Origin of the sequence: Stenotrophomonas sp. RIT309 (assembly GCF_000632045.1) — a bacterium.
GTDB classification, from domain to species: domain Bacteria; phylum Pseudomonadota; class Gammaproteobacteria; order Xanthomonadales; family Xanthomonadaceae; genus Stenotrophomonas; species Stenotrophomonas indicatrix.
Genome location: NZ_JFYS01000013.1, coordinates 1 through 56,904 on the forward strand (window position 1 = coordinate 1; position 56,904 = coordinate 56,904).

Here is a 56,904-nt window from a genome sequence, read left to right on the forward strand (position 1 = left end):
CGCTGGCCGGCAACCACGCAGGCGCCTCCATCAACGCAACAACACCTCACGCAATGCCGCGTAGTCCGCCGCCAATGGTTCGGCATGTGCCGGACGCTGCAGCAATGCATCCAAGGCCGGCGGCACCGCCACTGCTTCGCCGATCAACGGTTCCACCACCGCCTCGAACTTGGCCGGGTGCGCGGTAGCAACCACCGCCCAGTCACCCTTGGCGCCACCGGCGCGCAGATCCTGCAGCACCTTCACCGCCGTGGCCGTGTGCGGGCAGAACAGTTCACCGTCGCTGGCATGGGCGCTGGCGATGGTCGCGCGGATGGTCACGTCATCCACTGCGAAGGCGCGGAACGCCGCCCGCAGCTCGGCATCGTCGCCCTGGTACAGCCAGCGCAGCCGCTCGAAGTTGCTGGGCGCGCCGACATCCATGGCGTTGGCCACGGTCGCAATGCTGGCCGCTGGCTGGTACGGATCGCCACTGAAATAGCGCGGCAGCACCGCGTTGGCGTTGGTGGCCAGCACGATCTGCCCGATCGGCACGCCCAGCGCGCGCGCCAGCACTGCCGCCATCGCATTGCCGAGGTTGCCGGTCGGCACCACCAGGTTCAAGCGCCGCTGATGCTGCGCATGATGGCTCAGCGCTGCATGCGCGTAATAGCTCATCTGCGGCAGCAGCCGGCCCAGGCTGATGCTGTTGGCGGAGCTCAGCGGCACCTGTGCCTGCAGATCGCGGTCGGCCAGCGCCTGCTTCACCATCGCCTGGCAATCATCGAACGAACCGGCCACCCGCAGCGCCTGGATGTTGTCGCCAAAGCAGCCGAGCTGGTGCGCCTGTCGCGGCGACACCCGCCCATCGGGATACAGCACCACCACGCGTACACCGGGCTGCCGATGGAAGGCCGCCGCTACGGCTGCACCGGTGTCACCGGAGGTGGCCACGACGATGGTCAGATCGCGGCCCTTGCCGGTCTGCAGCCGCGACAGCACACCGGCGAGGAAGCGCGCGCCGATATCCTTGAACGCCGCCGTCGGCCCATGGAACAGCTCCAGCACATGGTCACCGCTGTTGCGCAGCGCGCGCAATGGCACGGGGAAATCGAAGGCCTCACGGCAGATCGATGGCAAGGCCTCGGCCAGCACATCGCCCGAGAAGAACGGCGCCAGCAGGTCAGCGGCGGTATCGGCCAGGCTCGTACCGGCCTGCAGCGCGCGCGGCGCCGGCAGCACCTCCGGTACGTACAGGCCACCATCGGGGGCGAGACCGGCAGCGATGGCCGCACTGAGTCCAACGGCCGGCGACTGGCCGCGGGTCGAAACGAATTGCATGAGGTCGATATCCGGTAGGGAGGAAGGATTCAGCACAAGCAGGCTCCGGGTGCATCCAGCGGCGAGATCCAGGCATCACTGTCGAAGCCGGCAGCGGCAAACGCCGCACGCACCGGCTGCGCTGCCGCGCGCGCCCGGTCGGCATCTTCAAACCAGGCAAAGACGCTGGGCCCAGCGCCGGAAATGCCCGCGCCCATCGCGCCGGCGGCCAGTGCAGCATCGCGTGCCGCGTCGAAGCCCACGATCAGGCCCGCCCGCCGCGGTTCCACCAGCACATCGCGCAGGCCGGCGCGCACCAGCGAGGCATCGCTGCGATGGCAACCGCTCAACACCAGCGCCAGGTGGGCACTCTGCGCGACGAATTCGCCCAGCGCATAGCTGCCCTGCAGCGCCTGTCGTGCCCGCCGGGTCTCCAGCACCGCATGCGGATGCACCAGCAGGCTGTGCCAGCTGGCCGGTACCGGAATCGGCACCAAGCGATCAGCCGTGCACAGCGCCACGCCGCCCAGCAGCAGCGGGCCGACGTTGTCACCATGGCGGCCACCGCTGGCCACGGCTTCGCCATCCAGTGCGAACGGATACAGCGCCTCGCGCGGCAGCGGCATGTCCAGCACTGCATTGGCTGCCACCAGCGCGGCCACGCAGGAGGCCGCCGATCCGCCCATGCCGGAGCCGAACGGAATGCCCTTGTCGATCTCGATGGCGAAACCGAAGCCCAGCCCCAGCGCTGCACGCAGTGCGATCAGCGCGGCCCCTGCTGTATTGCCTGGTGCATCCAGCGGCAGTTCGACCGCACTGCCACGGATCGCATCGATGCGCACCAATGGTTCGTCGATGCGGCGGACGCTCACCGTATCGCCGATACCGGCGATGGCGTGGCCGAGGATGTCGAAGCCGACCGCCACGTTGGCCACCGATGCGGGTGCGAAAGCGCGTGCGATCACAGCCGCGCTCCTTCGCCGGCCGCCACCCGCAGCAGATCGGCGAACACGCCGGCAGCGGTGACTTCCGGGCCCGCGCCCGGGCCCTGCACCACCAGCGGGTTGTCGCAGTAGCGGCGGGTACGGAACTGCACCACGTTGTCGGTCAGCCGCAGGTTGGCGAACGCGTGGTCGGCCGGCAGCTCCTGCAGCCCGACCGACGCGCCATCCGGCCCCAGCCGCGCGACATAGCGCAGCACCGCACCGCGCTGGCGGGCATCGTGCAGCCGGGCCAGCAGCGCCTCATCGGAGGCACCCAGGCGGGCCATGAAATCGCCCACGCTTCCTTCGCGCAGCAACGCCGGCACCAGGCTCTCCACCTGCACCTGCTCCAGGCTGAGCGCGTGACCGGCCTCGCGGGCCAGGATCACCAGCTTGCGCGCAACATCCACGCCGGACAGGTCGTCGCGCGGATCCGGCTCGGTGTAGCCCATCGAGCGCGCCTGCGCGACCAGTGCCGAGAACGGCTGGCTGCCGTCAAAACGATTGAACAGCCAGGCCAGCGTGCCGGAGAAGATGCCTTCGATCGCCAGCACTTCGTCTCCGGTATCCACCAAGTCACGCAGCGTGGTGATCACCGGCAGGCCGGCACCCACCGTGGCCTCGTAGCGGAAGCGCGCACCACTGGCCGCCGCCGCCGCGCGGATGCGCTGGTAGCGTGCCAGCGGACCGGCGCCAGCCTGCTTGTTCGGGGTCACCACATGGATGCCGGCGGCCAGCCAGCCTTCATAGCGCTCGGCAACCTCTGCACTGCCACTGCAGTCGATCACCACCGCATGCGGCAGATGCGCGGCCAGCAGGTGCTCGGTGAAGTGGTCCAGATCGCTGGCCTGGCCGGCGTCCTGCAGCGCCTGGCGCCAGTCTTCATGCAGGCCATCGGCCTCCAGGCGCATGCGCGAGCGTGACGCAAGCGCGCGCAGGCGCAGATCGACATTGGCCTTGGCCAGCAACTGCGGGCGCGCCGCCAGCAGCTGGTCCAGCAGCGCAGCGCCAACATTGCCCGGACCGATCACCCCCACCGCGAACGTCTGCGGCGACAGCCAGAACCCGGCATGCGCGGCACGCAGCGCGCGGGTCGCGTCGGCGCTTGCCACCGCCACCGAGATGTTGCGTTCGGAGGACCCCTGCGCGATCGCCAGGATGTTCACCTGCGCCCGGCCCAGCGATTCGAACAGCCGTGCAGCCACACCCGGCTGGCCTGCCATGCCATCGCCCACGGCGGCCAGCACGCTGACGCCCTCGCTGACCTGCACGCGCTGCACCTGGCCGGCGGCCAGCTCGTGCGAGAACGCCTGCACCACGGCATCGCGACCACGCGCCGCTTCGCCTGCGCGGACAACACAGCAGATCGAATGTTCGGAAGAGCCCTGCGAGATCATCACCACCGAGACCTGTGCCTGGCGCAGCGCGGCGAACACCCGTTCGGCGGTACCCGGCACGCCGATCAGGCCGGTGCCTTCCAGGTTCAGCAGGGCCAGATCCGTGCTCAGCGTCAGCCCTTTCACCGGGCCACGTGGCGAGCGCTCGGCGCTGATCCGCGTACCCGGATGGCTGGGCTGGAAGGTATTGCGGATGAAGATCGGCAGGCCCAGCCGGATCGCCGGTGACATCGTCTGCGGATGCACCACTTTCGCCCCGAAATAGGCCAGCTCGCAGGCCTCGTCGTAGCTCAGCGCGTGCAGCTGCACGGCCTCCGGCACCAGCCGCGGGTCGGCCGACAGCACGCCGTCGACGTCGGTCCAGATATGCAGTTCATCGGCGGCGAGCAGTGCGGCGAAGATCGCGCCGGAGTAGTCACTGCCGTTGCGGCCCAGCGTGGTGACGCGGTCCTGGCGGTCGCGGGCGACGAAACCGGTGGCGACCACGCGCGACTGCGGGTGCCGCAGCCGCCACGCGGCAAGGCGGCCGGCACTGGCATCCCAGTCGACATCCACGCCCAGTTCGCCGTGGCCGACCACCAGCACATCGCGTGCATCCAGCACCGCGCAGTCCTCGCCCAGCGCGCGCAGGTGGGTACCAAGCAACTGTGCGGAGAACACTTCGCCCAGGCCCTGCACGCGGTCGAGCACCTCGCGTGGCAGTTCGCCGATCACCGCCAGCGCGGCCAGCACCTCGGCCAACTGGTCGAAGCGTGCATCGATCCAGTCCACGGTATCGCCCACCTGCTCACCCAGCAGCGCTACCGCGGCACCCCGATGCCGCGCGCGCAGCGCATGCCACGCCTCCTGCCAGCCGGCATCGCCCTGGGCTGCCAGGTGCGCCAGTTCAATCAGCGCATCGGTAACCCCCTTCATGGCCGAGACCACGCTGACCTGCAACGACTCGGGGCGGGCCAGCAGCAGGCCGGCGACATGGCGATAGCGCTCGGCGTCGGCCACCGAGGTGCCGCCGAACTTGTGCACGACAGTGGACGGCGCGGCCAATGCGGACGCGGCAGGCGAATGGGCGGGAGCGATGGAAGACATGCAGACCTCGGTTGGAGGCCCCGTCGCATGCAGGTGGTCGAGTTTCCCCGTCACCTGGATGGTGCGGGGCCGTTGTTTTCGGGAGTTACACGAAGACGACGGGCCGCACCAGGGCAGTGGTGGCGGTGGTGGTGGTAATGGTGGTGGTGATGGCGACCGGCGCAGTCGAACGGCCCGCGGTAGCGGGGGCGATCAGGCGGGCGTTGGCGGCATCAAGGACCATGGCCTACAGAAAACACCGCCGCGATGGCCGCTGTCAAGTGTTGCGGCGCAATATTTCCATGCAGCGATCATCGGCCAACGTGCCGGCATTTGGTTGCAACTGAGACCAACAGGTGATCGTCGCCCTCAATGCGTCGATTCAGCCGACATGTTCGGTGATTGCGCGCGGCGTGCGATGCGCATGCGCGCACAACAGCACCCCGCCCACCAGCAGCACGATCGCCAGCAGTTCCAGCAGGCTGGGCCAGCGCCGCTGCCAGGCGAAGGCGTACAGCAGCGCGAACAGGGTCTCGAACACGATCATCTGCCCGGTCAGGGTCAGCGGCAGCAGGCGACTGGCCCGGTTCCAGAACGCATTGCCGAGGATCGAGGCGACCACCGCCACGCTGGCGCTGATGGCCCAGAACCCACCCCATTGCGCAGCCGTATGCGCCTGGTTGTGTCCACTGAACGCCATCGGCACCAGCAGCAGCGACAACCCGCCGGTGGTGACGCCGGTCAGCAGTGACCAGTCGTGGCTGGAAAGGTCGGGCCGCCGCGACAGCCAGCGGCTGTTGCCGATGGAATACAGCGCCCACGAGAACAACGCACCGAACGCGCACAGCAGGCCGATCAGGCGTTGCCGCCAAGGCGTGCCCAGATGCTCGGACATCAGCGCCTCCCAGCCGACCATCGCTACGCCGAGCACGCACAGCGCCAGCGCCGGCAGCAGCTGCTTCAACGGCACCGCACCCTGCTCGCGCACGCCCACCAGGGTGACCACGACCGGAATCAGGCCGACAATCAACGAAGCAGCGGCGCCACCGGCCCACTGCACCGCCGTGGCCAACAGCAGGAAGTACACCAGGTTGCCGGCCAGGCTGAGCCACAACAGGCCGATCCACTCGGCGCGACCGAGCTTCGGCGCCAGCCGCTTCCAGCGCGGCAGCAGCAGGACCACGGCGATCAGGCCATAAACCAGATAGCGGCCGGCGGAAAGCTGCAGGGCATTGAACGTGCTCAACACGGCGGGCGCGAGGAAGACCACGCCCCACAGCGCACCGGCGGCGATGCCATTGGCGATGCCCAGGGCAATCGGGTTGTTGCGCATTGCAGGTTCACAGCAAGAACGGGCCGCGCAGTGTAAGCGGCCCCTTGCCGACCGGTCTTGACCGAGGCTACTGCCGGTTCGCTTCCGCAGTGTTGGGTGTGGCTCGCCGCCATGCCGCCGGCGTCTGCCCGCATTCGCGGCGCAGCGCACGGGTCAGTGCACTCTGCTCGGAATACCCTGCGGCCAGTGCGATATCGCTGATCGATGCCGGGCTGACCCGCAACTGGTGCTTGGCCCAGCGCAGGCGGCTGGCACTGAGCCACGCCTGCGGGCTGAGCCCGAACTCACTCCGGAACACCGCATGCAGGCGGCTTTCGCTGATGCCGACAAAGGCAGCCATGCGCGCTACCGACCATGCCTGCCCCGGTATCGCCTCGACCGCAGCGCACAGGCCCTGCAGGCGCGCACCACTACCGGCAGGCGCGAAGACCCGCAGCAGTTCCGGCAGCAGCGCTGGCACAGGCCGGCCCGTCTGCACCTGGGCAAGCCGCTGCCGCAGCGACAGCGGGAGATGCAGCCAGCGCTGCCGGCACAGGTGCTCCTGGGTCGCGTCATCGAGCACGCCCGGCCCGCAGTCGACAATCACGAAACCATTGGGGCCGTCGGCCATCTGGTCGTGCGCCTCGCCGGCCGCCACGAATGCGCCCTGCAGCAGGTCAAGACGGCCGCCCCTGCCCTCCATCTCGAACTGCAGCTCACCCTGCAGCGGCAGCACCCACTGCGCATAGCCGTGGCGATCCAGGCCGGTGGCCTGACCGTAGTGCCGTAGATGGAAGATGGCGCCCATCCGAGCAGTCTGCGCGTGTAACACTTGCCGTGCAAACCGCTGCTATAGTCGGCCCGTCATCCAACGCAGGGAGTGCAGGACATGACTTACAGGCACGCATCCATGGTACTGGCCGCCAGCCTCGCGCTGGTGCTCACCGCCACGGCTTCGGCACAGGAACGCATGCCACCGGCCCCGCACTGCATGGACGCTGTCGGCGTCCAGGAAGTGGAGCAGGCATCACCGCGCTCGATCGCGCTGCGTGCCGCCTCCGGCCAAGCCTATCGCATCGACTTCGCCGAGGATTGCCCCGGCGTCCGCGCAGCCACCACGTTGAAGCTGGAAGCACCCGCCGGCTGGGCCTGCGGTCGTCCCAGCGAGCGCGTTGTGGTCGATGGCCACAGCTGTGCCGTCAGTGCAGTCACCCCGGTCCAGGCCCGCGACTATGCCAGCGTGGCCCGCGACAGCGACAGCCTGCGCACGGCCACCCTGCCCGCCCTGACGATCCGCCAACGCAAGGACGTCCGTCGCGGCTTCGGCGGCTCGGCCTCGTACTGCTTCGCCACCCGCAATGTGCGCGGCTGGTCGTCCGACACGCAGGGCATGCTGGTGGAAACCAACCCGCTGCGTAGCGGCGGCCATCGCTTTTACCGTGTTGAACTGGGCAGCCACTGCCTCCAGCTGGACCGCTCGCCGGAATTGAGCTTCCAATCCGGCATGCAGAACGGCCTGATCTGCGGCAACCCCGGCGACCGCGTGGTTACGGCCGATTTCGCCAGCTTCGACGAGCGCAGCGACGCGGTGGCGCCGCTGCCCCGCTTCACCCGCCGCGGCGCCTGCACGATCCAGGCGGTCTACCCGGCCTCCAGCCAGGCGTCGAACTAGCCGTCGACGCCGAGGAAGGTGAACGGTGCGCTGGGTACGAAATGGCCCAGTGCATCGCCGGCGAAGGTATTGCGCTGGTCACGGCCGAGATCGAGCTTGAGCACCTTTCCGCCGAAATCGACCTTGGTCAGGTCGACCCAGAAGGTGTTGGGCGTCAGTGCCGACTCGAAGAAATACAGGCGCCGCTTGTGGTCGGCGACCGTACGCCAGCGGGTGGACGAGATGTTGGGCTCGCCCGGCGTGGTGATGCCGAACGGTACCGACACGTTGCGGATCACGCTGAACACACTGGCCAGCGCCTCCACCGGATCTTCCGCTTTCGGAATCGCGTTGATGTAGAAGGAGGCCCGCGCGAAGCGGTCGGCCGAACGGTTGGTGCCCGGCAGCATCACCGTGCCACCGATCTGCTGCCAGTAGCTGTTCAATGCCAGCTGCTGGTCGAAGACCGGCGAATTGGTCATCACCTGATAGCGCCGATCATGGTGGATCACCTGGCGCCCGCCGATGTATTCGACGATCGCGCTGTCACCCGTGGCGTCGGACAGCGACAGATGCAGCGTCGCCTGGCGGTCCTCGCCCGGCACCTTGTCGGTGACGATCGAGTACGGTTCGCGCTGCAGCGCAGTCACCGCCTCTTCCACCGTCGCGAAATTATCCAGCACGTACTGCGCCCACAACGAGATGGACAGGCCGGGCTTGCCGCTGCGCTGGGCCGGGTACTCCGACTCGACCAGCCACAGCAGGTTGGCGACCAGGCCCTTCTCGTTCATGCCATCGGTGGTGGAAATGTCATAGCCGGTGGCCACCACGCTGCCGTAGCGTGCAGTCCAGGCGATCGACCCAGGCCCCGCCTTTCCGGTGCGCGCAATGCCACGCGGCAACACGTAGAGATTGGTGGCCACGTCCACTTTCCAGTCCATCGAGCGGGCGGTGATGACATCGCCGTTGTCGCCCAGATACACCGCGCGCGTGCAGGCCATCGCCGGCATTGCCGCCGTCGCCAGTGCCGCCGCCAGCAACGCGCCGCCTTTCCATTTCATCCGTGCCATGTCGTCCTCCGTTCCCCGGGAAAGGTGATCTGAACCCCGCAACGGTGAGACGAACGTGAAGCCTCAGCGCAGCCAGCGATCATGCAGCCAGAAACCGGCAGCCATCGCTGGCACGAACCACAGGGCTTCGCGCGCGCCCACCGCCAACGCGGCCAGCGCGGGCCCCGGGCAATAGCCGACCCAGCCCCAGCCGATACCGAACAGCGCCGCACCCAGCAGCAACCGCGTGTCGACAGCCTGCGCCGTCGGCAGCTCGAAACGTTCGGCGCACCATGGCCGCTGCCGCCGCCGCAGCCAGAATTGACCCAGTGCGCTGACCAGCAGCGCCGACGCCAGCACCCAGGCCAGCGTGGGATCGAAGTCGCCAGCCACATCAAGGAACCCCAGCACGCGACGCGGATCGGTCATGCCGGCCAGCGCGAGGCCGGCACCGAACAGGCCGCCGGCCACACCTGCCGCCCACAACCTGCGGCTCATGCCAGGCCTCCGCCGTGACGTAGCAGGAACGTGGTGAGCATCGCGCAGGCCATGAACACCAGCACCGCCACCAGCGATCGCCGCGATCCACGGGCGAGGCCACAGACACCGTGGCCGCTGGTGCAGCCGTTGCCCAGCCGCGTACCCAGGCCCACCAGGACACCGGCAGCGATCAATTGCCAGGCCGGCAGCGCGTCGCGCAGCAAGGCGCGTGGTGGTTGTCCTGCACCCGCCTGCCAGCTCAACACCGCTGCCGCCGCCGACATCAGTCCGAGCAGGAAAGCCCAGCGCCAACCACGATCACCGCGCGGCGCGGCAGCGGCGCCGGCAGCGATACCGCTGATGCCCGCCACCCGACCGAGCGTGGCCAGCAGCAGCACCGCCGACGCACCGATCAGGCCGCCGCCTGCAATTGCCGCCCATGGCAGGTTCATGCCCTGCCCCTCTGCATCGCGCGCATCGGCTTGCCCTTCAATTTAGATTTCTCTAAATTAGATTTTCCTGAACTACCGAGTCAAGCCGTGCCCAGCATCACCACCGACAGTGCCGCGATGGCTACGCATGCCGCACAAGCGGCTGCCCTGCTGAAATCGCTGGCACACCCGGCGCGACTGCGCGTGTTGTGTCGCCTGGTGGAAGGCGAAGCACCGGTGCCGGAACTGCAGGCCCTGACTGGCCTGAGCGCATCGGCGCTGTCACAGCATCTGGCCGTGCTGCGCAATCTGGATGTGGTGGCAACGCGGCGGCAGGCACAGGCACTGCACTATCGGCTGCTGGAGGGTCCGGCGCTGGGAGTGCTGCAGGCCTTGCACGCGGCGTACTGCGTCCCGCAGCGTTAGCGGTCAGCCCGCGCTGAGTACCGGCCGCACGACCTCGGCCAACAGATCCACTGCCGTAAGCACGACGCTGTCACCGTTTACCGAGCGGGCGAATCCCGACCAGTCGCCTGCGGAAAGCTGACGCAGCAGCGCGGCGTCGACCGGCAGCCCGCGCATTGCCCAGTACGGAAACTGGCGCTGGCCCAGCCGGCCACGCGCCAGCTCGACGATGTCGACATGGCTGCCGGCCTGCAGGATGCGCTCATAGACCGAATCGATGCCATCAGGCGGGCCTTCGATGTACTGCAGGAAGCGTTCGCCGTCATGCAGCAGCACACCCGTCACCCCTGCCATCTTGTTGAAGCGCGAGGCATCCTCGACCAGCGTCTGCAGACGTGCGGCAGACAGATCCGGCTTGGCCTGGCTGACATAGGCGATGGCACGCAGTGGCATGGAGCTTCCTTTGCAAGAGTGGTGCCACGGTAGCAGTTGCGGACGAGCCCGTCTCAGTTCGCTCACGCGCCAGCTGAAGAATTCAGGAAACCGCCGGACTGCGCAAATCGGATCGACGAGGCAGCAGCGCCTCGAACACCACGTGCCCTGCCTCATTGCGCGCGCTCAACTGGCCACCATGGGCACGCACGAACTGGTCAACGATGTACAGCCCCAGCCCGAGCCCGTTGCTCTGGTGGAAGCTGGCCTTGAAGGGTTCGAACAGGCGCGGCAGCAACGCCTCATCGACATGGCCGGTGTTGCGTACGCGCAGCGCGACCACCCGTGCATCGCCACCATCGACCTGCACCTGCACCGTCGCGTCGGCGCCATGGGTGAGTGCGTTGCCGACCAGGTTGGCGACGATCTGACCAAGGCGATCCATGTCGCCCTGCAGCGTCGAATCGCCACGGACATCCAGCGCGATACGGTCGGTTCGATGGCCGGCACCGGCCTCGACCAGCACCGCACGCGTCACCTCGGCCAGGTCACAGACGCTGCTCTGCAGGCGCAGGCCACCGCTGCGGATCCGCGAGAAGTCCAGCAGCTGCTCGACCATGCGTGCCATCCGCAGCGTGCTGGCCTCCAGGTAGCTCAGTGTCTGCTGCGCACCGGCATTGTCGTCCGGCAGTTCCAGCGACAGCTTGTCGGCACACAGCAGGATGGCCGACAGCGGCGTGCGCAGGTCGTGGGTCAGCACCGCGGCCATGGTCTCGTTGAGCTTCAACGCGCGCTCCAGCGCTTCGTTGCGCGCCTTCAGCAGCTGCCGCTGCTGGTAGAGCTCGATGAACACATTGACCTTGCTGAGGATCACCTGCGGTGCAACCGGCTTGTGCAGGAAATCCACCGCGCCGGTCTCGTAGCCCTTGAACACCCGCAACGGATCATCCGGCGAGGCGGTCAGGAAGATGATCGGCACATCCCGGCTGCGCTGCGAGCCGCGCATCAGCTCGGCCAGCATGAAACCGTCAATCTCCGGCATGTGCACGTCCAGCAGCGCCAGCGCTACCTCATGCTCCAGCAGCAGCTCCAGCGCCTGCGCGCCAGAGTCCGCCAGCAACAGGTTGACGCCCTCGCGGCGCAGCAGCGCCTGCATGGCCACCAGGTTCTGCGGCACGTCGTCGACGATCAGCAGGTTGACCGGCGCCTGCGACTGGGCAGGGTCCGGCGGCAGCAGGTTCATGCAAACAACTCCTTCAGGCGGCGGCACATCAGTTCAAGGGGCAGCACGGCGTCGGCGCCGGCATGCTGCAGGGCAGAGGCCGGCATCATCGATGCCTCGGCCTCCTCGGGGCATTGCAACCAGGCCTGGCCGCCAGCGGCGCGCACGGCGGCCACGCCATCACTGCCATCGCTGCTGGCACCGGTCAGCAGGATCGCCAGCACACCCGTGCCGAACGCGGCTGCGGCCGATTCGAACAGCGGATCGATGGCCGGCCGCGAGAACAGCACCGGTTCGTCCATCGAAAGTGCGATGGCCTGCGTGTCCTCCACCAGCAGGTGGTAGTCCGGCGGCGCGAACGTCACCGTTCCGGCCTGCAGGGGCTGCTTGTCCTCCGCTTCGCGCAGGACCAACGTGCAGTACGGCGCCAGCACCTCGGCGATGCGGCTGGAACGGTCGCGCGGCAGGTGCAGCACCACCAGCACCGGCACCGGCAGGGTGGCCGGCAACGCACCCAGCACGATCTGCAGGGCGGCCACGCCACCGGCCGATGCGCCGATCACCACCACGTCAGGGTGGGACATCGCCGCCATCAGGCCACCTTCCGGTACAGGCGGTGCTCCCGCGAACAGGCTTCGAAGGCATCGTGATGGCGACCGAACTGCAGCGACTCCTTGCTGCCCAGGCCGAGGAAGCCGCGATGCACCAGGGCTTCGCGGAACAGGCCCACCGCCCGATCCTGCAGGTCGCGGTTGAAATAGATCAGCACGTTGCGGCAAGACACCAGGTGCACTTCCGAAAACACCGTGTCGGTGGCCAGGCTGTGGTCGGCAAACACCACGTTGCGGCGCAGCTGGCGGTCGAAGACCGCGCCGTCGTAAGCGGTGCTGTAATAGTCCGACAGTGACGCGGTGCCGCCGGCGGCGAGGTAGTTCCGGCTGAACTGGGCCAGGCGGTCGATGCCGTAGGCGCCGGCCTCAGCCGTGGCCAGTGCCGCGGGGTTGATGTCGGTGGCGTAGACGATGCTGCGCTCAAGCAGGCCTTCCTCGTGCAGCAGGATCGCCAGCGACCACACTTCCTCGCCGGTACTGCAGCCGGCCACCCACAGCTTCACCGAGGGATAGGTGCGCAGCACCGGTACCACCTGTTCGCGCATCTGCCGGAAATACTCCGGGTCACGGAACATCTCCGAAACCTGCACGGTGAAGAACTGCATCGCCTGGGCGAACAGCTCTGGCTCGTGCAGCAGCCGATGCTGCAGGTCCGACAGGCGCTCGCACTCGTAGCGCTGCATAGCCTGGCTGACGCGACGGCGCAGCGAGGACACCGCATAGCTGCGGAAGTCGTAGTGGTAGCGCTGGTACAGCGCCTCCAGCAGCACCTTCAGCTCCAGGTCGAACAGCGCCTGCTCGTTCATTGCCGCGAGCACCAGACCCGGCACAGCGATACCAGCTTGTCCACGTCGATGGGCTTGGCGATGTAGTCGTTGGCACCGGCCTGCAGGCAGCGTTCACGGTCATCGGGCATGGCCTTGGCGGTCAGCGCGATGATCGGCAGGTCCTGCAGGTGGCGCTGCGCGCGGATCTCGCGCATCGCCTGCAGGCCATCCTTCTCCGGCATCATGATGTCCATCAGCACCAGGTCCACCTCGCGCTGGGCCAGGCGGTCGACGGCCTCCTGGCCATTGCGGGCGATCTCCAGCGTCACCCCCAGCGGCTCCAGCACGCTGGACAGCGCGAAGATGTTGCGCACGTCGTCCTCGGCCAGCAGCACGGTGCGTCCGTCGAGCACGGTGTCGCGGCGGCGCGCTTCGCGCAGCAGGCGCTGCTGGTCGCTGGGCAGGTTGGCCTCCACGCTGTGCAGGAACAGCGTCACCTCGTCGAGCAGGCGCTCGGGCGAGCGTGCACCCTTGATGATGATGCTCTTGGAGTAGCGGCGCAGGCGCTGCTCTTCTTCGCGGCTGAGGGCACGGCCGGTATAGACGATGACCGGCGGGAAGCCGACATCATCGTTGCCTGCCATGTGCTCGAGCAGGTCGTAGCCACTGCCGTCGGGCAGCGACAGGTCCATCACCATGCAGTCGAAGGTGACCGTGCTCAGCTGCTCCACCGCTGCGGCAAGCGTACCGACAGCAGCGATCTGCAGCTGATCGCGGCCCAGCAGCAGTTCCAGGTTGCGGCGCAGATCGTTGTCGTCCTCCACGATCAGCAGGCGCCGCACGTCGCGCTGGCTGGTCTGTTCAAGCTGTTCGATGGCAGCCACCAGGCGCTCGCGCGTGGTCGGCTTGATCGCAAAGCCGATCGCGCCCAGTTCGCGTGCCACCTGGCCGCGGTCCATGCCCGAGACCACATGCACCGGAATGTGCCGGGTGTCGGGGTTGCGCTTGAGCCGTTCAAGCACGGTCAGGCCCGAGACGTCGGGCAGGCCGATGTCCAGCAGGATGCCGTTGGGACGCAGGTCCGCCGCCAGCGCCAGCGCCTCTTCGGCCGTGGTGGCCACCACGCAGTCGAAATCAAGCTCGTGCGCCAGCGTCACCAGGGCTTCGGCGAAGACCGCATCGTCCTCCACGGCCAGGATCAAGCGTCCCGCATGGTGGCGGCGGCCACGGTCATCGGCCACCGCTGCCACCGGCGCGGCACTGGACCGCTGGGCAAGGGGGGCTGGTGCCACGGGGGGGGCGGGTACCGGCTGCACGGGCACCGGCGCTGCGGCGCCTGCGGCGGCCTCGGCTGCCGGCGCGCCCTGCAGCGGCAGTTCGAGAATGAAGCAGCTGCCGCGGCCCGGCTCGCTGTCCACCTGGATGTCACCGCCCATGCGCACCGCAAGGTCACGCGAAATCGACAGGCCCAGGCCGGTGCCGCCGTAACGGCGACGGGTGCTGCCATCGGCCTGGCGGAACGCTTCGAAGATCAGCTGCAGCTGGTCGCGTGCAATGCCGATGCCGCTGTCGGCCACTTCGAATCGGATCCGGCCATTGCCGCCGCTGCGAACGTGCAGGCTCACCTTGCCGTGCTCGGTGAACTTGACCGCATTGGCCAGCAGGTTCTTCAGGATCTGCTGCAGGCGCTGGTTGTCGGCCACCAGCTGGCTGGGGGCCAGGCCATCGGACTCGATCTGCAGCGTCAGGCCCTTCTGCCGCGCCATCGGCTCGAAGGTTTCGCGCAGTCGCTGCAGCACGCTGTCGACCACCACCACTTCGTCGGCCAGTTCGACGTGCCCTGCTTCGATGCGCGACAGGTCCAGGATGTCGTTGATCAGCGCCAGCAGGTCGTTGTTCGACGACAGGATGGCGCGGGCGTACTTGACCTGCTCGTCGCTGAGCGAGCCGTCCTTGTTGTCGGCCAGCAGCTTGGCCAGGATCAACGAACTGTTGAGCGGGGTGCGCAGCTCGTGCGACATGTTGGCCAGGAACTCGGACTTGTAGCGCGAGGTGGCGGCCAGTTCATTGCTGTTGCGCACCAGCTGCCCCTGCGCGACCAGCAGCGCCTGCTTCTGCGCCTCCAGCTCGTGGGTGCGCTCTTCCAGCTGCACGTTGCTCTGCTCCAGCTCGGCCTGCTGCTGTTCCAGATGCGTCTGCGACTGCATCAGGCTGCGGCTCTGCTCTTCCAGCTCCTCGTTGGCCACCCGTAGCTCTTCCTGCTGTGCCTGCAGTTCTTCGCCCTGGCGCTGCGACTCTTCCAGCAGCACCACCAGCTGTGCGCGCAGCATCGAGGTGCGCAGGGCCATGCCGATGGTCTCGGCGCAGCGCAGCAGCAGCTCGTCATCCAGCGCCCGCTGTTCGCCAACCGCCGCCCGGCCCAGCTCGAGCACGCCCACGATCGCGCCGTCGCTGCTGACCGGGGCAAGGATCCGTTCACGCACAGGCACGCGCCCCAGGCTGGTCTGCAGCTCCAGCGGCGCCGCTTCATCCCCCTGCAGATGCCGCGCCCGCTGGTCGCGGGCCACCTGCCCTGCCACCCCTTCCTGCAGGCCCAACGTGGCCGGGATGCCGTTCGGCAACGCCAGCCCACCGGTCAGCTGCAGGCGTCCGCCTTCCAGCCGGTAGAGCGCACCGACATCGGCACCCAGCTGGGTCGCCAGCGTCGACACCGCCGCTTCGGCGATCTGTTCCGGCCCGAGCTCACCGCGCAGGCTGAGCGCCACCGCGTTCTCCGCCTCCTGCAGCCACAGCGCACGCATCGCCTCGCGTCGCGCCTGGATGGCGCGCGAGGCGATGAGTGCGATCATCAGGAAAGCCGCGCCACCGATCGACCGGTTGACGAACGAGAAGGATGAGTTGTTGCTGGCCGGCGCCACGTTGTAGCCCACCGCCAGCAGTACGCAGGCGCTGACAGCCACCACGAACGGCACCCGGGCGCTGCGCTGGAACACAGTGACGCCGATGGCCATGAAATAGGCCAGCCACACGGCATAGCCCAGGGGTACCACCAGTTCCAGCGCGGCCGTAGCCGCCACCAGTACCGCCGACGTCATCCAGATCCAGCGGTCACGCGTAGTCGCACCAGGACGCATGCAGGTCGGTTCCAGTTTGGAAAAGGGGACTGATGTTACTCCTTGTCGCATTCAGCCGCATACGACCAATGGCACAGGCGTCGCATGCACGTCCTCTTCACACTCCACTGCCTACGTTCTCGTGCCTGACAGAGGTAATACGCATTTCATCGTGGTCGCTGCCGCTTCGACGCCGTCCGTGTTGACGGACCCTTCCCGACAGCTGCGATTGCTGATCGACAGCGTGCGCGACCATGCGCTGTACCTGCTCGATCCCGATGGCATCGTCTGCAGCTGGAACCCCGGCGCCGAACGCATCAAGGGCTACCGGTCGGAAGAAGTCATCGGCACCCACTTCGGCCGCTTCTACCTGCCCGCTGATCGCGATACGGGAGAGCCACAGCGCCTGCTGCGGCTGGCGGCGGAATGCGGACACCATGCCGCTGAGGGTTGGCGGGTGCGCCGAGATGGGTCTCCCTTCCGTGCCAGCGTGGTCATCGAGTCGGTGGTCGAGAACGGTGAGCTCGTGGGCTTCGTCAAGATCACCCGCGACATCACCGAACAGTGGCAGGCGCAACGGCTGCTGCGCGATGCGCAGCGGGCGCTGCGCCAGACCCAGCAGTTCGAGACGGTCGGCCAGCTCAGCCGCGGCCTTGCCCATGAGTTCAACAACCTGCTGACCACCATCGTCAACGCGCTGGACCTGCTGTCGGCACGCATGGGCGATGACGAGCGTGCCAACATCCTGTTGACCACCGCGCAGGCGGCCAGCGATCGTGGCGCACTGCTGACCCGGCAGCTGCTGGCCTTCAGCACCGGGCAGACCCTGATCCGCGAAACGCTGGACATCAATGCGCGGATCCGCGACTGGTTGCCCGCCCTGCAGGCCACCTGCCCTGCCGGCGTCACCCTGGAAACCGCGCTGGCTGCGGGCCTGCCTGCCATACTCAGTGATACCGTGCAGCTGCAGACCGCGCTCGCCAACCTGGTCGGCAACGCTGCGGACGCTACGGTAGGTGGCGGCCGGGTATTGATCGCCACCGCGCTGGAGCACCGCATGGACCCCGACGCCGACACATCCCGGCAACGGACCTATGTGACGTTGAGCGTCTGCGATGAGGGACACGGCATGGCCCCGGACATCGCCGAACGCGCGACCGAGCCTTTCTTCACCACCAAGGACATCGGCAAGGGCAGCGGCCTGGGCCTGAGCCAGGTGTTCGGATTCACCACCCAGAGCGGCGGCTTCGTAGACGTGTCCACCACGCCCGGTGTTGGCACCACGGTCAGCCTGCTGCTACCCGCCACAGAGGAACCCAACCCATGACCGATGATCCGATCCGCGTACTGATGGTGGAGGACCAGACCGATCTGCGTGAGATGATCGGCCTGGCCCTGCGCGACTTCGGCATCGACGTGGCTACCACGGCCGATGCGCAGGAAGCGGTCGCGCTGCTGCAGGGCGATACGCGTTTCGATGTGGTGTTCAGTGACATCAGCATGCCCAACGGCATGTCGGGCATCGAGCTGAGCGAGCATGTTGCGCGCGACCAGCCGCAGGCGCGGATGATCCTTTCCTCCGGCTACGCACGCTCGCAGTTGCCGCCGCTGCCCGAGCAGGTGGAATTCCTGCCCAAGCCTTACCGCCTGCGGCAGCTGGTGGAGCTGCTCAGGCAGGCCTGAGCCGTTGCCGCCCTGCCAGGCATGGCCTGGCACTACTGGGTAGCGACCGCCGCGGCCCTGCCAGGCATGGCCTGGCACTACTGGGTAGCGACCGCCGCGGCCCTGCCAGGCGTGGCCTGGCACTACTGGGTAGCGGCCGTTGCGGGCCCGCCAGGCATGGCTGGGTGGCGACCGCCGCGGCCCCGCCAGGCATGGCCTGGCGTTGCCCAGTCCTCAATAGCGACCCACCAGGTTCAGGTACCAGCCGCGGTGGGTGTAGTCGAACTTCGTCAGATCGTCACTGAAGTCGGTGAAGTTGTAGCCCACGCCAACCCGGAAGTTGCGGCCGACGTCGCGGTCCACGCCGGCCAGCCAACCCTGCCGGCGACCGCCATCACGCACGTCCAGCAGGCGGTACTCCAGCAGGCCATGCCATTGGTAGTACAGGTCATAGCGCAGCTGCGCGGCGCCGAAGTTCGTGGCTGAATCGAACCACGGACCGGTGCCCCGGCCATAGCGGACCTCGCCTTCGCGGCGGGCCAGCTTGGCCGCCACTTCCCAGCGCTGGTCGATGCGGTACACGCCTTCCAGCGACAACACCTGGGTACGCTGGTCGTAGTCCACGCCGTTGACCTGGCCCATCGTCGACAGGTCGTACAGATAGCTGTAGCGGCCGAACAGCGCCCAGCGGTCATTGTCCCAGGGGCGGTAGGCAAAGCCGAGATTGCCCTCGATGAAGCGGGCGCCGGCCACCGGGTTGATCGCATCGTCGGTGTCGGCGTAGTTGAACCTCGCAGCGATCCGCCAGCTGTCATTGAGACGGTGGCTGAGGCGGTTGGTGCTGACCCATTGCGTGCGGCGCTCGGCACCGGTGTCGCGACGCCACTCCAGCTTGCTCTGCCAGTCGGTACCCGGCGACGTGCGGCCGCCGGACAGGCTGACGGCCTTGCGATCGACCTGGCCACTGCTCGCATCCAGCTTGCCGTCGCTGAGGGTGAAGCCCGCGTTCCAGCCCACCGCCGGATAGAAATCCATGCCGAAGGTGTTGGCCAGGCCGGATTCCTGGCCGGATTTGAGGAACTGGCTCTCGTTGAACACGTTGACCTGGTCGGACAGGCGCCAGCGCTGGCCCAGCGTCCAGCCATCCTGCGCATTCGGGCTGAACAGCGGGTCGTATTCACTGCGATCGGTGGACTGGGTGAACGCACCATAGAAGCTGTGCTGCGGGGTCAGCTTGTACTCGGCATTGACCTGCGCGGCACTGCCCCGATCACCATCGCTCGCCTCCGCGCCGATCGTGGACAGGTTGGCGAAGGTGTAGGTACCACCGGCGACCACCGCATCATTGTCCGCGTAGCGGCCATGATCGTCATCGACGGTCAGCTGGCCGCCACCATAGATGTCCAGCGCGGTGCCGATGCGATGGGTGTAGCGCGCTGCCGCCAGCACACCGGCATTGCTGCCGATGCCGCGGTCTTCCTGCACCCGGCGCAGCTCGGCCGACACGCGGTCGTTGTCACCGATCCGCCATTCGGCGGTGGCCTGGGCCTGGATCAACGATTCATTGCCACGCCGTGCTTCGCTGTAACGCGCATACAGGCTGAAATCGTCGGTCACATAGCCCAGCAGTTCGGCGCCCTGTTCGCGCACGCGCTGGCCGGTGTCGAAGCGACCCACCGAATACCCTCCCTCGACCTGCCGCCACCAGGCGCCGGCACTCCAGTCGCGCTGGGTCCAGCCCAGCTCGCGCAGGTTCACCCGTGCCTCCACCGCGGTCGCCTCGCCTTCGCGCGGTCCCTCGGGGTTGAGGCGGGTGAAGCTCAGGCCACCGTTGTCGGAGAAGAACACCGGCGCACTGGTCGCCTCGCTGCGGCTGTGCTCGACCTTCAGGTAGGTACCACGCCCGGCCTGCAGGGTCAGGTCCGCACCGCGCAGCGAATAGTCCTGCCCAGCGCGCTGTTCGTCCACATAGGTGGCGCCCACCGCCACGTGATCACCGAACCAGTGCTTGCCACGCACGCCAGCGGTGATGTCGTCATTGTCGAAGCCGGTCGGCACCCATTCGTAGTCGACGATCAGGCGCTGCTCGTAGCCATCCAGCGGCACGTCGCGGCTGATCCGGCGCAGGTTCTCGCGGCTGACCTGGGCCAGCGGCCGGGTCAGCAGGATGCGCCCCTGCAGCGCGTCGATCTCGTAGTCGGCACCGCGCACCAGCGACACCCGCTGTTCGACACGGCCGGTGGTGCGGTCACGGATCTCCAGCACCACCTGGTCCGAGCCGCGCAGGATGCTGGCGTGGCGCAAGTAATACAGGCTGCCGCCGGTGCCGATGAACTCGCTGTGGCCCGGCGCGGTCTCGGCCTGCGAACCGAACAGACGCAGTTCGGTCTGCGCATCGCCCCAGGCGTTGGCGCCGCGTGAGCGCCACGACAGCGCCGCACCGTACAGCGAACGCACGTACTGGGCGTACTCGGTGCCGCTCAGCCCGGTGTTGTAGTTGCCCCACAGCGCCTGGTTCTTGTCCCAGTCCATGCGCAGGTAGAAGCGGCCCATGCTGTCGACGTCGCGCTGGGTCAGCGAATCGTCGCCATAGGTGGGGTAATACAGGTCCGGGTCCAGGCTGCGGAACAGGTCCTGCGGATCGGCCGTGGTGAAACCGGTGAACAGTTCGTCCAGCGGCCGGTTCTGGGTATCGGCCTGCGCCGTCAACAGATAGCGGCCACGCGTCTTGGCCTTCAAATAGAACGCCAGGCGCCCGTCACTGAGCACATCGTCATCGCGCTCGCCACGGGCGACATCGCGGCCCGCACCACTGGCCTTGTTCTGGTACACCGTGACATCGGCCAGGCCCACACCGAACAGATAGCTGCCGCTGACATCCACCTCCAGCGTGCGTGCGATCGCCGGCGCGTCGGGCCGCTCCACCCGCACGTCGAACACGTGGTGACCGATCGGCATCAGGTATTCAGCGGCGAATTTGCGGTCCTGGTCCAGCGGATAGCTTTCGCCATTGATGTTCAGTGCCGCGCCAAGCGGCAGGTCACGGCCCCGCAGGCGCACGCGCGAGCCGTACACCGGGATGTTCTGCTGGCGAAGACCATTGCTGTCGAACACCTGCTCCAGCAGCGACAACGAAGCGGCCTGGTTGGCATCGACGGCAGTACCGCGGCGATCTTCCAGGGCGTCACGCAGCTGCTGGTTGCCACGCTCCACTTCGGCCAGCGTCACCAGCTGCATGGACTGTGCCGAGGTCTCATCGACATTGCCCTCGGCATCGTACGCGCGCAGCACATAGACCAGGCGGTCGCCACGACGCAGCGGCGTGGACGCCGGCAGCGTACCGTCCCAACTGCCCTGCCCGACCGCAGCCACAGGCAGTTCAAAGGTCGCCAATGGCGCGACCCGGTCACTGTCGCTGCCGCGGTAGAGGCTGACCTCCAGACGTTTGATGAACGCGGTGTAGTTGCCACGCACGAAGAATTCGACCGGACGCACGATGCGGCCCTGGTCGAACGCCACCATGCCCGGCGCCGAGATCGACAGCTCGGGCTGGCCCATGGCCGGGTCTTCGGTGGCCCAGATCGCGCCACCTTCCGGCAGGCGGATCATGAATTCACCGCGGACGGTCGCCTTGCCCGGCTCGTCCAGCGCCACGCTTACGCGCCGGTCCGGCTGCAGCACCTGCGATGACGAGCGCGTCGACGTGCCTTCGGTCACCGGCTCATCGAAGCTGCGCGAGCGCAGGGTGAACAGCAGGTCGCCCTCGGCGCTGCACTGGTTGCCCTCGCAGTGGATGGGCGCGCCATCGATGGACGCGTCGTTGCCCGGCGGCGGCGCGGCCTGTGCGGTTGCTGCCAGACCCAGCAGCAGTGCCTGGTACAACGCAGCGCGGTGCAGGCGGGCGGGACGCCGGACGACAGAGTGATGGGCGCTCATCGGCGGGCCTCCTGTTGGTGGGCCGCCGCGCGGGTGGCGGCGGTCTCCTCGTTGCGCACGCGCAGGCGTTGCTGCACGGCAGGGCTGAGCTGCACGCGCAGCGCTTCGAACACGGCATTGGCACGGCGCAGGCCCAACGCCTGGTTGTAGGCGTGGCCGCCACGCACATCGGTATGGCCGACCAGGCTGACCTGGCCGCCCCCCATCTGCTCCAGGCGCGCGGCGATGGCGGCCAGCAGCGGCTTGAACTCCTCGCGGATCACCGCCTTGTCGGTGTCGAACAGCACGTTGCCCAGCAGCGCGCCGCCGGCATCAACGCCAGCGACCAGCGAGTGCGGATCGCGCACGTCGGTACGCAGCTGCACCGTCAGGCCAGCGCGCGAACCTTCAGCCACTTCGGCCTGCAGCGCATCACGCACGGCCACCGCACGGGCGAAGGCCAATGCCTGGCTTTCGCCGTTGGCGGCAATCACCACGTCACCGCCCTGATAGCGATCGACCACCTCGGCCATCTTCGCCAGCACCGGACGATAGCTGGCACGCAGCTCGCTGCTGCCCGGGGCGAACAACACTTCGCCCAAGGCCAGTTCGGCGCGCTCGGCGGACGCCTGCGGCGACGGCGGCAGGCGCACGCCGAAGCTGAAGCGGGTCGGCACGCCCTGGGTAACCCGCCGCAGCAACGGATTCTCGGTGGTCAGTCTGGAACCCGCCGGCACTGTTGCCGGGTCCAGCTTGACGATGAAGTTGCGGCCCAACCGCGCATCGCCACCGTGCACATCGGCCAGGTGGTAACGACCGAACGGATCAGTTTCGATCAGCAGGCCCTCCACGGTGGCCAGGCGCACGCCGGGAATGCCCTGCTCCTGGATGCCGCTGTTGCTGATCACGTAGGCCACTTCATAGCCCTCGGCCACCCGCGCGATCTCGCGATGCACGGCCGGCTCGGCTGCGGTCAGGCCCTTGGCCGCCTCGCCACTGCGCTGCACGGTTGCCACACCCTGCGCATCCAGCTGCAGGCGATGGCCCTGGGCGCTTTCCAGCACGAAATCATCGGTGAAGGACAGTTCGCGCAGGCGCTGGCGGATCACCACCTGATGGCTCTCGACCGTGTCCGACGTAGACGCCAAGCCGTGTACCACGCCCACCTGCACGCCATGCAGCAGGGGCGCGCTGGCATCGGCCAACGGCTGCGGTCCATCGCCACGATCCAGCGTTGTCGAACCCGGCACGTACGCGGCAGGCGCGAAACCGCCCTGCACGCGAACACCGGTCAGTTCCGCACTGTCCTGCCAGCCGTCGCCGTCGCGGTCATCGAACACGGTGCCGAACACCAGGCTGTCTTCCAGCAGCGGGTCGGCATCCATGCGCACCTCTGCGGTCGCCACGTTCGACAGCGGCGTGCCGTCGCCGGCAGTAGCCACGGCCTGGTTGATGTGGTTGCCGGCACGCACGCCCGCGCCCACCCGCAACAGGTAGGTGATGGTGGCACTGCGGCCCACGGCGATGTCGACCGCGCCGATGCGCAGCGGGGTCTGGCTACCGCCCAGCGAGAACGCGCCGTCGTCGTCGGCCACGCGCATCGAGCCATCCACATAGCTGAAGCCCGGCGGCGGCGTATCGACCACCACGCCGTCGCGCCAATGGCTGCTGCCGACGTTCTCGACCACCAGCTGGTAGCGCACCAGGTCGCCCACCTTCACCAGCCGCGGGTTGGCAGTCTTGGTGATGCGCAGCGCGAAGTCCGAGATCACCTTGTGCCGCGTTTCGCAGGTGGTGCATTCCGGTGGCGGCGAGCCATCCGGGTACTGGCCGCGCAGGCGGTTGAGCACTTCCGTGCGTGCTTCCTGGTTGACGATGGCCTGGTAGACGAATTCATGCTGCCCCACCGGCGTACCGGCCGGCAGGGTGCAGACGATGTCGGTGCCCTGCTGCACGCAGCCTGCCGGCAGCGTGTCCACGCTCAGGCCCGCATCGGGCGTATCCAGCAGCTGCAACGGCTGGCGCAGCGAGGCGCGCTCTACGGTGGCCCGCAGGGTGTAGCGCAACCGGTCACCCGGACGCACTTCACTGCCACTTGCAGGGCCGGACAATTTTTCCAGCACCACGCGCGGCTCGGCCAGCACGTGCTCGGTGCTGCAGGTTCCCGAGCAGCTGGGGGTATCGCCGCCACTGCCCAGCACCGCGTTGCGGACGCTGCCACTGGCCTGCGCGTTGACCTGCGCGCGGTAGCCCAGCGTGTAGGTGCCGGGTGCGGTACCTGCCGGCAACGTGCACACCAGCGGATTGCTGGCATTGCAGGTGAAGGCGCCCGGCTGGGTCACCGACTGCAGGTCCAGGCCTGCGCCCAGGGTATCGGTCAGGGTGAACACGTCGGTGGTCTGCGAGTTGGCGACCACCACCTCGACGCTGTAGTCCACCGCATCGCCGATGTTGACCGGCGATGCCGTGCTGGAGGACTTGCGGTAGGTGACCGTCGCCGCCAGCACCGGGGTGGTGGTGGTGCAGTCGGTGGCACAGGTGTTGGTACCGGTGCCGCTGCCAAGCACGGCGTTGCTGACGCTGCCCTTGGCCTGCGCGTTCACCGTCGCGGTGTAGTTCACCGTGTAGGTGCCAGGTGCGGTGGCGGCCGGCAACGTGCACACCAGCGGGTTGGCGGCATTGCAGGTGAAGCCCGTGGTGGCGGTGACTGAACCGAAGTCCAGGCCCTGCCCCAGGGTGTCGGTCAGGGTGAATACAGCGGTCGTGCGCGAGCGGCTGACCACAGCGGTCAGGGTGTAGGCGATGCTGTCACCCACCTTGACCGAGCCGGCCGCGGCCGAGGTCTTGCGATAGTCGATCTGGCTGCCAGCCACCGGGGTGGTGGTATCGCAGTTGACGGTGCAGCTCGGGTTGTCGCCACCGCTGCCGAGCACCGCGTTGGTCACCTGGCCGGTGGCCTGGGCGTTGACCACTGCGGAGTACGACAGGCTGTAGCTGCCTGGCGCAGTGCCGGCCGGCAACGTGCACACCAGCGGGTTGGCCGCGTTGCAGGTGTAGGCGCCGGCACTGGTCACGCTGCCGAAATCGAGGCCGCTGCCCAGCGTATCGGTCAGCGTCACCACGTCGGTGGTGCGCGAGTTGGTCACCACCGTGGTCAAGGTGTAGGCCAGGCTGTCACCCACCGACACGGGGCCGGCACTGTTCACCGACTTGGCATAGCTCACGCCCGGCGTCGCCACCGGCGTGGTGGTATCGCAGTTGGTCGTGCACGAGGGCGTGTCGGTGCCGGTGCCGAGCACGGCATTGCGCACCGTGCCACTGGCCTGCGCATTGACCGTGGCGGAGTAGCTCAGGCTGTAGGTGCCCGGCACCGTCCCTGCAGGCAGCGTGCACACCAGCGGATTGGCGGCATTGCAGGTGAAGATGCCCGCGCTGGTCACGCTGCTGAAGTCCAGGCCGCTGCCCAGCGTATCGGTCAGGGTGACCACATCGGTGGTGCGCGAACGCGCAACGGTCACGCTCAGCGTATAGCCGATGCTGTCGCCCACCCGTACCGGTCCACCGGTGGAGGCCAGCTTGGCGTAGCTGACCTGCGGGCTGGCCAGTGGCGTAGTGGTATCACAGCTGCCGACGCACGACGGATTGTCCGGACCGCTCGGCACTACGGCATTGCGCACCTGGCCAACCGCCTGTGCGTTGACGACGCCGGTATAGGAGAACGCGTAGCTGCCGGGCACGGTGCCGGCGGGCAGCGTGCACACCAGCGGATTGCCGGGCACGCAGATGAAGCCGCCGGCATTGGTCATGCTGCCGAAGTCCAGGCCAGTGCCCAGGGTATCGGTCAATGTGACGGCAGCGGTGGTGCGCGCATCGGCCACGACCACGCTCACCGTGTAGGCAACGCTGTCGCCCACTGCGACCGGGCCGGCCGTAGTGCTTGCCTTGGACACCGAGATGCGCGGCGCCGCCACCGGCGTGGTGGTGGTGCAGTTGCTGCTGCAGGTGGGAGTCGGTGCCGGTGCCCACCACCGTGTTGACCACCTGGCCGCTGGCCTGCGCGTTGACGGTGGCCGCATAGGTCAGGCTGTAGGTGCCCGGCACGGTGCCCGCTGGCAGCGTGCACACCAGCGGATTGGCCGCGTTGCAGGTAAAGCCGCCCGCGTTGGTCACGCTGGCGAAATCCAGACCGGTGCCGAGGGTATCGGTCAGGGTCAGCACGTCGCGGCTGTTGCCGTCGGCAATGGTGACATCCACGGTGTAGCTCACCGTCGCCCCCACCGCCACCGGACCGGCGATGTTGGAGCGTTTCGCGTAGCTCACCCGTGTAACCGGAACGGTCACATCGCTGCGGGTGCAATGGTTGGCATCGGTACAGGCCTCGCCCGGTGCGGGCGGATTGCCACCATTGAACGGATCGTAGCCACCGCCGACGCTGGCGTGGTTGCGCAACAGGCCGCTTGCCGATGCGGACACGGTCACCGGCAGGGTGAAGCTGCTGCTGTCACCGGCGGTGCCGGCTGCCGACAGTACCTGGCTGCTGGTGCAGCTCACCGCCTGGCCGCTCGCCGTACAGCTCCAGCTGCCACTGCTGAGGGTACCGGTCCAGTTCGGGACGATCCCTGCCGGCAACTGGTCGCGCACAGTGATGACACCCGCCGGCACGTTCGGCGGATTGCCGGTCGGCACGTTGGTGGTGTTGCTGATCGTCAGCGTGTACTGGGTGCCGGCCTGGCCGTAGTTCCAGATGCCGCCGGTGGCATTGTTGCTCTTCACCACCTTCAGCGCGGGTGCGGTGATGGTGATCAGGTGGTCTTCCACTTCGCCGTCGTCGGCCACGCCGGTCGGCTGCTGGATCTGCGCCGCATTGGTCGCATAGCGCAGGCGCACGTAACTGCTGCCTGCGCTTACCTGCGCGGGCACGGTCCAGCTCAGGTTGGCCCCGCCACCACTGCATGCAGCGATGTTGCTGCGCTCGCCCGGGTCGAATGTGCCGTTGCGATTGAAATCGATCCAGCCGGCCACGCTGCCGCTGCCCACGCACGCCACCGGTTGGCTGATCTGGGTACCGGCCTGCATCACCGTCAGCACATAGCTCGCCGGCCAGGCGTTCTCTTCGTTGGGATTGCCCGAAGGGAAGTTGTCGTCACCCTTCGCATCGGCGCTGTAGCTGCTCTTCTGCTCGGTATCCGGACCCATCGTGCCGAGGAAATCGGTCAGCGGCGGTGCCAGGCCACCCGGCGTATAGCCTGCGGTGTTGATGTTGGTGGGGGTGGCGTTGACCGGCAGGCCATCCGGGCGGAACTGCAGATCGTCCACCACATGCATGGCGTCGCCGTAGCTCTGCGGCGCATCGCCGAAGTCGGCATACGGCACCAGCAGGCCGATGGCGATGGCGGTGGTGCCGCCGCCGCGCATCGAGAAGCCCATGTTCACCGCAAGGTTGCCCGGCGCGTGTGCGGCGTTGTCGAAGTTGAGGAAGGTGACCGCAGCGGTGTTGTTGTCGTTGCCCGGCCCGAAGCGGATCACGCTGTTGCCGCCGCTGCTGGACTTGGTCACGTTGTAGGCACCTGCGCTGAGGTTCTTGCGCATCTCCACCACGTTCCAGGTGCCCAGTGCACTGGCTTCGACGAACTCGCCGCTGTTGTTGATCGACTCGGCGTCGGCCATCACCACGCCGCGCAGGCGATACGGCGCGCCGCCCAGGGTCGAGACGCAGTTGATTTCGAAAGAGGATGTACCCGTGCTGCGCGAGATGCCCGCGATCAGCTGATTCGCGCCGCCAGTGCCACCGACGTTGTACAGGTCGTCCAGGCTGTCGCCGCTGAAGTTGCCCGGGCGATAGCTCTGCAGGAGTCCGCCGCCACTGATGTTGGCCAGACTGCAGCTGACACTGAGGTTGATGCCCGCGGCCACCGGCATCGAGATCGACGAGGTATCACCATTGTTGAGCGTGACCCCGGCAGTGCCCAGGTCCGTGCCGCCCCCCCAGGTCAGCCACAGCACCGTGTTGCGGTACGGGCTGGTGCCGCCGGTCGCGTAGGCCGCAGCCCAGGCCGACGATGGCAGCACCACCGACAGCAGCAGCAACAGCAGACCGGCGGCCAGCCATCGCCCGGTCCGGCCGGGATGTGCACTTTTTTCAGGATGAACGGATTCACCGCCCGCGCTGATGCGCGACGTCGTCGACTGCCACATGTTGGTTTTTCCCCGTCATCAGCCCCACAGGGGAGCCGCTGTTCAGTGGGTACCGGGGAGGGTTCTGCCGGACCCGGAGACGCGTACGAATGCGTGTCTGCCGGTTCCGTGGCGACTACAACCGTCCCTGGACCCTGTTGGTCAGGTTCGCAAAACTGTGACGAAGATAACACAATACGAACAATTGTGTGATGCAGGTCACATTTAAGTTTGCCAAATCTGGCGCCGGCCCCACGAACACAGTTGTAGCAACCGCCCTCCCGTGCCTCGTGCACGGATCCGGCAGGCGGACCGCCCTTTCCGGCAATTCGTCACGCATTTTCGGAGCCGGAGCGACGCGTCCGGCGGGGGCGCACACGGAAAAACCGCCGGGCCATGGGCTACCGGCGGGAGCTGAAGTGGAAGGGGGATCGCGCCGCGCCTGGCGGCCACCGCACTTCTACCAGGGAACGAAGAGCAGGATCAGCACGATCACCAGCAGCACGGCGGCGACGGTCAGCAGCACGTTGCGCTGGCGCCAGGAAGGCTTGGGGGTGCCGGGGGTATTCATGGGGGCGCTCCTAGGCAACCGATGGGGACGGCACCAGACTGCCGAGTCCGCTTGCAGCAGCGCGTGCACAGGATGTGCAGCGGGAGTGCAGAGCCCTGCCCTTTCCCGCTCAGGTTGTACGGCATGCCATGAACAGCAGCTCAGGCGTGGAGGCGTCTTCGCTGGCGACGAAGCCGAGGTCGCGGTACAGCGCCACGGCCGCCTGATTGTCCCTATAGACCTTCAACGTCAGTTGCACGGCAGCGCTGCTGCGAAGGGCTTCGGCGCACAATGCGGTCATCAATTCCCGGCCCAGGCCACGGCCGCGCGCCTGCGGCGACACGATGATGCGCCCGATGTGCATGCTGTCAGGTGTTGTCTGCCAATACTGGCCGAAGCCCAGGCAGGTGCCGTCGGCATCCTGCAGTGTCCAGCCCGGACGCGAAGGCAACGCCAATGCAGCGGCGAAGGCTTCGGCAGGCAAGGGGAAGGGAATGCCGGGACCTGCCCAGCGCAGGGTCGCCTCAGGTGAGTCGAGCCAGCCGGCAACAACGGCAAACTGCGAAGGCTGGACAGGCTGCAGGACGTAATCCATGGCGCCGGCGCTGTTGCGGGCGCGCGTCCATGCGCCCGACGTGGGCAGACGCTTCACAGCGTCATGCGGGTCCAGCTGCTCCCAACCTTCCACGTTGTCGATCATCAGATGGCCGATCTTGTGAATCAGATAGTGCTGGCTGCCGTCGCGCGGCTGCTTCAGCTCGCCGCGGATCTACGACCGGGCGGCGATGCGGAAGCTGTACCGTGCGAACCCCCGCCGGGCGCCCCTTATGGGTGTTCATGGCCCACACGGGATTGTACCGCGGGGAGCTGGTCGGACTGGGCAAGGACTCGGTGGCCGGGCGCAGGCTCAGGGTCGAGAGCGATCCGGACGAAGATGACCAGGGACGCACGAAGTCGGGCAAGTGGCGCGAGGTGCCACTGAATCGGTATGCGCGCTGGGCGCTGCGCCACCTACCCGATCCGCTCGTCGCCGTGCACAAGGACACGGTATCCGACTGGTTCGCCTCGGATGCCAAGCGTGCGGGAATCGGCGGCAGCCTCCACCGGCTACGGCACACCTTCTGCGCCCACATGGTCATGGCCGGGGTGCCGTTGCGAAGGGTGCAGATCCTGGCCGGGCACGCTGATTACGCCAAGACCGAGAAGTACTACGCCCATTTGACGCCTGAAGGCGATGATGGCGCCGTGGCGAAGCTCCGGTACTGACCGGCGCCGCTGGGACCATTGGGACCAAATCCTGTGGATATGCGGGAAACAGTGGGAATTGCACGCCACTGCGCTTGCCTGACTCATTGATTTTGGCAACCCCGGCCCGATGCTCGTTTCGTACAATCGGCAGTCCCGAACAAAGGAGACGACGATGCCGGGAGGTACCACCGTTGCCACTGCGGCGCTCATTGATGAGGCAGAGCGGGAGCTGTGCGTTGTGTTTCCAGTTGAACTCAGGGCCGTCTGGCTCACGCACAACGGCACCGAGCTACCGGGTGGGTGGCGATTTTTCCCGGTCTTTGACCCTGGCAACCCGCGGAAGACGGCCGGATCGGTCACGTATGAGAACCTGCGCGGTGCGTGGGGAATGCACCTTCGATCACTTGATCTTGTGGCGCTCGCGTCGAATGGAACCGGCAACCATCTGGTGATGCGGGTTGTGGACGGCGTCGCGATACGGGACATCCTCCACTGGAACCACGAAACCGAAAAGCTGACCCGCTGGAAGCCTGGCATCGATGCCGTGATGCGCTCCGCCCGAACGTCGGCGGAAAGGCTCGCCGCCATTCGCGCCACGCTCATGAAGGACACCCCGCGCGCTCGGCTTCCTGCCAGATAGATTCGCAGACGCAGACCGACTGTGACTACTGTGACCAAACGGCATGGATATGCCGAAAACAGTGGAGTAGACGCTATGCGCCGAATGGCCTAAGCCATTGATTATGGTGACCCCGGCCCGATTCGAACGGGCGACCTTCCCCTTAGGAGGGGGACGCTCTATCCAGCTGAGCTACGGGGCCATGCAGCCGCCAAGTTTACAGGCAAGCCGCCCTGCCCTCCAAGCTTTCATCTGCCACACCATTGCCACTGGCGCGGCGCACCATGGCCAGTCCGGGCGCTCTGCTACCATCGGCGGCTCAGTTCGTCGCGCCCCCACCTGCCCGCGGCGGCACCAAACACAACGTAACGAAACACAGGAGTCTGCATGTCTTCCGAGCTGCTCAAGTCCCTTGGTCTGGACGCGATCAACGCTGGCACCTACCTGGGCAACGGGGAGTGGTCGAGCGCTACCGGCGGTGAACTGATCACCCCGATCAATCCGACCACGGGCGAGCCGATCGCGCAGGTCCGCGCCACCACCGAAGCCGAGTACGAAACCGTCATCGCGCGCGCCCAGGAAGCCTTCAAGGTCTGGCGCACCACGCCGGCCCCGCGTCGCGGTGAAGCCGTGCGCCTGTGCGGCGAAGCGCTGCGCAAGCACAAGGATGCGCTGGGTTCGCTGGTCGCGCTGGAAATGGGCAAGAGCAAGCCTGAAGGCGACGGTGAAGTGCAGGAGATGATCGACATCGCCGACTTCGCCGTGGGCCAGAGCCGCATGCTGTACGGCTACACCATGCATTCCGAGCGCCCCGGCCACCGCATGTACGAGCAGTACCAGCCGCTCGGCCTGGTCGGCATCATCAGCGCGTTCAACTTCCCGGTGGCGGTGTGGGCATGGAACTCGTTCCTGGCCACGATCTGCGGCGACATCTGCCTGTGGAAGCCGTCCAACAAGACCCCGCTGACCGCCATCGCCTCGATGCGCATCTGCAATGAAGCGCTGCGCGATGCAGGTTTCCCGGACCTGTTCTTCCTGATCAACGACGCAGGTACCGCGCTGTCGGAAAAAATGGTGGCCGACAAGCGCGTGCCGCTGATCAGCTTCACCGGCTCGACCCAGGTCGGCCGCACGGTCGCCGAGAAGGTCGCCCACCGCCTTGGCCGCTGCCTGCTGGAACTGGGCGGCAACAACGCGATCATCCTCGACGAAACCGCCGACCTGAAGCTGGCCATTCCCGGCATCGTGTTCGGTGCGGTCGGCACCGCCGGCCAGCGCTGCACCACCACCCGCCGCCTGATCGTGCACGAATCCATCCATGACGACGTGCTGGCCACGCTGGTCAAGGCGTACAAGCAGGTGGAAGGCAAGATCGGCGATCCGACCGACCCGGCCAACCTGATGGGCCCGCTCAACAGCGACGGTGCCGTGCAGCAGTTCCTGGCGTCCATCGAAAAGGCCAAGGCCAGCGGCGGCACCATCGAAACCGGCGGCACGCGCATCGACCGCCCCGGCAACTTCGTGCTGCCGGCCATCGTCACCGGCCTGAAGAACAGCGATGAAGTGGTGCAGCACGAGACCTTCGCGCCGATCCTGTACGTGATGAAGTACAGCACGCTGGACGAAGCCATCGACATGCAGAACGGCGTGCCGCAGGGCCTGTCCTCGTCGATCTTCACCACCAACCTGAAGACCGCCGAGCGCTTCCTGTCGGCGGCCGGTTCGGACTGCGGCATCGCCAACGTCAACATCGGCACCTCGGGCGCGGAAATCGGTGGCGCCTTCGGTGGCGAGAAGGACACCGGCGGTGGTCGCGAGTCCGGTTCGGATGCATGGAAGGTCTACATGCGCCGCCAGACCAACACCATCAACTATTCGGATTCGCTGCCGCTGGCCCAGGGCATCAAGTTCGACCTGTGATGGCAAACGGTCCGGCCATGCACATGGGTCAGAGCCCCTCCGGGGATCCGACCCATGCCGTGCCGACCACTCAGGGTCGGATCCCCACAGGGGCTCCGACCCTCGATTTCACCGGCCGCCGGGTGCTGATCGCCGGTGGCAGCAAGGGCATCGGCCGCGAACTGGCGCTGGCCTTCGCCCGCGCCGGTGCGCAGGTCTCGGCCTGCGCCCGCGGGCAGGCGGGGCTTGACGCCCTGCAGGCCGATGCGCAGGCCCAGGGCACGCAGCTGCACACCTTCGCCACCGATCTGGGCGACCTCGGCCGCATCGGCGCCTGGCTGCAGGCCGCTGCCGATGCGCTCGGCGGCATCGATGTGCTGGTCAACAACGCCACCGGCTACGGCATGGCCGATGACGAAGACGGCTGGGCCGCCAGCCTGCAGATCGACCTGATGGCGGCGGTCCGCGCATCGCGCCTTGCGCTGCCGTGGCTGCGTGCCTCGTCCGATGCCTGCATCCTCAATCTGTCCTCGATCGCCGCGCAGCAACCGCGTCCCGGCGGCGCACCGTATGCGGCGGCCAAGGCCGCGCTGTCGCACTACACGACGTCGCAGGCCCTGGCGCTGGCGCCGGACCGTATCCGGGTCAACGCCATCGCACCGGGCTCGATCGAATTTGCCGATGGCCTCTGGGATCGACGTCGTGTCGAAGATCCCGCCCTGTACCACGGCACCCTGGCGAAGATTCCGTTCGGCCGCTTCGGGCAGCCGCGCGAGATCGCCGATGCCGCGCTGTTCCTGTGCTCGCCGCTGGCGCGCTGGATCACCGGCCACGTGCTCAATGTCGATGGCGGCCAGGTGCTGATGGGCTAGCCGATCCCTCGGTAGCTACCAACCTTGGTTGGCGCCGCATTCGTCGACCAAGGTCGGCGCCTGCCAAAGCCACCCCGCGCTCGGCTCCGATGGTTGCCAACCTTGCCTGGCAGCCTTGCATTGGCCGGACCATGGGATTGCCGGGGCAGACGCACTATCATGTCGGCACTGCCACGGAGGACTCGATGAGCGTGCCACCCCGACAGAGCAACGCCCTGGCCGTGGTCAGCCTGATCGCGGGCATCTGCAGTTGGACCGTGCTGCCGGGTGTCGCTGCCCTTGTTGCCATCATCACCGGGCACCTGGCCCGCGCCGAGATCCGCCGCCGCGCCGGCGAACAGGACGGCGATGGTATGGCCCTGGCCGGGTTGATCATGGGTTGGCTCAACATCCTCGCTGCGGTGGGCCTGGTGGCCATCCTGATCTTCGCGATGGTGGCCGCCGGCGCCGACGCCAAACCTGGACTGCGCTGGTGAAAGCACGATGACCTCCGCCGACAGCACTGAACGCTTCAGCAGCCGCGTCGCGGACTATGTCCGCTACCGCCCGGACTATCCGCCTGCCCTGATGGACTGGCTGCATGGCCCCATGGCAGTGGCAACCAGCGCGCGTGTCGCTGACATCGGCGCCGGCACCGGCATCTCCAGCCGGCAGTTCCTGGCCGCCGGCCATCCACTGGTCGCCGTCGAACCCAACGCGGCGATGCGCGCCGCCGCCAAGCACTGGCTGGCGCCGCAGTATCCGCAGTTCTCCGCCGTCGACGGGCGCGCCGAGGCCACCGGGCTGGCCGATGCCAGCGTTGATCTGGTCGGCGCCGCGCAGGCCTTCCACTGGTTCGACACCGTAGCCGTGCGCGCCGAGTGGCAGCGCATCCTGCGCCCGGGCGGCCTGGCGCTGATCTACTGGAATTCGCGCCTGCTCGATGCCAGCCCGTTCCTGGTCGGCTACGAACAGCTGCTGCTGGACTACGGCACCGACTACACCGCCGTGGCCGAACGCTACCAGGACGACGCCACCATGCAGGCCTGGTTCGGCTCCGGCCTGCGCGGCATGGTGCAGCTGCCGAACGTGCAGCACCTGGACCTGGACGCCCTGCGCGGGCGCCTGCTGTCTTCTTCCTACGCGCCGCAGCCCGGCCATCCGCGCCACGCGCCGATGCTGGCTGCGCTGCAGGATCTGTTCGCCGCCCACGCGGTCGACGGCCAGGTCGCTTTTGAATATCGAACCCGAGCCTTCCTCGGCACGCTGGACTGAAACCAACGCATGTATTCGCTTGCCCGCCCCTTCCTGTTCTCGCTCGACGCCGAACGCGCCCACGGTCTTGGCCTGTCCGCTCTGGACCTGGCCTATCGCACCGGCACCACGCCGCTGGTGGCCGCACGCATCGCGCCGATGCCCAGCACGGTGTTCGGGCTGACGTTCCCCAATCCGGTCGGCCTTGCTGCCGGCCTGGACAAGAATGGCGAGCACATCGATGCACTGTTCGCGCTGGGCTTCGGCTTCGTGGAGATCGGCACGATCACGCCGCGAGCGCAGGCCGGCAATCCCAAGCCGCGCCTGTTCCGGCTGCCTGCGCACAACGCGATCATCAACCGCATGGGCTTCAACAACGCCGGCGTGGATGCGCTGGTGCGCAACGTCGAACGCGCGCGCAACCGGCGCGGCCTGCTCGGCATCAACATCGGCAAGAACAAGGACACCCCCAACGAACAGGCGGCCGATGACTACATCGCCTGCATGGACAAGGTGTACCCGCTGGCCGACTACATCACCGTCAACATTTCCTCGCCCAACACGGCCGGCCTGCGCGAGCTGCAGGAAGAGACCGCGCTGCGGCAGCTGGTCAGCCAGCTGCGTGAGCGCCAGGAAGCGCTGGCCGCGCAGCATGGCCGACGCGTGCCAATGCTGGTGAAGGTGGCCCCGGACCTCAGCGAGCGCGACATCGATGCCGCCGCGCGCGTACTTGGCGAACTGCAGGTGGACGGCGTGATCGCCACCAACACCACCATCGACCACAGTCGGGTTGCCGGCGATCCGCTGGCCAATGAAGCCGGCGGGCTGTCCGGCGCACCGGTGCTGGAACAGTCCACCCTGGTACTGCGCCGCCTGCGTGCACGCCTGCCCGAATCAGTGCCGCTGGTCGGTGTCGGCGGCATCCTGTCCGGTGCCGACGCCGTGGCCAAGATGGCCGCCGGTGCGGCGCTGGTGCAGTGCTACAGCGGCCTGATCTTCAAGGGCCCGGCATTGGTCGCCGACTGCGTGGAGGCGATCCGCCGCCGACGAGAGGCGCCCAGCCGCGGCGCGGTGGCACCCCTGTGAGCACGCCCATGGATGACACCAACAACGCTGCAGCACCGCTGCGCTGGACCCTCACCCACAACGCGCCACTGCAGGCCCTGAACACGTTCCACGTGCAGGCCAGCGCAGCGCAGTTGCTGGAACTGCACGACGCCGCGCTGCTGCCGGAGGTTCTGGCGTTGCCGGAAGTGGCCAATGGCCCGCTGCTGGTGCTTGGCAGCGGCAGCAATGTGCTGATCGCCGAAGACCTGCCCGGCACCGTGCTGGTGTTCGGCAACCGCGAAATCAGTTTCCTCGAACACCGTGCCGACCACGCCGTGATCCGCGCTGGAGCCGGCGTGTCCTGGCACGGGCTGGTGATGTGGTCGCTGCAGGAAGGCCTGTCCGGCCTGGAAAACCTGGCGCTGATTCCCGGCACCGCCGGCGCATCGCCGATCCAGAACATCGGCGCCTATGGCGCGCAGGTCGGCGAGTTCATCCAGACCGTAGAGGCCTGGGACTGCCAGGAAAAAACCTGGGTACGGCTGGACAACGAACAGTGTGGCTTCGCCTACCGCGACAGCGTGTTCAAGCAGCAGCCGGACCGCTACCTGATCACCGCCATTGAACTGAAACTGCCGCTGCTGCACGACCTGCGCATGGGCTACGCCGGCATCCGCGAAGAACTGCAGGCGCAGGGCGTGGAACTGCCGAGCGCGGTGGACGTGGCCAATGCGGTGATCGCGATCCGTCGCCGCAAGCTGCCCGACCCCGACGTACTGGGCAACGCAGGCAGCTTCTTCAAGAACCCGGTGCTGCCGCTGGAACAGGTGGAGGTGCTGCTGCAGCACTTCCCCGAGCTGCCGGTGTTCCCGGCGGACCGTGATGACCGCCGCAAGGTCTCGGCGGCCTGGATGATCGAATCCTGTGGCTGGAAGGGCTTCCGCGAAGGTGATGCCGGCGTTGCGCCCAGCCACGCGCTGGTGCTGGTCAACCACGGCAACGCCACCGGCACTGAACTGCTGGCGCTGGCACGGCGGATCTCCGCCTCGGTACTGGAGAAGTTCGGCGTGCCGATCGAACCGGAGCCCCGCCTGCTCGGCGCACAGTGGTGAGCACACCCGCCCTACCCGCCAGCGCCACCCCATTGCGGGCGGCGCTGCTGATGCTCGGCAGCACCATGGCGTTTGGACTGATGGCGGTGGCGATCCGCTACGCCACCCGCTACGTGCCGACCCAGGAAGTGGCGTTCTTCCGCAATGCCTTCGGCCTGCTCGCCCTGCTGCCGATGCTGCTGCGCCCAGGCCATGCACCGTTGAAGACCCAGCAGCTGCCGCGCTATTTCCTGCGCAGCGCGATCGGCCTGGGCTCGATGCTGTGCGCGTTCTGGGCGTTGGGCCACCTGCCCCTGGCACAGGCCGTTTCGCTGTCCTACTCCACCCCGTTGTTCGTCACCATCGCGGCGGTGCTGTGGCTGGGCGAAACGGTACGCGTACGGCGCTGGGCAGCGGTGGTGGTCGGCTTTATCGGCGTGCTGGTGATCGTGCGGCCGGGCACGGCCGGCTTCACGTCCGGCAGCCTGATCGCCGTGGCCGCCGCCGTGCTCAGCTCGCTGGTGGCGATCCAGATCAAGCAGCTCACCCGTATCGACAGCGCCGACACCGTGGTGCTCTACACCTACGTGTTCTGGGTGCCGCTGTCGCTGATACCGGCCTTGTTCGTGTGGGTCTGGCCCACCGGCATCGCCTGGCTCTGGCTGCTGGCCACCGGCGTGCTGGGCACCATCGGCCAGTTGCTGTGGACACGCGCACTGCGCCTGGGCGAAGTCTCCGCGTTGACCCCGATCAGCTTCCTGCAACTGCCGCTGGTGACCTTGTGTGGCTGGCTGTTGTTCGCAGAGACGGTGGATCGCTGGACGATCATTGGCGCCGGCATCATCCTCGCCGCCAACGCCTACATCGCCCATCGCGAAGCAGTGCTTTCACGGCGTGCAGCGAGCGTCGCCGCGAGCGCAGCGGCCAAGCCGGCAGAGTAAGGGTTCCGGCCGGGCTGCGCCCGGCACCTGCGGTAGTGCCGGCCGCTGGCCGGCAACCTCAACAGCAACAGCAACAGCGGGCATTCCGTGGGATGGCGGGGTGAGTCCGGTTGCGGGGGACGCCGTAAATCCGTCCATGGAGGCTCGGTCGCGCCATCCATGGCGCTCACGCCCCCGCAACCGGACCCACCCCGCCTTCGACAGTTTTCCGCGATCTGTCGTAGATCCACGCCATGCGTGGATGAATTTCCATCTAAATCGAATATTTCGACAATTGAACGAAGAGCATCCACGCATGGCGTGGATCTACGCGTCGACCAAGGTCGACACCCACCAACAGCAGCGGGGAATTGTCGAAGGCGGGGCGGTGTCGGATTGCGGGGTGTCCGCGGCATGGATGCCGCGGCCAAGCCCCCATGGATGGGTTTACGGCGTCCCCGCAATCCGACACCGCCCCGCCAAACCCACAGATAGTGCAGAGCCGGCTGTTGCTGTTGCTTCGGCTGTTGCTGTTGAGGTTGCCGGCCAGCGGCCGGCACTACCGCGGGTGCCGGGCGCAGCCCGGCCGGACCCCCTACAGCACCTGGTACGCGCGCTCGGCCGCATCGAACACATTGCCCGGCGCGAACTGCTCGCCCAGGTAATGCAGTGCTTGCCGGTGCTGCTGCAACGAGCGCTGCGCCGCGCCGGGGCCCAGCAGCATCTGCTCGAATTCGATCAGGTCCTGCAGGATGCGCCAGTGTCGATACCACGCAATCCAGCGCGGATCGCCCAGGTCGCTGCCATAGCCTTCGGCGAAGCCCAGCGGATGCTCGCGCCCCCAGCGACCACCCACTGCGGCGCCGACAAACATCAGGTCGCGCTCGCGCGGGGCCAGTGCCAGTCCGTCCCAGTCAATCAGGTGCAGTGCATCGTCCTGCCCCATCAGCAGGTTGCCCGCGTGCAGGTCGGTATGGCACAGGCGCAACGCCGGTGCTTCACCCTGCAATTGGCGATGCAGCGCTTCGGCACGCTGGTGAAGTTCGGCGATGCGCGGCCGCTGCTGCTGCCACAGCGCCAGGAACGCACTGCCGGACCGATCCTGCGCCTGCGCCAGCGTCGACGGATCGCGCAACCACGCCCCCACCGTGTCGACCGCTGCGGTTTCAAGCCGCAACGTCGGCAGGACCTGGCGCAACGCCGGCGGAATCTCGGCCTCATGCAGGCGACGCAGCACTTCGCCCAGCTGGCGCCATTGCACACGGCTCAGCGGTGCCTCGAAGCCCGACTGCCCTTCGATGTAGGGGAACAGCGTGAACTGCAGGCCCCAGCGCTGCACCGATGCGCCGCCGGTCAATGCCGGCCACGGCGCAACAATCTCTTCGATGCCCAAGGTGCCACGCAGCCAATGCAGGCTGTCCCACACCGCGGGTGCCACCTGGAAGTTGCGGCACTTCAACCACCAATGGTCGTGGCGGGCATCGATGCGGAACACGCACGCATTGGCGTCGGCGCCCACCGGACGCGGCACCACCGCCGTCGCGTTGATGTCGTAGGACTGCTGCAGGACTTCAACGATCTGCTGCGCCGAAGCGAATGACATGGATGCAGGCGTGCTTTGGTGACGACACCTACTATCGCAGATGGCCTTGCATCCGCACAGGCAAACTGGTCACAACATCGCTCTCCTGCGACAAAAGAACTAGCCGGCGATGCGTCGCATGACCGCTTCCAACGGACCGCGCGCGAACTGCCACGACCACAACCAGGCCGCCGCGGTCGCCAGCATCACGAACAACAACGCGGCCATCAGCACCCACGACAGGCTGGCACTGCCATCAAGCAGTCCAAGCGATTCCAGCACACCCATGCCGATCAGGATGTGCGCCACGTACAGGCTCAGCGTCATCCGTCCGGCCGCAGTGAACGGTTCCAGCCAATCGCCAGGATGCAGCCGCACCAGCCACAGGCATGCCGCGATCAGTGCACACGCCGCGCCTGCGCCGGTCAGCAGATAGGCCGGACCGGGCGGCATCGGCTGCGTCGCCAGCCACACCTGCCACACCGTGCCGTGGCCCCACTGCTGCAACACCTGGCCGGCCCCCATCAGCAGCAGGCCGAGCAGCAGCAAGGCACGCTGCACCCGGGGTTGCGACAGCGGCAGCCGCGCCAGCAGCATGCCCAGCAGGAAAAAGCACAGCCACGGCAACACCGGATGGAAGCCATTGAACAGCAGGTTGCGCATCGCACCCGGCCAGTGCCACAGCCCCTCGTAAGCCAGCGTCTGCCAGTTCCAGCCCTGGCTGTAGTCCCAGCGCAGCAGGGCCCAGAACGCGACCATCGCCAGAGCCACCATGCTGCCCAGCAGAACACGGGGCGACGCGCGCAGCCACAGCACCGCCAGCGCGAAGTACACCGCGTAGTAATGCAGGATATCGGCAGGAAACACGGTCAGGTTGAGCAGGCCGAGCACGGCCAGGAACACGGCCCGCCGCCAGGTCTGCACGCTTGCCTGCCACCACGCCAGTCGCTGCGTGGCCAGCATCAGGCCCACCCCGGCCAGCGTCACGAAGGTCGCCGAAGCCTTGCCTTCCAGCAGGTGGAAGAATCCAGCAAGCCAGCCGCCGCCGTCGGTCTCGACGGCCATCGCCAGGCGGAAGTTGACCAGCACCATGCCGGCCAGAGCGAGGTAGCGCGCCAGGTCCAGCCCATGCAGCCGCCGATCGTCAGTGCTCACGCACGCGCCCCGAGCAGAGCTGCCAGCAGAGCGGGATCAAGCACGTCGATATCGGCATCGCTCGCCTCACCCAATCCCTGCCGCAGCGCAGCGCTCTCGATCGCATCCAGCAGCACCTGCGCCTGCAGCGCGGGCGCCAGCACGGGCCGGCGGCGCTCACGACGTGCGACCTCCTGCAAAGCCTCGGCAAGACCACGCTGCAACTGCGCGCGGTTGCCAGCGAATGCCGCCGCCACCGCCGGACTACGCGCGCTCTCGGCCAGCACTTCCACGCTCAGCAGCGCCCATTGCGGCTGCCGGCACAGGGTGTGGAAGTCCCGCAGGAACCCCTGCACCTGCGCACGTTCGCCATTGCATCCCGCCAACCGCTGCAGCAACGGCTGCAGTTCGTCCTGTTCGGCCTCGGCCGTCGCCAGGATCAGCGCCTCCTTGCCGGGAAAGTGGTTGTAGAGATTGCCCAGGCTCACCCCGGCCGCCTGCGCGATGTCGCGCATGCTGGTCTGGTGGAAGCCCTGGGACAGAAAGCACTGCAGGGCCGCCTGCAGGATCTGCGAAGCGCGTTGCTCATTGCGGTCGGTGCGGTTCATGCGGCAAACAATGAACGAACGTTCGTCCATTTAAAAGCCAGATCCAAGCCGTCGGCCAGTCACCATTCAGGCCGTCGCGCTTGACCTCAACCGCTGTTGAGGACCGATCCTGCCGCGCCCTGCTGCAACTGCGGACCCTGCATGCACCTAGAAGAACTCGTCCAGCAGGCGGTAGAACGCGAGTCGGCGTTCATCGGCACCCATGCCATAGCGGGCCAGCAAGGGTGCAACCCAGCGGGTGTCGTCATAGTTGTGGACCAGGCTGCGTGCGGCCAACGCCAGGTCCTGGCAACGATCAGCCACACCCAGCCGGCCACAATCGATGAAACCGCTGAAGCGGCCGTCGACCGCCATCAGATTCGGCAGGCATGCATCGCCGTGCGCTACCACCAGATCCTCATCCGCCGGACACGTTGCGATCAGCTCGGCATGCACCTGCTCGGCGCTCTGGCCCAGGCGCTCATCGTCGAAATCATCCGCATCGATCAACCCTGCGGCAACGCGCGCAGCGACCTCCGGCAAGCGCGATGCAAGGCGATGATCGAACGGGCAACCGGCAACCGGCAGCACATGCAGGGCGCGCAGCGCGTCAGCCAGCAGCACGACCACCTGGGCGGGCGCCAGCGTCGGCGACGATGCCAGGTCATGGCCGGGCAACGCGCTCATCAGCAGCCAACGCCGGCCGCCCTCCTCCGCTGTGTCCAACACGGTAGGCACCGGCTGTCCCTGTGCCCGCAGCCAACGCAGACGCAGGATTTCGCCCTCCAGTTCGCTGAAGGCATCGATCACTTCCGATTTCAGGAACGCATCCGGCAACCCTTGACGTCGCACCCGCGCCACATCGGCGCGCGACACGCCGATGCCCTGCATCTCGATATCTGCATCGCGCAGCGCGCTGCGCCACTGCGACGGCAAGGGCATTACACCGCCATCGCTCGATCCTGCTTCCATCCCCACCGCTCCGGCCCCGGTCACAGCCTGGATTCTCTCCGAAGCGGACACCTGACAGCAAAGGACACTGCATGAAACTCATGGTCATCGGCGCCAGCAAAGGCCTCGGCCGCGCCTTCGTGGAAGGCCTCTGCCGGCCCGGCGATACCGTCATCGGCGTATCGCGCACACGCCCCACGCAGCTGGACTGCAGCGAGGGCGTCGACCTGCACTGGATAGAAGCAGACCTGAGCCAGCCAGCACGGGCCGCCGCCAGCATCGCGGCGCAGGCGCCGCCGGATCTCGATGTGCTCATCCATAACCTTGGCATCTGGGAGGAGACCGCATTCAGTAACGACTACGATTTCCTCAACGAAAGTGACAGCGCGCTGGCGCAGCTGGTGGACGTCAACATCACCGCCACCCTGCTGCTGCTCAAGCAGCTGCTGCCGCGCGTGCTCGGCGGGCGCCGCCCGCAACTGGTGTTGACCGGCTCGACCTCGGCGCTGCCACGCAGTGGCCGCCCCGAGGTGGCCTTCGGCGCGTCCAAGTTCGCGCTCAACGGGATTGCCGATGCCCTGCGCGAAGGTTTCCGCCAGCAGCGACTGGCCGTGACGACGCTGCAGCTGGGCTACCTCAATACCGAAGATGCACTGTCGGTGCCGCTGCAGCAGGCGGCCGCGCGCGGCAATGGCGAGTACGTGCCGGTGCACGACGTGGTGTCGATGGTGCGCGCCCTGCTGCAGCTGTCACCGTCCAGCTTCGTGCGCGAACTGGTGCTGCCCGCCATCGCCGATCCGCGTTACTAGACCAGCGCTCAGCACACACTGGCAGCCCCGGTTTGGCCGTACACGCGGCCGTGGTTTACTCTGCGTCTACTGGCAGTTGGCCGCACACAGGACCGGCTATGGCTATCGATGCGCTATCGAGGCTCTCGACCCGGGTTCTGGACAGCGCCCTGCCCAGCCTGCCGCTGTACCTGCTGCAGGCCACTGCGGTGATCGGCATGATCGGCGTGTTCCTGATCGCCACCCGCCGCGGCGGCCATGCCATCGAAGGACGCCGCGTCTACATCGGCGCGATCCTCGGCCTGATCTACCTGTTCAATTCATGGTTCGTGGCCGGCTACGCGCAGGGCGTGGTCAAGCTCAACCTCGGCATCGACATCCTGCTGATCAGCGGTCTGCTGGGCGGCTGGCGCGGCGGCGTGACCTGCCTGCTGGCCAGCCTGCTGGCGCGCTACCAGTTCTCCGGCACGCAGTATTTCCTGCCCGCCAGCCTGGAAGCGGCGCTGCAGGTGCTGGCAGGCGTCTGGCTGCGCGGGCGGATATACCCGCGCATGCTCACCCACTTCTCGCTGCGGTTGATCCTGCAGGCCTGGGCGGTGCGCATCGCGGTGACCTTGATCGGGCTGGTGTTGGGCGTGGCGATCATCGGCAGCGCGCAGCTGCCCCTGCTGGAACTGGCCACCCAGCGCGTGCTGGCCCTGCCGGTATCACTGCTGGTGCTGGTGGCCGTATTCGCGCTGGTCTACAACGATGCGCAGATCGATGCCCAGCGCCAACGCGAACATGCGTGGATGCGCATCGACCCGGTGAGCGGCCTGCCCAACCTGCGCGCCCTCGACGAGCGTCTGCAGCGTCATTGGCGCAGCAGCGACGACCGCGGCAATGCGTGCCTGATCGTGACCGAGATGGGCAACCTGCAGGACCTGCTGCTGCGCTATGGCCCGCTCAATGACAGCGGCCTGTGGAACCCGCACAACGCCGAGGCCGTGCGCCGCACCCTGCTGCATGCGCGACCGACCGATGCGATGGAGATCTATCAGTTCGGTGACAGCGCGCTGGCGATCCTGCTGCCGGACGCAAGCCTTGCCGATCTCCGCGCGGATACCGGGCTGCCTGCGTTGGCCGACCGCCTGTCCACGGTGATCGGCGATGACTGGCCGGGCTTCCGCCCGGTGTTCCGCTGCGCGGTGGTCGAGCTGCAGCCGCCCACGCAGGACGACAGCTCCATCCCGTTCCGCGCGGTCACCCTGGCCTTGAACGCGATCGAGTCCGGTGTTGTGTTCTTCGATGATCCGATCCAGCGCGACAGCGAAGTGGATGCCCTGATCGAGACCGCGCTGGACCACTGGCTGCAGCACGCCGATGCACCACTGTACTACCAGCCCAAGTTCCGCCTGCAGGACCGCCATCTGGTCGGCGCCGAGGCGCTGCTGCGGATGCGCGATGGCGATGGCCACCTGATTGCACCGATGCGGGTGGTTTCGCTGCTGCGCCGTCGCGGACGCTTGGCCGAACTGGAATGGGCCACGCTGCAGGCAGCCACCGCCTTCCTTGGCCACTGCAGGGATGATGGGCATACGCTGACGATCGCAGTGAACGTGTCCGCCGAATCGCTGCGCCAACCCGGTTTCGGCGCACGCCTGTGCACCTTGCTGGAGCAGCAACGCATACCCGGCGCGATGCTGCGGCTGGAGATCGTCGAATGGACCGAAATCGTCGAGCGCGACGTCGTCGATGCCAACGTCGTCGTTCTGCTGGCCGCTGGCATGAGCCTGTCACTGGACGACTTCGGCGCCGGCTATTCGACCCTGATCCTGCTGTCGCAGCTGTCGGTGGCCGAGGTCAAGATCGAGCGGGCATTGATCGCCACGCTGTCCGATGCCAAGTCGCAGTCCATCGTCCGCTTCATCGTGGAAGTAGCCCACCGCTGCGGTGCCATCGTCGTTGCCGAAGGCACCGAGACCCCGGCGCAGGAGCAGCTGCTGCGTGCGCTGGGGGTGGATGTGGGCCAGGGTTATCTGTATGCACGGGCCCTGCCACCGGAGCAGTTCCGGCAGCTGGCCTGAGCGGCCTTCAGGCCAGCCGCATCGACAGCTCCACATCGTCGGCGAAGGGCACGGACAGATAGCCTGCATTGCCCGAGCGCATGCGCTGCTGGTAGCGCGGGCTGTCATCGGCGTTGTCGGCGATCACCACTGCGCCCGGGCGCAGCCGCTCGTGCAGCAGCTCCAGCACATCGTCGTACAGCACCTTGGCACCATCGAGCAGCACCAAGTCGATCGTATCGGGCAGGTCCACCGCCAGGGTCTCCAGTGCGTCGCCCACGCGGATCTCGACCAGATCGTCCAGGCCCGCTTCACGCAGGTGGCCGGCGGCACGGCGCGCCTTCTCCGGCTCGAACTCGGTGGTGATCAGGCGGCCGCCGCCGTTGTCACGCAACGCCGCAGCCAGATGGATGCTGGAGATGCCGAACGACGTCCCGAACTCAACGATGCTGCGCGCGCCACTGCTGCGCGCCAGCAGGTACAGCAGGCTGCCGGTGTCCGGCGACACCGGCAGCCACAGGTCCTTCAGCAGCTCGCCATACAGGCGCCGGTACTCGGTGCGGCTACCCAGCAGGCGCTGCCGCTCTTCGGGGGAGACGGAGGTCAAGGCCGGGCTGAGCGCGCTGTCGGCTTCGGTAAACAGGCGTGCCAGCAGGGGCGCGACCGGGGCGGAGATCAGGGTGGACATGGCGGGTGTTCCTTGCGATGACGGGGTTAGAATGCGAATGATTCGTCGCAATCAAGAATACGGACGATCCCCGGTTCCGCCTATTCGCATTGGAAAAGCCCCATGTCGGAACGTCGTCCGCCGCAGATTTCCTCGAGAAAACAGCCTCGCCAGTCACGATCGAACGACTTGGTCGCGGCCATTCTCGAAGCCGCTGCTCAGGTTCTGAAGCACGAAGGCGCCCCCCGGTTCACCACCGCGCGGGTGGCCGAACGCGCCGGCGTCAGCGTCGGTTCGCTGTACCAGTACTTTCCCAACAAGGCGGCAATCCTGTTCCGCCTGCAGCGCGACGAGTGGCAGCAGACCGGCGCGATGCTGCGCGACATCCTGCAGGACACACGACAACCGCACCTGCAGCGCCTGCGCACGTTGGTGCATGCCTTCATCGTGTCGGAATGCGAAGAAGCGCAGACCCGTGGCGCGTTGAACGATGCCGCGCCGCTGTACCGTGATGCGCCGGAAGCGCAGGAAGCACGCAGCGAGACCGACGAAGCGATGCTCGTGTTCATGGCCGAGCTGCTGCCGCAGGCCTCGGCGGGCACGCGCCAGCGGGCGGTGGATCTGATCGATACCACGCTGGGTGCCACCGGTCGCGAATTTTCCAGTGAACCGCGCACTGCCGCCGAGATGCGCGTCTATGCCGATGCGGTCGCGGATATGTTCTGCGCCTATCTCAGGCAGCTGGGCGCGCACTGACGTGCAGCCGCCGGCTTACACCGCGTAGAAGCCCAGGAACATCGCCACCGCCGACTCGGCCACGCGCGTGCGTTCGGCCTGTGCCAGCGGCGCCTGGCCCATCGTCACCTGCGGCCAGAACGCGAAGCTCTTCACCAGGCCCTGCAACTGATGGCCGGCGAATTCCGGATCGACCTGGCGCAGCCGCCCATCGGCAATCGCCGCACGGATCCATGCGCTGACGCCGCTCTCCTTCTCGCCCATGCGGCAGACGATCGCCTGCGCGCGCTCGGGTGAATGGATGATCTCGGCCATCGCCACCCGCGCCAGATCGATGAAGTTGGCATCACCCAGCAGGTCCAGCTTCTGCCGCAGCAGCTGCAGCAGCTGCACATCCAGCGGCTGGTCGGCGCGGTACGGCAGCTCGACGCTGGCCACGCTGCTCTGCCACAGCTCTTCCAGGATCAGCGCGAACAGTTCTTCCTTGCTCGGGAAGTGGTTGTAGACGGTGCGCTTGGAGACACCAGCCACCGCCGCGATGCGGTCCATGCTGGTCGCCTCGTAGCCGGCCGAACGGAACTCTTCCACCGCCGCGCGGACGATGGCCTCGCGCTTGCGGTCGGTAAGGCGTTGCGGGGTACGGGGCATGGCGGAACCAGACAGCTGAACGGATGCCACCATTTTACACCCAGCAGTGTACTTTCTGAAATCCGGAAACTACACTGTGCAGTGTACCCTGCGGACGTCACCCATGAAGCGCCTGCTCCTTGTCCTCCTGCTCGGAATCCTCGTCGTGACCGCCTATACCTTCTGCAAATCCTGGTCCCTCCCCGACTTCCCCGATTCACCTCAGTACCGCGAAGGCAAGTTCCGCAATGCCCTGCCGAAGCCGGCAATGGGCCTGCGTGATGGCCTGGAGATCTGGTGGACCTTCCTGTTCAACAAGCCCAAGGGCACCGTGCCCGACCACCCCATCCCGGTGCAGGCGCTGGACCGCGCCACCCTGGACGCGGCGCCCGACCGCAGCCTGTTCCGCCTGGGACACTCGACGATCCTGCTGAAGCTGCGCGGCCAGTACTGGTTGACCGATCCGGTGTTCTCCGAACGCGCCTCACCGGTGCAATGGATGGGCCCGGCACGCTTCCATGCGCCGCCGATCAGCATCGACGAACTGCCGCCGATCGCCGGCGTCATCCTCTCGCACAACCACTACGACCACCTCGACCACGCGGCGGTAATGAAGCTGGCCGGCAAGACCGCGCGCTTCATCGCACCGCTGGGTGTGGGCGACCAGCTGATTGCCTGGGGCGTGGATGCAGCCAAGGTCGAGCAACTGGACTGGTGGCAGTCCACCGAAGCCTCTGGCCTGCGCCTGACCGCAACCCCCGGCCAGCATTTCTCCGGCCGCGGCCTGGGTGACAGCGATCGCAGCCTGTGGGCGTCGTGGGTGATCCAGGACGGCAACTTCCGCATCTTCTTCAGCGGCGACACCGGCTACTTCGACGGCTTCAAGGCCATCGGCGAGAAGTACGGTCCGTTCGACCTGACGATGATCGAAACCGGTGCCTACGATCAACGGTGGGCATTCGTGCACATGCAGCCCGAACAGACCCTGCAGGCGCACCTGGACCTGCGTGGCAAGTGGCTGCTGCCGATCCACAACGGCACCTTCGACCTGGCCCTGCACGAGTGGCAGCAACCGTTCGAACGCATCTGCGCATTGGCTGCCGCAAAGAACGTGCCGGTGGCCACGCCGATGATGGGCGAGGCACTGGACATGCAATCACCGACCGCTGGTACGCGCTGGTGGGAGCGTGTGCAACTGTAACGGCCTGTCGCGCAGCGACCCTCAGCCGGGATGCTGAACCAGCCGTTCCTGTTCCTTCGCCACATTGATCTGCAGCGCCGCAGCAGCGAGCTCCGCCAGCTCGCTGCTGACCTTCTGGCTGCCGCGCGCCTGCATCCACGAAAGAACATCGGCCAGATGCCAGATCGACGCGCTGCCTTCGTGCACCGGTGCCGGAAACGTCTGCGGGTGCGCGAGCAGCAACTTGCGCATGTTCTGTCGTGACATGCCCAGCAGATCAGCGACATCCGTCAGCCCAACCAGATCGGGACTGACTTCGATCAGCTCTGCATCGGGTACGGCTTGTCGTACATCTGCAAGCGCGGAAAGTACGGCCTCCCGGGCGCTGGCCGCCTGACGGCAGAATTCAAGCGCCAACCTGCCCGGCCTGCCAATGCCCAGCAGCGCATCATCACAGCCGGCATCGGCAAGGCGTTGCTCAAGCGAGCCAGCATCGGTACCTGTATCCGGCAGACGGTATTTGAGAATGAAGGTGAATTCCATCATCGATGTGTCCTTGGGAGGATGGCGACTGCGTCATCGCTCACGGCTGCAGTTCTCGACAACGCGACACAAGGCCCGCGCATGGTTCAAGGCATTCCGGGGCGTGCTCCATACGCTCACCACACAGAATTCCCCGCATCGGCAGTCCTTGTCGTTGTAGGGACAGTACATTCGTCCCCAGGCATGACTGCCGCCGATCCGCAGCCACCATCCACGCGACTCGGCGAAACGGAGGGCAGCTTCAATGTCTTTGTCCGGATGGCGCGAACGGGGCATTCCTTTCCCTCGGAGTCTGGATGCGATCGCAAGGGTTGTCAAGTGACAACCCTTGGTGGTGCGATCAGTCGCTTCGACCCTACAGCCTCTCCGCCATGGGTCCAGAGCCATCCGCGTCAGTGATCCGGCTGCACCTGTTCCTGCAGGTGAACTCCCAACCCTGCCTCACCCTCGGCCAACTCAGGCCGCAGGCTCAGTGCAGGGATCAGATAATCACCACCGTTCTGCCGCCGGTAGGCAATCACCGGATCGCCTGCCAACCCATCCAGCCGCGCGCCCAGCCCCTCCAGCACGCCAGGCAAGGACGCCTCATCGATACGGCTGCTGCGGTAGATCACATGCGCGGGCAGCACGTCAAAGCCGGGATAGAACAGGATGCCGTGCTGGATCGGGAACAGCACATCGTCGATCGGCCCATTGATGCCGCGCGGACCGTAATGCGACTCCCAACCACCGGTGGTGACCACCAGCATCGCGCGCTTGCCGGACATCGCGCCCTCGCCATAGCGGTCGCCCCAATGCCGGTCGGAATGTTCGCCCACGCCATAGGCAAAACCATAGGCATACACACGATCCACCCACCCCTTCAGGATGGCCGGCATCGAGAACCACCACAGCGGGAACTGCAGGATCACCGCGTCGGCCCAGCGCAGTTTTTCCTGCTCGGCGGCGATGTCGGCGCTCTGCCGGCCCGTCCTGAAGGCGTCGCGCGAATCCAGTGACGCGTGGAACGGCACCGAAGGATCCCGCCCGGGGTGATCGTCGGCATCGATCTGCGCCTTCCATTGCATGGCATGCAGGTCGGACACCTGCACGGTGTGGCCGGCGCGTTGCAGGTGCTCGACGGTGAAGGCCTTCAGGGTGCCATTGAGCGAGGTGGGTTCGGGGTGGGCGTAGACAAGCAGAACGTTCATGGTGGTACCAGGGAGGGAATGCCGGCCATGTTGGGTGCCGCCACGCTATAGTTGAAATGAATTCCTGCAATCCTCGGCATTGCCATGGACAATACCCTGCGTCGCATCGACCTCAACCTGCTGGTAACCCTGCAGGCCTTGCTGGAAGAGCAGAACGTCACCCGCGCGGCCGAACGCCTGCATCTGGCCCAGCCCACGGTCAGCGTGCAGCTGGCGCGCCTGCGCCACCTGTTCGATGATCCGCTGCTGCTGCCGGGGCCACGCGGCATGCGTGCCACCGCACGTGCCGATGCGCTGCGCGAACCATTGGCCGACGCACTGGCTGCACTGCAGCGTGCGGTCGCACCGGTGCAGGCGTTCGATCCGGCCCAGGCCAAGCAGACCTGGCGGATCATGGCGTCGGACTTCGGCGAAACCACGATCGTCCTGCCGGCATTGGCCGACCTGCGCGTGCGCGCACCCGGCACGCGCCTGGCCGTGGTCAGCCTGGCGCCGGCGCAGATGGTGGCGCAGAGCGAACGCGGCGAGATCGATCTCGCCCTCCACATCACCTCCGACCCGCCTCCCTCCCTGCACCATCGTCCGCTGTTCCAGGAACGCTACGTACTGGCCGGGCGTCGCGACCATCCACGACTGAAGCGGCGGCCGACGCTCAAGCAGTTCTGCGCGCTGGACCACGTGATCGTGTCACCGGATGGCGGCGGTTTCCATGGCGGCACCGACAGTGCGTTGGCGCATGTAGGCGCGCGTCGCAACGTGGTGCTGTCGGTGCCGCACTTCCTGTTCCTGCGCAGCGTGCTGCTGCGCACGGACCTGGTGGCGATGATGCCCTCGCGCCTGGTCGCGCAGGACCCGGCCTTGAAGGCGGTTGCCGCGCCCATTGATGTGCCTGGGTTCGAGATGGTGATGCTCTGGCACGAACGCGTGCATCGCGATCCGGCACATCGCTGGCTGCGCGAGCGTATCTGCGCGCATTCATGAAACCTCGTGCCAGGACCCGCCCGGGAAATATTGCGACGCGTCATGTAACCGGTTACATCCCTTGCTAGCGTAGGCCCGCCCGTTCCCGGGCCCTGCCGATGTGAGGCCTTCGCAATGACGTTGTGCGCTGACCGCTGGACCGCTCCCCGCCTGCCGAACCGGCGCCTTGCCGCGGCCCTGCTGCTCGGCCTGTCACTGGCCGCCACCGCCACCGCACAGAACCTGCCACCGCGCGCGCAATGGCAGGCCAGCGCGTCGTCGCAGCAGGTTCCGGCGATGGCGATCAGCCACCTGATCGACAACGATCCGAAGACGGTGACCGGCGGTGCGTTCAGCCCCGGCCACTGGTTCCAGGTCGATCTCGGCAAGCCTGCGATGCTGGCCGGTGCACGCCTCACCTGGGATGTCTCCAACCCCGAGGGCTATTCGCTGCAGACCTCGCTCGACGGCAAGCAGTGGCAGAGCGCCTACGTCATGGGCGATTCGCTGGGTGGCATCGAGACCCTGTACTTCGCGCCGCGACAGGCCCGCTACCTGCGCCTGGCCAGCCCGCAGCGCACTTCCGACTGGGGCGTATCCATCTTCGAAATGGAACCGCTCGACACCACGCTCAGCGCACGGGTGACCGGGCTGGACGCCACCCAGTCTGCTGCGCTGTGGCAGGGCGGCGGCACGGTTGCCATCCCCGCAGGCAAAGGCGGCATCCACACGCTCGACATCACCCTGCCCCGTGCGCAGCCCAGCACCGGGCTGGCGGTGGACTGGGCCAACGTGCACGGCGCTGCACGCCTGCAGGCGCAGGACACACAGGGCCGCTGGCACGAACTGGCGCGCGACGCGCAGGCGGCGACCCGGCAGCAGAGCTGGCTGGCGGCCGACGCGCCACTGGACATCCAGGCACTGCGGCTGACCGTGGAAGGCGATGCACCCCAGGTCAAACGCATCCGCCTGCTCGGCCCGAAGGCGGTGATGACGCCGATGAAGCGGTACCAGATCGCCGCCAGTGGCGCGCAGCGCGCGTTGTTCCCTGCCTCGCTGCACATGCAGCAGACCTACTGGACCGCAGTCGGCGTGCATGCGGGCCGGCAGAAATCGATCTTCGACGAATACGGCAACATCGAAGCCTACAAGGGCGCACCGCTGGTGCAGCCGATCTGGCGCAGTGCCGATGGCCGCGCGACCGGTGCCGCCGAACAACCGGTGCAGCACGCACTGCGCGATGGCTGGAAGCCGATGCCGTCTGCCACGTGGTCACCGCAGCCCGGGCTGGAACTGCGCAGCGAAGCCTTTGCCATCGAGCGCGACGGGCAACCGGTCACCTTCGTGCGCCATCGCCTGCGCAACACCGGCAGTGCGGCCATCGAAGGCACGCTGACCCTCGCAGTGCGACCGATGCAGATGAATCCGCCGTGGCAGAACGGCGGCCTGTCGCCGATCCGCCAGGTGGCCGTCGAAGGCAACAGCGTGCGCGTCAATGGCCGCACGCTGCTGCAGTCACTCAGCGCGGTGGATGCCGCTGGCACCGCCCCCTTCGGCAACGAAGGTGACACCGAGATCACCACGGCCATCGCCAGCGGACAACTGCCTGCCGCACAGCAGTCCAGCGATGCCGCAGGCCTGGCAGCGGCGGCGTTGAGCTACCGCGTCACCCTGGCCCCCGGTGCCAGCGACGCGGTGGTGGTGGCCTTCCCGCTCGGTACCGCCACCGCCGATGCCAATGGCGTGCTGCCGGAAGCACCGGCTCTCAACCTCGCCTCGCTGCCGCGCGACGGTGACAAGGCGTTCGACACGCTGGCCAGCCGCGCCTCCGCCGATTGGCAGGCGCGGCTGGGCCAGGTCGGCCTGCGCCTGCCCGACCCTTCACTGGTGGACATGCTGCGCGCACAGGCCGCCTACATGCTGATCAACCAGACCGGCCCGGCCATGCAGCCCGGTCCGCGCAACTACAACCGCTCCTTCATCCGCGATGGCATGGCCACCTCGGCCGTGTTGCTGCGCATGGGCGAAGCCAAGGTGGCACGCGACTACCTGGCCTGGTACAGCGAACACGGCGTGCACGGCAATGGCCTGGTGTCGCCCATCCTCAACGACGATGGCAGCGTCAATACCGGTTTCGGCTCGGACATCGAGTACGACAGCCAGGGCCAGTACGTCACCCTCGTTGCCGACGTCGCCCGGCTCGATGGCGGGCCGGAAAGCGTGCGTGCCTACCTGCCCAAGGTAAAGGCCGCGCTGCGCTTCCTGCAGGAACTGCGCGAACGCACGCTGTTACCGGGCTACATGGCCGACCAGCCCTCGCCGGAGCGCTTCGCCGGCATCCTTGCACCGTCGATCAGCCACGAGGGCTATCCCTCACCCACCCACAGCTACTGGGACGACTACTGGGGCCTGAAGGGCTGGCATGACGGCGCGTGGTTGGCTGAATCGCTGGGCGACCACGAAACCGCCACGTGGGCGCGCGAACAGTACAAGGCGCTGTATGACGCACTGCACGCCTCGATCCGCGCGACGATGGCGTGGAAGGGCATCGACTTCATTCCGTCATCGGCCGACCTCGGCGATGGCGACCCGACCGGTGTATCGATCGCGCTGGATCCCACCGGTGCGCAGAGCGTGCTGCCGGCCGAGGCCCTGCGCACCACCTTCTCCCGCTACCTGGACGATGTGCGCAAGCGCAACCAGCCCGGTGCGCTGTATGCCTACACGCCGTATGAAATCCGCAACGTGCTGAGCTACGTGCACCTGGGCCAGCCCGAAGCGGCCGACGAGCTGCTGCAGGGCCTGCTGCACGATCGCAGGCCGCTGGAATGGCAGGTGCTGGCCGAGGTCGTGCACTCGCGGTTGCGCTTCCCGCGCTATCTGGGCGACATGCCGCACACCTGGATCGGCGCCGAATACGGCCGCACCCTGTTCGGGATGCTGATGCGCGAGGATGACGACGCGTTGTCGCTGCTGCCGGGCACGCCCCCTTCCTGGGTCGCTGGCGAGGGCCTGGCCGTGGACCGCCTGCCCACTGCCTATGGAACCCTGCAGATGCAGGCGCGGCAGCGCAACGGCAACCTGACCGTGTCGCTAGGCAAGGGGCTGCGCAAGGGCACGCCGGTACGCGTATGGTGGCCCAGCCGTACCCTGCCCAAGGACGTGCGCGTGGATGGGCGATCGGTACGGAACTTCGACAAGGATGGCGTGCTGCTCGATGGCCCGTTCCGCACCCTGGAGGCACGTTGGCAGTAATGCCGATGCAGGAACCGAAGTGATCGAACTTCTACTCGATGGCAGCCCTGTCGCCGCCGCTACCGACGATCAGCTGGCCAGCGCACTGGCGCTGGCCGCATCCATGCCCCAGTTCGAGCTGTGGGCATCGGTGCCCGACGGTCCATCGCTGTGCATGCTGCGCAATGCCGAGCATGCATGGCTGATGTACCTGCGCGAGCCCGGCGACGGCGGCTTCCACTCCTGCGGAAACGAACACCGCGCCGGCAACGCTTATTTCCGGCTCGACAATGGCCAGGTGGATGGCTATCCCCTGGCGTGGTGCATCGGCATCGAGGCGTGCTTCGCCGCGATCAGTTTCTTTCACGGCAATGGAGGCGCCCGCCTGGAACACATCGATTGGCAGCCCTGACCCCGGTAGAGGCCGACCTTGGTCGGCAGCCCTGCCTCGCATTCTGGTGGGTGCTAACCGTTGGTTGGCACGCCCTCCGGTAGATGCCGACCTTGGTCGGCACGCCTTCCGTCGAGCAAGCTCGACGCCTACCAAGCGGCATCGCTAGAACCCCGGCAACCCCGGCGGATTGGTCTGCGACTGCGGCACCGCTTCTTCGGCCACATTCCAGCGCGCCAGCACCTTCGCGTAGGTACCGCTGCTGATCTGGGTGTTCAATGCCTGGGTCACCGCATCGGCCAGGCCACTGCCCTTTCGGGTGGTCACCGAAATCGCCGCTGCGTCCGGCCAGCCACCCGGGAACAGGCCGACCCGGCGCACCTTGCCATCGCGCGCCGAGTAGGCGCCGGTGGCATTCGGCTCGAACGACACGTCGGCGCGGCCGGTGATCACTGCCAACCGCCCGATCACCGCATCATCGAAGTACTGGTACTCCACCGGTTTCAGGCCTGCGGCGATGTTCTGCTTGTCCCATTGGCGCAGGATCTGGTCCTGGTTGGTGCTGGCCCCCACCACCACTTTCAGCCCCGCAATGTCGGCCGGTGTGCCGATCTTCTGGATCGGGCCATCGGTGCGGGTGTAGATGCCCAGCAGGTCGAAACGATAGCTGGAGAAATCGAACTTCTTCTTGCGTTCTTCAGTGACCGTCACGTTCGAAAGCACCGCATCGTACTTGCCCGATTCCAGCCCCAACGGCCAGTCGGCCCAGGCCACCGGCACCACCACCAGCTTCAGGCCCAGGCCATCGGCGATCAACCGCGCGATGTCCGGCTCCACGCCCACCACTTCCTTGCTGTCGGCACCGTAGTCGGCCAATGGCAGCTGGCCGGGATGGGTGGCGATGGTGAACGCGCCCGGGGTGACGAAGCGATAGCCGGCCGGAATCAGCGCCTGCGCCTTCGGATCGGGCATGCCCTTCAGTATCTGCGCGTTGCTGGCCGCCAGCGAGGTCGCCGCAACGGGCACGCCGTCGGGGCCCTGGCGCACGCGCGAATAGACGATGCCGGCAATGCCGATGACCAGCACACCGATGATCAACAGGGTGCTGCGTGCGGGACGTCGCTGCGATGCTGGGCTCATGGCGGTTCTCGAAAGGGAGTTACAGGGTCTTGGCCAGGAAGTCGGCCGTGCGTTGCTGGCGCGGGTGCTCAAACAGCGCGTCCGGCGTGCCCTGCTCGATCACCCGGCCCTGGTCCATCATCACCACGTGGTCGGCCACGCGGCGGGCGAAGCCCAGTTCGTGGGTGACGATCACCAGCGTGGTGCCGGAACTGGCCAGTTCCTCGATCACGCTCAGCACCTCCGACACCAGCTCCGGGTCCAACGCGGAGGTCGGCTCGTCGAACAGCAGTACCTTCGGCTGCAGGGCCAGCGCGCGGGCGATGGCCACACGCTGCTGCTGGCCGCCAGACAGCTGGCGCGGGAAAGCATCGGCCTTGTCGGCCAGCCCCACCCGCTCCAGCAGGGTGCGTGCCTGCTGCTCGGCCTGGGCGCGCGAAATGCCGCGCACCGCGATCGGTGCTTCGATGATGTTCTCCAGTGCGGTCATGTGCGGGAACAGGTTGAAGCCCTGGAACACCATGCCGACTTCCGCGCGGCGACGGCGGATCTCACCTTCCGGCAGCTCGTACAGGGTGTCGCCGTCGCGGCGGTAACCGATCAGCTGGCCGCCCACGGTGACGAAGCCGCTGTCAGCACGCTCCAGGTGATTGATCAGCCGCAGCAGCGTGGACTTGCCCGCACCGGACGGACCAATCAGTACGGTCACGCTACCGGCCCTCAATTCCAGATGCACGTCATCAAGCACCGTCTGCTCGCCGAAGGCCTTGCCCACCCCCTGCAGGGACACAGCCGCGCCTGTTCCGGCCTCGATCGGCACGGCAAATGCCGCACGGCTGGGCACGCGTGCAGCGGTCGCCGCCGCCCGCGGTGCTGCAGACGATACCCGCGACACGTTGCGCTCGTGCTGCAGCTGGCCGCGGGCAAAGCGCTGCTCCACCCGTCGTTGCAGCAGCGAAAGCACCGTCAGGATCACCAGGTACCAGACCGTGGCCACCATCAGCAGCGGCACCACCTCCAGGTTGCGCCGGTAGATCACCTGCACGGTGTAGAACAGCTCCGGCAACGCCAGCACGTAGACCACCGAGGTGCTCTTGGCCAGGCCGATCACATCATTGAACGCTGCAGGCAGGATCGAACGCATCGCCTGCGGCAGGATGATGCGGCGCACCTGGCGCCCACGCGGCAGGCCCAACGCTGCGGCCGCCTCGTACTGGCCGTGGTCGACCGACAGGATGCCACCACGGATCACCTCGGCCGAGAACGCCGCCTGGTTCAAGGTGAGGCCGAGCACGGCGGCAGTGAACACGCCGATCAGCTGCGTGGTCGGGTACGAGAACAGGCTGATGCCGGTGAATGGAACGCCCAGTTCGATGGTGCTGTACAGGTAGCCCAGGTTGTTCAGCAGCAGCAACAGCACCAGCAGCGGAATCGAACGGAACAGCCACACGTACCCCCACGACACCGCCGACAACAGCGGTGAACCGGAGACGCGGGCCAAGGCCAGCAAGGTGCCCAGCGCGAAGCCGAGGCCGGTACCGAGTGCGGTCAGCAGCAGCGTTCGCCCCAAGCCTTCCAGTACCGGCCGGGCAAAGAACCACTCGGCGAACGTGCCCCAGCCCCAGCGCGGATTGCCCAGCACCGACTGCAGGCCGATCAGGATCAGCGCGAGTGCCAACACCGTGCCGATCACCTGCAACGGATGCCGCGCCGGCACGATCTTC

At 67.1% G+C, this 56,904-nt stretch carries 49 protein-coding genes and 1 tRNA gene (1 of these 50 only partly in view); 20 read left to right on the forward strand and 30 right to left on the reverse strand.

Annotated elements, in window-relative coordinates:
• Positions 1-30: 30 nt before the first annotated feature.
• From thrC to BW38_RS11780, 6 genes are all read right to left on the reverse strand, one after another.
• Entirely contained in the window at positions 31-1,320 is a 1,290-nt protein-coding gene (gene thrC, locus BW38_RS11800; protein WP_032976077.1) for a threonine synthase, read from the reverse strand.
• A 29-nt stretch (positions 1,321-1,349) separates the two neighbouring features.
• Positions 1,350-2,264, reverse strand: a complete 915-nt coding sequence (locus BW38_RS11795) for a homoserine kinase (protein WP_032976078.1) — start codon at positions 2,262-2,264, stop codon at positions 1,350-1,352.
• Positions 2,261-4,765, reverse strand: coding sequence for a bifunctional aspartate kinase/homoserine dehydrogenase I (thrA, locus tag BW38_RS11790; protein WP_032976079.1), 2,505 nt, complete (start codon positions 4,763-4,765; stop codon positions 2,261-2,263). Before thrA ends, BW38_RS11795 begins: the two co-directional genes overlap by 4 nt.
• A gap of 85 nt (positions 4,766-4,850) precedes the next feature.
• The gene (locus tag BW38_RS22005) at positions 4,851-4,988 is read right to left on the reverse strand and encodes a hypothetical protein (RefSeq protein ID WP_200867501.1); all 138 of its coding nucleotides are present in this window, start codon (positions 4,986-4,988) and stop codon (positions 4,851-4,853) included.
• Between the two features lie 138 nt (positions 4,989-5,126).
• Complete coding sequence (locus tag BW38_RS11785; protein WP_032976081.1) at positions 5,127-6,077, reverse strand: DMT family transporter; 951 nt, start codon at positions 6,075-6,077, stop codon at positions 5,127-5,129.
• Positions 6,078-6,144: 67 nt separating this feature from the next.
• Positions 6,145-6,864 carry an AraC family transcriptional regulator gene (locus BW38_RS11780; protein ID WP_032976082.1) on the reverse strand — a complete coding sequence of 240 codons (720 nt, stop codon included), beginning with the start codon at positions 6,862-6,864 and terminating at the stop codon, positions 6,145-6,147.
• Positions 6,865-6,945: 81 nt separating this feature from the next.
• Here BW38_RS11780 and BW38_RS11775 point away from each other — a divergent pair, with 81 nt between their 5' ends.
• Positions 6,946-7,728 carry a DUF6491 family protein gene (locus BW38_RS11775; RefSeq protein ID WP_032976084.1) on the forward strand — a complete coding sequence of 261 codons (783 nt, stop codon included), beginning with the start codon at positions 6,946-6,948 and terminating at the stop codon, positions 7,726-7,728.
• Here BW38_RS11775 and BW38_RS11770 read toward each other — a convergent pair.
• From BW38_RS11770 to BW38_RS11760, 3 genes are all read right to left on the reverse strand, one after another.
• On the reverse strand, positions 7,725-8,777 hold the full coding sequence (locus BW38_RS11770) for a linear amide C-N hydrolase (RefSeq protein ID WP_032976085.1): 1,053 nt from the start codon (positions 8,775-8,777) through the stop codon (positions 7,725-7,727). The genes BW38_RS11775 and BW38_RS11770 overlap by 4 nt on opposite strands.
• Positions 8,778-8,840: 63 nt before the next feature.
• Positions 8,841-9,254 (reverse strand): DUF6691 family protein, encoded by a 414-nt coding sequence (locus tag BW38_RS11765; protein ID WP_032976086.1) that lies wholly within the window; start codon positions 9,252-9,254, stop codon positions 8,841-8,843.
• The gene (locus BW38_RS11760; protein WP_025874862.1) at positions 9,251-9,688 is read right to left on the reverse strand and encodes a hypothetical protein; all 438 of its coding nucleotides are present in this window, start codon (positions 9,686-9,688) and stop codon (positions 9,251-9,253) included. Before BW38_RS11760 ends, BW38_RS11765 begins: the two co-directional genes overlap by 4 nt.
• Before the next feature lie 117 nt (positions 9,689-9,805).
• Between BW38_RS11760 and BW38_RS11755 the strand changes: the two genes are divergently transcribed.
• Positions 9,806-10,093 (forward strand): metalloregulator ArsR/SmtB family transcription factor, encoded by a 288-nt coding sequence (locus tag BW38_RS11755; protein ID WP_032976155.1) that lies wholly within the window; start codon positions 9,806-9,808, stop codon positions 10,091-10,093.
• A gap of 3 nt (positions 10,094-10,096) precedes the next feature.
• Here the strand turns inward: BW38_RS11755 and BW38_RS11750 are convergent, their stop codons facing one another.
• From BW38_RS11750 to BW38_RS11730, 5 genes are all read right to left on the reverse strand, one after another.
• On the reverse strand, positions 10,097-10,525 hold the full coding sequence (locus BW38_RS11750; RefSeq protein WP_025874866.1) for a BLUF domain-containing protein: 429 nt from the start codon (positions 10,523-10,525) through the stop codon (positions 10,097-10,099).
• Positions 10,526-10,607: 82 nt separating this feature from the next.
• Entirely contained in the window at positions 10,608-11,747 is a 1,140-nt protein-coding gene (locus tag BW38_RS11745) for a hybrid sensor histidine kinase/response regulator (RefSeq protein ID WP_032976087.1), read from the reverse strand.
• Positions 11,744-12,319, reverse strand: coding sequence for a chemotaxis protein CheB (locus BW38_RS11740; RefSeq protein WP_025874869.1), 576 nt, complete (start codon positions 12,317-12,319; stop codon positions 11,744-11,746). The genes BW38_RS11745 and BW38_RS11740 overlap by 4 nt, the downstream gene beginning before the upstream one ends.
• Positions 12,319-13,143 carry a CheR family methyltransferase gene (locus tag BW38_RS11735; protein ID WP_032951761.1) on the reverse strand — a complete coding sequence of 275 codons (825 nt, stop codon included), beginning with the start codon at positions 13,141-13,143 and terminating at the stop codon, positions 12,319-12,321. Before BW38_RS11735 ends, BW38_RS11740 begins: the two co-directional genes overlap by 1 nt.
• Complete coding sequence (locus tag BW38_RS11730) at positions 13,140-16,238, reverse strand: response regulator (protein WP_032976088.1); 3,099 nt, start codon at positions 16,236-16,238, stop codon at positions 13,140-13,142. The genes BW38_RS11735 and BW38_RS11730 overlap by 4 nt, the downstream gene beginning before the upstream one ends.
• 178 nt (positions 16,239-16,416) lie before the next feature.
• Here BW38_RS11730 and BW38_RS11725 point away from each other — a divergent pair, with 178 nt between their 5' ends.
• Both BW38_RS11725 and BW38_RS11720 read left to right on the forward strand, forming a co-directional pair.
• Complete coding sequence (locus BW38_RS11725) at positions 16,417-17,544, forward strand: PAS domain-containing sensor histidine kinase (protein WP_032976156.1); 1,128 nt, start codon at positions 16,417-16,419, stop codon at positions 17,542-17,544.
• Complete coding sequence (locus BW38_RS11720) at positions 17,541-17,900, forward strand: response regulator (RefSeq protein ID WP_025874874.1); 360 nt, start codon at positions 17,541-17,543, stop codon at positions 17,898-17,900. The genes BW38_RS11725 and BW38_RS11720 overlap by 4 nt, the downstream gene beginning before the upstream one ends.
• A gap of 213 nt (positions 17,901-18,113) precedes the next feature.
• On the opposite strand, the gene BW38_RS11715 is transcribed toward BW38_RS11720, so the two are convergent.
• From BW38_RS11715 to BW38_RS11705, 4 genes are all read right to left on the reverse strand, one after another.
• Positions 18,114-21,815, reverse strand: a complete 3,702-nt coding sequence (locus tag BW38_RS11715) for a TonB-dependent receptor (RefSeq protein ID WP_032976090.1) — start codon at positions 21,813-21,815, stop codon at positions 18,114-18,116.
• Positions 21,812-25,531: an isopeptide-forming domain-containing fimbrial protein gene (locus BW38_RS22085; protein WP_235189942.1), complete on the reverse strand. Its 3,720-nt coding sequence runs from the start codon at positions 25,529-25,531 to the stop codon at positions 21,812-21,814. Before BW38_RS22085 ends, BW38_RS11715 begins: the two co-directional genes overlap by 4 nt.
• Positions 25,413-27,989 (reverse strand): CshA/CshB family fibrillar adhesin-related protein, encoded by a 2,577-nt coding sequence (locus BW38_RS22090; RefSeq protein ID WP_235189931.1) that lies wholly within the window; start codon positions 27,987-27,989, stop codon positions 25,413-25,415. Before BW38_RS22090 ends, BW38_RS22085 begins: the two co-directional genes overlap by 119 nt.
• 659 nt (positions 27,990-28,648) lie before the next feature.
• On the reverse strand, positions 28,649-29,218 hold the full coding sequence (locus BW38_RS11705) for an N-acetyltransferase (RefSeq protein WP_313116018.1): 570 nt from the start codon (positions 29,216-29,218) through the stop codon (positions 28,649-28,651).
• Between the two features lie 137 nt (positions 29,219-29,355).
• Between BW38_RS11705 and BW38_RS21105 the strand changes: the two genes are divergently transcribed.
• Together BW38_RS21105 and BW38_RS0120635 are read left to right on the forward strand one after the other, a co-directional pair.
• Positions 29,356-29,784 carry a tyrosine-type recombinase/integrase gene (locus BW38_RS21105; RefSeq protein ID WP_235189933.1) on the forward strand — a complete coding sequence of 143 codons (429 nt, stop codon included), beginning with the start codon at positions 29,356-29,358 and terminating at the stop codon, positions 29,782-29,784.
• A 154-nt stretch (positions 29,785-29,938) separates the two neighbouring features.
• Positions 29,939-30,406 (forward strand): SMI1/KNR4 family protein, encoded by a 468-nt coding sequence (locus tag BW38_RS0120635; protein ID WP_025874882.1) that lies wholly within the window; start codon positions 29,939-29,941, stop codon positions 30,404-30,406.
• A 104-nt stretch (positions 30,407-30,510) separates the two neighbouring features.
• On the opposite strand, the gene BW38_RS11695 is transcribed toward BW38_RS0120635, so the two are convergent.
• Positions 30,511-30,587, reverse strand: a tRNA-Arg gene (locus BW38_RS11695).
• A gap of 185 nt (positions 30,588-30,772) precedes the next feature.
• Here BW38_RS11695 and BW38_RS11690 point away from each other — a divergent pair.
• The 7 genes from BW38_RS11690 (at position 30,773) to BW38_RS11660 (ending at position 37,468) form a co-directional block, all read left to right on the forward strand.
• Positions 30,773-32,305 carry an aldehyde dehydrogenase family protein gene (locus BW38_RS11690; RefSeq protein ID WP_032976092.1) on the forward strand — a complete coding sequence of 511 codons (1,533 nt, stop codon included), beginning with the start codon at positions 30,773-30,775 and terminating at the stop codon, positions 32,303-32,305.
• Complete coding sequence (locus tag BW38_RS11685; protein ID WP_032976093.1) at positions 32,305-33,156, forward strand: SDR family oxidoreductase; 852 nt, start codon at positions 32,305-32,307, stop codon at positions 33,154-33,156. The genes BW38_RS11690 and BW38_RS11685 overlap by 1 nt, the downstream gene beginning before the upstream one ends.
• A gap of 185 nt (positions 33,157-33,341) precedes the next feature.
• On the forward strand, positions 33,342-33,632 hold the full coding sequence (locus BW38_RS11680; RefSeq protein WP_025874887.1) for a DUF4190 domain-containing protein: 291 nt from the start codon (positions 33,342-33,344) through the stop codon (positions 33,630-33,632).
• A 7-nt stretch (positions 33,633-33,639) separates the two neighbouring features.
• Complete coding sequence (locus BW38_RS11675) at positions 33,640-34,410, forward strand: class I SAM-dependent methyltransferase (RefSeq protein ID WP_032976095.1); 771 nt, start codon at positions 33,640-33,642, stop codon at positions 34,408-34,410.
• Between the two features lie 9 nt (positions 34,411-34,419).
• A complete protein-coding gene (locus tag BW38_RS11670; RefSeq protein ID WP_032976098.1) occupies positions 34,420-35,475 on the forward strand; it encodes a quinone-dependent dihydroorotate dehydrogenase in 1,056 nt (351 codons plus the stop codon).
• Between the two features lie 8 nt (positions 35,476-35,483).
• Positions 35,484-36,548, forward strand: a complete 1,065-nt coding sequence (murB, locus tag BW38_RS11665) for a UDP-N-acetylmuramate dehydrogenase (RefSeq protein WP_051584982.1) — start codon at positions 35,484-35,486, stop codon at positions 36,546-36,548.
• A gap of 32 nt (positions 36,549-36,580) precedes the next feature.
• The gene (locus BW38_RS11660; protein ID WP_032976099.1) at positions 36,581-37,468 is read left to right on the forward strand and encodes a DMT family transporter; all 888 of its coding nucleotides are present in this window, start codon (positions 36,581-36,583) and stop codon (positions 37,466-37,468) included.
• Between the two features lie 574 nt (positions 37,469-38,042).
• Here BW38_RS11660 and BW38_RS11655 read toward each other — a convergent pair.
• From BW38_RS11655 to BW38_RS11640, 4 genes are all read right to left on the reverse strand, one after another.
• Entirely contained in the window at positions 38,043-39,050 is a 1,008-nt protein-coding gene (locus BW38_RS11655) for an aminoglycoside phosphotransferase family protein (protein ID WP_032976100.1), read from the reverse strand.
• Between the two features lie 99 nt (positions 39,051-39,149).
• Positions 39,150-40,184, reverse strand: coding sequence for a DUF418 domain-containing protein (locus BW38_RS11650; protein WP_032976101.1), 1,035 nt, complete (start codon positions 40,182-40,184; stop codon positions 39,150-39,152).
• Positions 40,181-40,771, reverse strand: a complete 591-nt coding sequence (locus BW38_RS11645) for a TetR/AcrR family transcriptional regulator (RefSeq protein ID WP_032976161.1) — start codon at positions 40,769-40,771, stop codon at positions 40,181-40,183. The genes BW38_RS11650 and BW38_RS11645 overlap by 4 nt, the downstream gene beginning before the upstream one ends.
• 147 nt (positions 40,772-40,918) lie before the next feature.
• Entirely contained in the window at positions 40,919-41,722 is an 804-nt protein-coding gene (locus tag BW38_RS11640) for an APH(3')-II family aminoglycoside O-phosphotransferase (RefSeq protein ID WP_032976102.1), read from the reverse strand.
• A gap of 71 nt (positions 41,723-41,793) precedes the next feature.
• Here BW38_RS11640 and BW38_RS11635 point away from each other — a divergent pair, with 71 nt between their 5' ends.
• Both BW38_RS11635 and BW38_RS11630 read left to right on the forward strand, forming a co-directional pair.
• The gene (locus BW38_RS11635; protein WP_032976104.1) at positions 41,794-42,510 is read left to right on the forward strand and encodes an SDR family oxidoreductase; all 717 of its coding nucleotides are present in this window, start codon (positions 41,794-41,796) and stop codon (positions 42,508-42,510) included.
• A 104-nt stretch (positions 42,511-42,614) separates the two neighbouring features.
• The gene (locus BW38_RS11630; RefSeq protein ID WP_032976162.1) at positions 42,615-44,555 is read left to right on the forward strand and encodes a bifunctional diguanylate cyclase/phosphodiesterase; all 1,941 of its coding nucleotides are present in this window, start codon (positions 42,615-42,617) and stop codon (positions 44,553-44,555) included.
• Positions 44,556-44,562: 7 nt separating this feature from the next.
• Here BW38_RS11630 and BW38_RS11625 read toward each other — a convergent pair whose 3' ends face one another.
• Positions 44,563-45,222 (reverse strand): O-methyltransferase, encoded by a 660-nt coding sequence (locus BW38_RS11625; RefSeq protein WP_032976105.1) that lies wholly within the window; start codon positions 45,220-45,222, stop codon positions 44,563-44,565.
• A gap of 102 nt (positions 45,223-45,324) precedes the next feature.
• Here BW38_RS11625 and BW38_RS11620 point away from each other — a divergent pair, with 102 nt between their 5' ends.
• The gene (locus BW38_RS11620) at positions 45,325-45,957 is read left to right on the forward strand and encodes a TetR family transcriptional regulator (protein ID WP_032976106.1); all 633 of its coding nucleotides are present in this window, start codon (positions 45,325-45,327) and stop codon (positions 45,955-45,957) included.
• Positions 45,958-45,972: 15 nt separating this feature from the next.
• Here BW38_RS11620 and BW38_RS11615 read toward each other — a convergent pair whose 3' ends face one another.
• On the reverse strand, positions 45,973-46,584 hold the full coding sequence (locus tag BW38_RS11615; protein ID WP_032976163.1) for a TetR/AcrR family transcriptional regulator: 612 nt from the start codon (positions 46,582-46,584) through the stop codon (positions 45,973-45,975).
• A 103-nt stretch (positions 46,585-46,687) separates the two neighbouring features.
• Here BW38_RS11615 and BW38_RS11610 point away from each other — a divergent pair, with 103 nt between their 5' ends.
• Positions 46,688-47,764: an MBL fold metallo-hydrolase gene (locus tag BW38_RS11610; RefSeq protein WP_032976108.1), complete on the forward strand. Its 1,077-nt coding sequence runs from the start codon at positions 46,688-46,690 to the stop codon at positions 47,762-47,764.
• Between the two features lie 21 nt (positions 47,765-47,785).
• Here the strand turns inward: BW38_RS11610 and BW38_RS11605 are convergent, their stop codons facing one another.
• The 3 genes from BW38_RS11605 to BW38_RS11600 all read right to left on the reverse strand — a co-directional run bounded on the left by BW38_RS11605 (position 47,786) and on the right by BW38_RS11600 (position 49,476).
• Positions 47,786-48,286 carry a DNA-binding protein gene (locus BW38_RS11605; protein WP_032976164.1) on the reverse strand — a complete coding sequence of 167 codons (501 nt, stop codon included), beginning with the start codon at positions 48,284-48,286 and terminating at the stop codon, positions 47,786-47,788.
• Positions 48,287-48,319: 33 nt separating this feature from the next.
• Positions 48,320-48,562: a hypothetical protein gene (locus BW38_RS22165; protein WP_080148987.1), complete on the reverse strand. Its 243-nt coding sequence runs from the start codon at positions 48,560-48,562 to the stop codon at positions 48,320-48,322.
• Positions 48,563-48,678: 116 nt separating this feature from the next.
• The gene (locus BW38_RS11600) at positions 48,679-49,476 is read right to left on the reverse strand and encodes an NAD(P)H-dependent oxidoreductase (protein WP_032976110.1); all 798 of its coding nucleotides are present in this window, start codon (positions 49,474-49,476) and stop codon (positions 48,679-48,681) included.
• Positions 49,477-49,560: 84 nt separating this feature from the next.
• Here BW38_RS11600 and BW38_RS11595 point away from each other — a divergent pair, with 84 nt between their 5' ends.
• The 3 genes from BW38_RS11595 to BW38_RS11585 all read left to right on the forward strand — a co-directional run bounded on the left by BW38_RS11595 (position 49,561) and on the right by BW38_RS11585 (position 54,082).
• Positions 49,561-50,457 carry a LysR family transcriptional regulator gene (locus BW38_RS11595; RefSeq protein ID WP_032976112.1) on the forward strand — a complete coding sequence of 299 codons (897 nt, stop codon included), beginning with the start codon at positions 49,561-49,563 and terminating at the stop codon, positions 50,455-50,457.
• 114 nt (positions 50,458-50,571) lie between these two features.
• On the forward strand, positions 50,572-53,691 hold the full coding sequence (locus tag BW38_RS11590) for a discoidin domain-containing protein (protein WP_032976114.1): 3,120 nt from the start codon (positions 50,572-50,574) through the stop codon (positions 53,689-53,691).
• Positions 53,692-53,710: 19 nt separating this feature from the next.
• Entirely contained in the window at positions 53,711-54,082 is a 372-nt protein-coding gene (locus BW38_RS11585; RefSeq protein WP_025874918.1) for a hypothetical protein, read from the forward strand.
• 144 nt (positions 54,083-54,226) lie between these two features.
• Here the strand turns inward: BW38_RS11585 and BW38_RS11580 are convergent, their stop codons facing one another.
• On the reverse strand, positions 54,227-55,201 hold the full coding sequence (locus tag BW38_RS11580; RefSeq protein ID WP_032976115.1) for an ABC transporter substrate-binding protein: 975 nt from the start codon (positions 55,199-55,201) through the stop codon (positions 54,227-54,229).
• Positions 55,202-55,220: 19 nt separating this feature from the next.
• Positions 55,221-56,904 carry the 3' portion of an amino acid ABC transporter permease/ATP-binding protein gene (locus tag BW38_RS22190; RefSeq protein ID WP_081323698.1) on the reverse strand. Its footprint extends 56 nt past the window's final position, so 1,684 of the gene's 1,740 nt are visible here — the last part of the coding sequence; its start codon lies off the right edge, out of view; its stop codon occupies positions 55,221-55,223.

What these genes read in the sequence shown, in the direction of transcription:
- thrC (WP_032976077.1), bottom strand. Translation starts at nt 1,320, where the DNA reads ATGCAATTCGTTTCGACCCGCGGCCAGTCGCCGGCCGTTGGACTCAGT.
- thrA (WP_032976079.1), bottom strand. Translation starts at nt 4,765, where the DNA reads ATGTCTTCCATCGCTCCCGCCCATTCGCCTGCCGCGTCCGCATTGGCC.
- BW38_RS22005 (WP_200867501.1), bottom strand. Translation starts at nt 4,988, where the DNA reads ATGGTCCTTGATGCCGCCAACGCCCGCCTGATCGCCCCCGCTACCGCG.
- BW38_RS11785 (WP_032976081.1), bottom strand. Translation starts at nt 6,077, where the DNA reads ATGCGCAACAACCCGATTGCCCTGGGCATCGCCAATGGCATCGCCGCC.
- BW38_RS11780 (WP_032976082.1), bottom strand. Translation starts at nt 6,864, where the DNA reads ATGGGCGCCATCTTCCATCTACGGCACTACGGTCAGGCCACCGGCCTG.
- BW38_RS11775 (WP_032976084.1), top strand. Translation starts at nt 6,946, where the DNA reads ATGACTTACAGGCACGCATCCATGGTACTGGCCGCCAGCCTCGCGCTG.
- BW38_RS11770 (WP_032976085.1), bottom strand. Translation starts at nt 8,777, where the DNA reads ATGGCACGGATGAAATGGAAAGGCGGCGCGTTGCTGGCGGCGGCACTG.
- BW38_RS11765 (WP_032976086.1), bottom strand. Translation starts at nt 9,254, where the DNA reads ATGAGCCGCAGGTTGTGGGCGGCAGGTGTGGCCGGCGGCCTGTTCGGT.
- BW38_RS11760 (WP_025874862.1), bottom strand. Translation starts at nt 9,688, where the DNA reads ATGAACCTGCCATGGGCGGCAATTGCAGGCGGCGGCCTGATCGGTGCG.
- BW38_RS11755 (WP_032976155.1), top strand. Translation starts at nt 9,806, where the DNA reads ATGGCTACGCATGCCGCACAAGCGGCTGCCCTGCTGAAATCGCTGGCA.
- BW38_RS11750 (WP_025874866.1), bottom strand. Translation starts at nt 10,525, where the DNA reads ATGCCACTGCGTGCCATCGCCTATGTCAGCCAGGCCAAGCCGGATCTG.
- BW38_RS11745 (WP_032976087.1), bottom strand. Translation starts at nt 11,747, where the DNA reads ATGAACCTGCTGCCGCCGGACCCTGCCCAGTCGCAGGCGCCGGTCAAC.
- BW38_RS11740 (WP_025874869.1), bottom strand. Translation starts at nt 12,319, where the DNA reads ATGGCGGCGATGTCCCACCCTGACGTGGTGGTGATCGGCGCATCGGCC.
- BW38_RS11735 (WP_032951761.1), bottom strand. Translation starts at nt 13,143, where the DNA reads ATGAACGAGCAGGCGCTGTTCGACCTGGAGCTGAAGGTGCTGCTGGAG.
- BW38_RS11730 (WP_032976088.1), bottom strand. Translation starts at nt 16,238, where the DNA reads ATGCGTCCTGGTGCGACTACGCGTGACCGCTGGATCTGGATGACGTCG.
- BW38_RS11720 (WP_025874874.1), top strand. Translation starts at nt 17,541, where the DNA reads ATGACCGATGATCCGATCCGCGTACTGATGGTGGAGGACCAGACCGAT.
- BW38_RS11715 (WP_032976090.1), bottom strand. Translation starts at nt 21,815, where the DNA reads ATGAGCGCCCATCACTCTGTCGTCCGGCGTCCCGCCCGCCTGCACCGC.
- BW38_RS22090 (WP_235189931.1), bottom strand. Translation starts at nt 27,989, where the DNA reads ATGTGGCAGTCGACGACGTCGCGCATCAGCGCGGGCGGTGAATCCGTT.
- BW38_RS11705 (WP_313116018.1), bottom strand. Translation starts at nt 29,218, where the DNA reads ATGATCGACAACGTGGAAGGTTGGGAGCAGCTGGACCCGCATGACGCT.
- BW38_RS21105 (WP_235189933.1), top strand. Translation starts at nt 29,356, where the DNA reads ATGGCCCACACGGGATTGTACCGCGGGGAGCTGGTCGGACTGGGCAAG.
- BW38_RS0120635 (WP_025874882.1), top strand. Translation starts at nt 29,939, where the DNA reads ATGCCGGGAGGTACCACCGTTGCCACTGCGGCGCTCATTGATGAGGCA.
- BW38_RS11690 (WP_032976092.1), top strand. Translation starts at nt 30,773, where the DNA reads ATGTCTTCCGAGCTGCTCAAGTCCCTTGGTCTGGACGCGATCAACGCT.
- BW38_RS11685 (WP_032976093.1), top strand. Translation starts at nt 32,305, where the DNA reads ATGGCAAACGGTCCGGCCATGCACATGGGTCAGAGCCCCTCCGGGGAT.
- BW38_RS11680 (WP_025874887.1), top strand. Translation starts at nt 33,342, where the DNA reads ATGAGCGTGCCACCCCGACAGAGCAACGCCCTGGCCGTGGTCAGCCTG.
- BW38_RS11675 (WP_032976095.1), top strand. Translation starts at nt 33,640, where the DNA reads ATGACCTCCGCCGACAGCACTGAACGCTTCAGCAGCCGCGTCGCGGAC.
- BW38_RS11670 (WP_032976098.1), top strand. Translation starts at nt 34,420, where the DNA reads ATGTATTCGCTTGCCCGCCCCTTCCTGTTCTCGCTCGACGCCGAACGC.
- murB (WP_051584982.1), top strand. Translation starts at nt 35,484, where the DNA reads ATGGATGACACCAACAACGCTGCAGCACCGCTGCGCTGGACCCTCACC.
- BW38_RS11655 (WP_032976100.1), bottom strand. Translation starts at nt 39,050, where the DNA reads ATGTCATTCGCTTCGGCGCAGCAGATCGTTGAAGTCCTGCAGCAGTCC.
- BW38_RS11645 (WP_032976161.1), bottom strand. Translation starts at nt 40,771, where the DNA reads ATGAACCGCACCGACCGCAATGAGCAACGCGCTTCGCAGATCCTGCAG.
- BW38_RS11640 (WP_032976102.1), bottom strand. Translation starts at nt 41,722, where the DNA reads ATGGAAGCAGGATCGAGCGATGGCGGTGTAATGCCCTTGCCGTCGCAG.
- BW38_RS11635 (WP_032976104.1), top strand. Translation starts at nt 41,794, where the DNA reads ATGAAACTCATGGTCATCGGCGCCAGCAAAGGCCTCGGCCGCGCCTTC.
- BW38_RS11625 (WP_032976105.1), bottom strand. Translation starts at nt 45,222, where the DNA reads ATGTCCACCCTGATCTCCGCCCCGGTCGCGCCCCTGCTGGCACGCCTG.
- BW38_RS11620 (WP_032976106.1), top strand. Translation starts at nt 45,325, where the DNA reads ATGTCGGAACGTCGTCCGCCGCAGATTTCCTCGAGAAAACAGCCTCGC.
- BW38_RS11615 (WP_032976163.1), bottom strand. Translation starts at nt 46,584, where the DNA reads ATGCCCCGTACCCCGCAACGCCTTACCGACCGCAAGCGCGAGGCCATC.
- BW38_RS11610 (WP_032976108.1), top strand. Translation starts at nt 46,688, where the DNA reads ATGAAGCGCCTGCTCCTTGTCCTCCTGCTCGGAATCCTCGTCGTGACC.
- BW38_RS11605 (WP_032976164.1), bottom strand. Translation starts at nt 48,286, where the DNA reads ATGGAATTCACCTTCATTCTCAAATACCGTCTGCCGGATACAGGTACC.
- BW38_RS22165 (WP_080148987.1), bottom strand. Translation starts at nt 48,562, where the DNA reads ATGCCCCGTTCGCGCCATCCGGACAAAGACATTGAAGCTGCCCTCCGT.
- BW38_RS11600 (WP_032976110.1), bottom strand. Translation starts at nt 49,476, where the DNA reads ATGAACGTTCTGCTTGTCTACGCCCACCCCGAACCCACCTCGCTCAAT.
- BW38_RS11595 (WP_032976112.1), top strand. Translation starts at nt 49,561, where the DNA reads ATGGACAATACCCTGCGTCGCATCGACCTCAACCTGCTGGTAACCCTG.
- BW38_RS11590 (WP_032976114.1), top strand. Translation starts at nt 50,572, where the DNA reads ATGACGTTGTGCGCTGACCGCTGGACCGCTCCCCGCCTGCCGAACCGG.
- BW38_RS11580 (WP_032976115.1), bottom strand. Translation starts at nt 55,201, where the DNA reads ATGAGCCCAGCATCGCAGCGACGTCCCGCACGCAGCACCCTGTTGATC.